The organism is Bacillus sp. V33-4 (assembly GCF_002860225.1).
Taxonomy (GTDB): domain Bacteria; phylum Bacillota; class Bacilli; order Bacillales; family Cytobacillaceae; genus Bacillus_BJ; species Bacillus_BJ canaveralius.
In genome coordinates this window covers 1-51,108 of sequence record NZ_PGVC01000059.1, presented here as the reverse complement: position 1 = coordinate 51,108, position 51,108 = coordinate 1, and the positions used below count along the sequence as shown (strand labels likewise).

The 51,108-nt window shown below is 38.5% G+C and carries 45 protein-coding genes, 2 pseudogenes and 1 riboswitch; of the genes and pseudogenes, 14 read left to right on the top strand and 33 right to left on the bottom strand.

Annotated elements, in window-relative coordinates; translation table 11 throughout:
• Nucleotides 1-98: 98 nt before the first annotated feature.
• Nucleotides 99-3,338, bottom strand: a complete 3,240-nt coding sequence (locus tag CVD23_RS19055; protein ID WP_101666859.1) for an efflux RND transporter permease subunit — start codon at nucleotides 3,336-3,338, stop codon at nucleotides 99-101.
• Nucleotides 3,339-3,689: 351 nt separating this feature from the next.
• On the opposite strand from CVD23_RS19055, the gene CVD23_RS19050 reads away from it, so the two are divergent.
• The 4 genes from CVD23_RS19050 to CVD23_RS19035 all read left to right on the top strand — a co-directional run bounded on the left by CVD23_RS19050 (nucleotide 3,690) and on the right by CVD23_RS19035 (nucleotide 7,964).
• Nucleotides 3,690-4,553: a TetR/AcrR family transcriptional regulator gene (locus CVD23_RS19050; protein WP_101666858.1), complete on the top strand. Its 864-nt coding sequence runs from the start codon at nucleotides 3,690-3,692 to the stop codon at nucleotides 4,551-4,553.
• 328 nt (nucleotides 4,554-4,881) lie between these two features.
• Nucleotides 4,882-6,339, top strand: coding sequence for a catalase KatA (gene katA, locus CVD23_RS19045; RefSeq protein WP_101666857.1), 1,458 nt, complete (start codon nucleotides 4,882-4,884; stop codon nucleotides 6,337-6,339).
• A gap of 109 nt (nucleotides 6,340-6,448) precedes the next feature.
• Entirely contained in the window at nucleotides 6,449-6,883 is a 435-nt protein-coding gene (locus CVD23_RS19040) for a Fur family transcriptional regulator (RefSeq protein ID WP_101576999.1), read from the top strand.
• A gap of 853 nt (nucleotides 6,884-7,736) precedes the next feature.
• Nucleotides 7,737-7,964, top strand: a complete 228-nt coding sequence (locus CVD23_RS19035; RefSeq protein WP_101666856.1) for a hypothetical protein — start codon at nucleotides 7,737-7,739, stop codon at nucleotides 7,962-7,964.
• Between the two features lie 71 nt (nucleotides 7,965-8,035).
• On the opposite strand, the gene CVD23_RS19030 is transcribed toward CVD23_RS19035, so the two are convergent.
• The 3 genes and pseudogenes from CVD23_RS19030 to CVD23_RS19020 form a co-directional block, all read right to left on the bottom strand.
• Nucleotides 8,036-8,242, bottom strand: coding sequence for a DUF5316 family protein (locus CVD23_RS19030; protein ID WP_101666855.1), 207 nt, complete (start codon nucleotides 8,240-8,242; stop codon nucleotides 8,036-8,038).
• Nucleotides 8,243-8,270: 28 nt separating this feature from the next.
• Nucleotides 8,271-8,396: pseudogene (locus tag CVD23_RS19025) on the bottom strand (DinB family protein); the annotation flags it as partial.
• 22 nt (nucleotides 8,397-8,418) lie between these two features.
• The gene (locus CVD23_RS19020) at nucleotides 8,419-8,916 is read right to left on the bottom strand and encodes a GNAT family N-acetyltransferase (protein ID WP_101666854.1); all 498 of its coding nucleotides are present in this window, start codon (nucleotides 8,914-8,916) and stop codon (nucleotides 8,419-8,421) included.
• 290 nt (nucleotides 8,917-9,206) lie between these two features.
• On the opposite strand from CVD23_RS19020, the gene treP reads away from it, so the two are divergent.
• Together treP and treR are read left to right on the top strand one after the other, a co-directional pair.
• A complete protein-coding gene (gene treP / locus CVD23_RS19015) occupies nucleotides 9,207-10,634 on the top strand; it encodes a PTS system trehalose-specific EIIBC component (RefSeq protein ID WP_101666853.1) in 1,428 nt (475 codons plus the stop codon).
• Between the two features lie 219 nt (nucleotides 10,635-10,853).
• Nucleotides 10,854-11,570, top strand: a complete 717-nt coding sequence (treR, locus tag CVD23_RS19010; protein ID WP_101666852.1) for a trehalose operon repressor — start codon at nucleotides 10,854-10,856, stop codon at nucleotides 11,568-11,570.
• A 45-nt stretch (nucleotides 11,571-11,615) separates the two neighbouring features.
• On the opposite strand, the gene CVD23_RS19005 is transcribed toward treR, so the two are convergent.
• The 3 genes from CVD23_RS19005 to CVD23_RS18995 all read right to left on the bottom strand — a co-directional run bounded on the left by CVD23_RS19005 (nucleotide 11,616) and on the right by CVD23_RS18995 (nucleotide 15,298).
• Nucleotides 11,616-12,956, bottom strand: a complete 1,341-nt coding sequence (locus CVD23_RS19005) for a UDP-glucose dehydrogenase family protein (RefSeq protein ID WP_101577007.1) — start codon at nucleotides 12,954-12,956, stop codon at nucleotides 11,616-11,618.
• Between the two features lie 23 nt (nucleotides 12,957-12,979).
• Nucleotides 12,980-13,870 carry a UTP--glucose-1-phosphate uridylyltransferase GalU gene (gene galU / locus CVD23_RS19000; protein ID WP_101577008.1) on the bottom strand — a complete coding sequence of 297 codons (891 nt, stop codon included), beginning with the start codon at nucleotides 13,868-13,870 and terminating at the stop codon, nucleotides 12,980-12,982.
• Nucleotides 13,871-13,954: 84 nt separating this feature from the next.
• Nucleotides 13,955-15,298 (bottom strand): glycosyltransferase family 2 protein, encoded by a 1,344-nt coding sequence (locus CVD23_RS18995; protein ID WP_101577009.1) that lies wholly within the window; start codon nucleotides 15,296-15,298, stop codon nucleotides 13,955-13,957.
• A gap of 652 nt (nucleotides 15,299-15,950) precedes the next feature.
• On the opposite strand from CVD23_RS18995, the gene CVD23_RS18990 reads away from it, so the two are divergent.
• The 3 genes from CVD23_RS18990 to CVD23_RS18980 are packed head-to-tail and all read left to right on the top strand — an operon-like array spanning nucleotide 15,951 to nucleotide 20,103.
• Nucleotides 15,951-16,649, top strand: a complete 699-nt coding sequence (locus CVD23_RS18990; protein ID WP_101577010.1) for an ABC transporter ATP-binding protein — start codon at nucleotides 15,951-15,953, stop codon at nucleotides 16,647-16,649.
• On the top strand, nucleotides 16,646-18,949 hold the full coding sequence (locus CVD23_RS18985) for an ABC transporter permease (RefSeq protein ID WP_101666851.1): 2,304 nt from the start codon (nucleotides 16,646-16,648) through the stop codon (nucleotides 18,947-18,949). Before CVD23_RS18990 ends, CVD23_RS18985 begins: the two co-directional genes overlap by 4 nt.
• On the top strand, nucleotides 18,946-20,103 hold the full coding sequence (locus CVD23_RS18980; RefSeq protein WP_180955730.1) for an MGDG synthase family glycosyltransferase: 1,158 nt from the start codon (nucleotides 18,946-18,948) through the stop codon (nucleotides 20,101-20,103). Before CVD23_RS18985 ends, CVD23_RS18980 begins: the two co-directional genes overlap by 4 nt.
• Nucleotides 20,104-20,708: 605 nt before the next feature.
• Here CVD23_RS18980 and CVD23_RS18975 read toward each other — a convergent pair.
• The 25 genes from CVD23_RS18975 to CVD23_RS18860 form a co-directional block, all read right to left on the bottom strand.
• Nucleotides 20,709-21,830 (bottom strand): phosphatidylglycerol lysyltransferase domain-containing protein, encoded by a 1,122-nt coding sequence (locus CVD23_RS18975; protein ID WP_101666849.1) that lies wholly within the window; start codon nucleotides 21,828-21,830, stop codon nucleotides 20,709-20,711.
• A 38-nt stretch (nucleotides 21,831-21,868) separates the two neighbouring features.
• Complete coding sequence (locus CVD23_RS18970) at nucleotides 21,869-22,225, bottom strand: response regulator (protein ID WP_101577014.1); 357 nt, start codon at nucleotides 22,223-22,225, stop codon at nucleotides 21,869-21,871.
• A gap of 106 nt (nucleotides 22,226-22,331) precedes the next feature.
• On the bottom strand, nucleotides 22,332-22,784 hold the full coding sequence (locus CVD23_RS18965; RefSeq protein ID WP_101577015.1) for a chemotaxis protein CheX: 453 nt from the start codon (nucleotides 22,782-22,784) through the stop codon (nucleotides 22,332-22,334).
• Nucleotides 22,785-23,045: 261 nt separating this feature from the next.
• Nucleotides 23,046-23,423, bottom strand: a complete 378-nt coding sequence (locus CVD23_RS18960) for a hypothetical protein (protein WP_101666848.1) — start codon at nucleotides 23,421-23,423, stop codon at nucleotides 23,046-23,048.
• Nucleotides 23,424-23,469: 46 nt separating this feature from the next.
• Nucleotides 23,470-23,676 carry a YkvS family protein gene (locus CVD23_RS18955; RefSeq protein WP_257988600.1) on the bottom strand — a complete coding sequence of 69 codons (207 nt, stop codon included), beginning with the start codon at nucleotides 23,674-23,676 and terminating at the stop codon, nucleotides 23,470-23,472.
• A gap of 46 nt (nucleotides 23,677-23,722) precedes the next feature.
• Nucleotides 23,723-23,941, bottom strand: a complete 219-nt coding sequence (locus CVD23_RS18950; RefSeq protein ID WP_101577018.1) for a hypothetical protein — start codon at nucleotides 23,939-23,941, stop codon at nucleotides 23,723-23,725.
• A gap of 181 nt (nucleotides 23,942-24,122) precedes the next feature.
• A riboswitch (cyclic di-GMP riboswitch) is annotated at nucleotides 24,123-24,207 on the bottom strand.
• Between the two features lie 264 nt (nucleotides 24,208-24,471).
• Complete coding sequence (locus tag CVD23_RS18945) at nucleotides 24,472-25,170, bottom strand: TerC family protein (RefSeq protein WP_257988599.1); 699 nt, start codon at nucleotides 25,168-25,170, stop codon at nucleotides 24,472-24,474.
• 209 nt (nucleotides 25,171-25,379) lie between these two features.
• Nucleotides 25,380-25,655: a hypothetical protein gene (locus tag CVD23_RS18940; protein WP_101577019.1), complete on the bottom strand. Its 276-nt coding sequence runs from the start codon at nucleotides 25,653-25,655 to the stop codon at nucleotides 25,380-25,382.
• A gap of 203 nt (nucleotides 25,656-25,858) precedes the next feature.
• On the bottom strand, nucleotides 25,859-26,782 hold the full coding sequence (locus CVD23_RS18935; protein ID WP_101666847.1) for a cation diffusion facilitator family transporter: 924 nt from the start codon (nucleotides 26,780-26,782) through the stop codon (nucleotides 25,859-25,861).
• A 230-nt stretch (nucleotides 26,783-27,012) separates the two neighbouring features.
• Complete coding sequence (locus CVD23_RS18930) at nucleotides 27,013-27,348, bottom strand: ArsR/SmtB family transcription factor (protein ID WP_101577021.1); 336 nt, start codon at nucleotides 27,346-27,348, stop codon at nucleotides 27,013-27,015.
• A 407-nt stretch (nucleotides 27,349-27,755) separates the two neighbouring features.
• Nucleotides 27,756-28,508: a LytR/AlgR family response regulator transcription factor gene (locus tag CVD23_RS18925; RefSeq protein ID WP_101666846.1), complete on the bottom strand. Its 753-nt coding sequence runs from the start codon at nucleotides 28,506-28,508 to the stop codon at nucleotides 27,756-27,758.
• Between the two features lie 61 nt (nucleotides 28,509-28,569).
• Nucleotides 28,570-28,884, bottom strand: coding sequence for an STAS domain-containing protein (locus CVD23_RS18920; protein WP_101666845.1), 315 nt, complete (start codon nucleotides 28,882-28,884; stop codon nucleotides 28,570-28,572).
• A gap of 5 nt (nucleotides 28,885-28,889) precedes the next feature.
• Nucleotides 28,890-30,965 carry a FapA family protein gene (locus CVD23_RS18915; protein WP_101666844.1) on the bottom strand — a complete coding sequence of 692 codons (2,076 nt, stop codon included), beginning with the start codon at nucleotides 30,963-30,965 and terminating at the stop codon, nucleotides 28,890-28,892.
• An 8-nt stretch (nucleotides 30,966-30,973) separates the two neighbouring features.
• Nucleotides 30,974-31,825: a PP2C family protein-serine/threonine phosphatase gene (locus CVD23_RS18910; protein WP_101666860.1), complete on the bottom strand. Its 852-nt coding sequence runs from the start codon at nucleotides 31,823-31,825 to the stop codon at nucleotides 30,974-30,976.
• 21 nt (nucleotides 31,826-31,846) lie between these two features.
• Nucleotides 31,847-32,164 carry an STAS domain-containing protein gene (locus CVD23_RS18905; RefSeq protein ID WP_101666843.1) on the bottom strand — a complete coding sequence of 106 codons (318 nt, stop codon included), beginning with the start codon at nucleotides 32,162-32,164 and terminating at the stop codon, nucleotides 31,847-31,849.
• A gap of 15 nt (nucleotides 32,165-32,179) precedes the next feature.
• Nucleotides 32,180-33,748 carry a HAMP domain-containing protein gene (locus CVD23_RS18900; RefSeq protein ID WP_101577026.1) on the bottom strand — a complete coding sequence of 523 codons (1,569 nt, stop codon included), beginning with the start codon at nucleotides 33,746-33,748 and terminating at the stop codon, nucleotides 32,180-32,182.
• A gap of 31 nt (nucleotides 33,749-33,779) precedes the next feature.
• Nucleotides 33,780-35,252: a class I adenylate-forming enzyme family protein gene (locus CVD23_RS18895; RefSeq protein ID WP_101577027.1), complete on the bottom strand. Its 1,473-nt coding sequence runs from the start codon at nucleotides 35,250-35,252 to the stop codon at nucleotides 33,780-33,782.
• 3 nt (nucleotides 35,253-35,255) lie between these two features.
• Nucleotides 35,256-35,486, bottom strand: coding sequence for an acyl carrier protein (locus CVD23_RS18890; protein WP_101577028.1), 231 nt, complete (start codon nucleotides 35,484-35,486; stop codon nucleotides 35,256-35,258).
• 3 nt (nucleotides 35,487-35,489) lie between these two features.
• Entirely contained in the window at nucleotides 35,490-36,527 is a 1,038-nt protein-coding gene (locus CVD23_RS18885) for an alpha/beta hydrolase (protein WP_257988598.1), read from the bottom strand.
• Nucleotides 36,520-37,485, bottom strand: a complete 966-nt coding sequence (locus tag CVD23_RS22105) for an ATP-binding protein (protein WP_180955729.1) — start codon at nucleotides 37,483-37,485, stop codon at nucleotides 36,520-36,522. Before CVD23_RS22105 ends, CVD23_RS18885 begins: the two co-directional genes overlap by 8 nt.
• 13 nt (nucleotides 37,486-37,498) lie before the next feature.
• Nucleotides 37,499-38,200: an SDR family oxidoreductase gene (locus tag CVD23_RS22100; RefSeq protein WP_180955728.1), complete on the bottom strand. Its 702-nt coding sequence runs from the start codon at nucleotides 38,198-38,200 to the stop codon at nucleotides 37,499-37,501.
• A gap of 3 nt (nucleotides 38,201-38,203) precedes the next feature.
• A complete protein-coding gene (locus CVD23_RS18875; RefSeq protein WP_101666841.1) occupies nucleotides 38,204-39,022 on the bottom strand; it encodes a 6-carboxytetrahydropterin synthase in 819 nt (272 codons plus the stop codon).
• A 15-nt stretch (nucleotides 39,023-39,037) separates the two neighbouring features.
• Entirely contained in the window at nucleotides 39,038-39,619 is a 582-nt protein-coding gene (folE, locus tag CVD23_RS18870) for a GTP cyclohydrolase I FolE (protein ID WP_101666840.1), read from the bottom strand.
• 206 nt (nucleotides 39,620-39,825) lie between these two features.
• Entirely contained in the window at nucleotides 39,826-40,569 is a 744-nt protein-coding gene (locus CVD23_RS18865; protein WP_101666839.1) for an EAL domain-containing protein, read from the bottom strand.
• 202 nt (nucleotides 40,570-40,771) lie between these two features.
• A complete protein-coding gene (locus CVD23_RS18860; protein ID WP_101666838.1) occupies nucleotides 40,772-43,591 on the bottom strand; it encodes an ATP-binding protein in 2,820 nt (939 codons plus the stop codon).
• A 649-nt stretch (nucleotides 43,592-44,240) separates the two neighbouring features.
• Between CVD23_RS18860 and CVD23_RS18855 the strand changes: the two genes are divergently transcribed.
• The 5 genes and pseudogenes from CVD23_RS18855 to CVD23_RS18835 all read left to right on the top strand — a co-directional run.
• Nucleotides 44,241-44,636, top strand: coding sequence for an SET domain-containing protein (locus CVD23_RS18855; RefSeq protein WP_101577049.1), 396 nt, complete (start codon nucleotides 44,241-44,243; stop codon nucleotides 44,634-44,636).
• Nucleotides 44,637-44,821: 185 nt separating this feature from the next.
• Nucleotides 44,822-45,838 carry a multicopper oxidase domain-containing protein gene (locus CVD23_RS18850; protein WP_101666837.1) on the top strand — a complete coding sequence of 339 codons (1,017 nt, stop codon included), beginning with the start codon at nucleotides 44,822-44,824 and terminating at the stop codon, nucleotides 45,836-45,838.
• Nucleotides 45,839-45,851: 13 nt separating this feature from the next.
• Complete coding sequence (locus CVD23_RS18845) at nucleotides 45,852-47,021, top strand: ZIP family metal transporter (protein ID WP_101666836.1); 1,170 nt, start codon at nucleotides 45,852-45,854, stop codon at nucleotides 47,019-47,021.
• 93 nt (nucleotides 47,022-47,114) lie between these two features.
• Nucleotides 47,115-47,312, top strand: a complete 198-nt coding sequence (locus tag CVD23_RS18840; protein WP_101666835.1) for a twin-arginine translocase TatA/TatE family subunit — start codon at nucleotides 47,115-47,117, stop codon at nucleotides 47,310-47,312.
• Between the two features lie 324 nt (nucleotides 47,313-47,636).
• Nucleotides 47,637-48,828 (top strand): annotated as a pseudogene (locus tag CVD23_RS18835) (IS1182 family transposase); the annotation flags it as partial.
• 418 nt (nucleotides 48,829-49,246) lie between these two features.
• Here CVD23_RS18835 and CVD23_RS18830 read toward each other — a convergent pair.
• On the bottom strand, nucleotides 49,247-51,037 hold the full coding sequence (locus CVD23_RS18830; RefSeq protein ID WP_101666834.1) for a CBM35 domain-containing protein: 1,791 nt from the start codon (nucleotides 51,035-51,037) through the stop codon (nucleotides 49,247-49,249).
• Between the last annotated feature and the right edge of the window lie 71 nt (nucleotides 51,038-51,108).

Below are 51,108 nucleotides of genomic sequence, written 5' to 3'. Positions count from 1 at the left end.
TGACACTTACTCGGGTTGGACTTTCACCAACTAGCAATTAACGGCTTGCTGGGCACGCACAAATGAAAGAGCACCTGAAAATCAGGTGCCCTCCTAAATTACACTTCCTTATTCTTTTTTCTGCCCATTTTCCGAATTGCCTCATATACAATCGGAACAATGAGCAGCGTAAGAAATGTTGAGCTTGTTAAACCGCCGATAACGGTTACCCCCAAGCCCTTTGAGATCAGTCCGCTTCCTTCCATTCCGACTGCAAGAGGAAGAAGAGCTCCAATCGTTGCGATCGCCGTCATTAAAATTGGGCGGAGACGGGTTGTACCGGCCTCAAGAATCGCATCCCTTGTTGTTAATCCTTCATTCTCTTTATGGATAACACGGTCGATTAACACGATCGCATTGGTCACAACAATTCCGATCAGCATTAATGCGCCAATCATCGCGGAAACACTTATTGTTTCGCCGCTGACCAACAAACCGAGAAGCGCGCCGATAATCGTGAATGGCAGCGAGAATAGAATCGCAAATGGTGCGAGACCTCCGCCAAAGGTAATAACCAGAACTAAATACACGATTGCAATTGCGGCGAGCATTGCCAGTCCGAGCTGCGAGAATGTTTCGTTGATATCTTCGGTAACGCCGCCCATATTTATTTCTGCGTTGGCAGGAAGCTCAAGCTTGTCGACCTTGCTCTGGACATCTGCAGACGCCTGCGCTACATCATCCGTTCCCAGTTCAGCACTAACCTGGACATAGATTCGGCCGTCCCTCCTTGTCACTGTATCCGACGTGTTTCCTTCTTGAATTTCGACTACTTCACTAACCGCAACATCTGTTCCAAGCGGGGACTGTACCGTCTTGCCTGTTAACTCTTCAACAGTGCTGAGGCTGTCCTCTTCCTCATGGACGTATACATTCAGCTCTTTGCCATCACTTTCAACCTTTGTCAAAACCGGCTGTTCCTGATTCTGGCTCAATGCCATTCCTACCTGGGCGGCCGTCAGACCGAGCTTGCTCAGCTTTTCTTGGTTAACGACCAATGTATACTCTTCATATGTTTCTGAAATACTTGAATCAATATTTTTCAAATCTTTATTTTCAGCCATAATATCCTGGATATCGGCGACAACAGGTTCGATGTCCTCGAGGCTTTCACCATATACAAATAAGACGATTTCATTGCTTCCGGCACTTGCTGAAAAGTTTTGTGAAGCCCATTCTCCTGCATTGTCCCTATCTTGCAGTTTCGCAATAACGGCTTCTTTTTCCGCTTCAAAATTTTCGGTATCATTGTTGTATTCCACAAAGAACATGGCGCTGCTCGTGTCGCCGGGGTTCATTGGGTTTTCGCCACCGAGGGAAAACTGAACTGTCTTAACCCCGTCTCTGTCCTGGAAAAATTCCTCTGCTTCCAATGTGAGATTTTCAACTTCTTCAAAAGTTTCACCCGGGGCAGGATTGTATGTGGCAATGATCATTTTTTGTTCTTCCTCTGGAAGGAAGCTGACGCCAATGACCGGCACGAGGAACAAGCTTCCGACCAGCATCAATACCGCGATGCCAGACGTGATCCATTTATGATTCAAGGCCCATTCAAGAATTCTCCGGTAAGTGCCGGCAAGCCTCCCCGGTTTTTCCGCATGCTGGTGGGCTTTTTCATTGATGCCTTTTTTAAATAACGAGTGGGCCATCATCGGCACAATTGTAACGGCGACAAGCAAGGATGCCAGCAAAGCGAAGACAATCGTCAACGCAAATGGCATAAACAATTCGCCAACCATTCCGTTTACTAACGCCAACGGAAAGAAGACAGCGATTGTGACGATCGTGGACGACATGATCGGCATGAACATTTCTTTTGTCGCGTCCCTGACCAATTCTTTCCCTTTCAGCTTTTCACCTTTTAAAGACATCCTGCGGTATATGTTTTCAATTACAACGATTGAATCATCGACAACGCGGCCGATCGCAACAGTCATCGCACCAAGCGTCATCATATTAAGGGTGATATCGAGCTGGTTTAATAATAGAATTGCAATCAATAATGACAACGGAATCGAGATAACAGAGATAAGCGTCGATTTGATATCCCTTAAAAACAACAGGATGATCAAGATTGCAAAGGCTGCACCTGTTATCGCCTTGCTAAGCATCGTTTGTACAGAATCCTCAATTGGAGTAGCCTGGTCAAACGTTGTGACAATCTCAAGACCGTCAATGTCTTCTTCAAATTCTTTGATCGCTTCTTTTACATTGTTAGCGACTGTTACGGTATTCGCGTCGCTTGCCTTGACAATCTGCAGGCCGATCGCTTCTTTGCCGTTTGTTCTGGAGATCGATTCTGCTTCCCCAACTACATTAATCTCAGCAATTTCCCCAAGCTTTATAGTTGGAAGTTCAAGTGCTTGCTGTGCACCTGGTTGCATCTGTTCTGTATTGCTTGGCTGGGCATCCATTCCAATGCCAGCTCCGCTGCCAGACTGTGCGGGTGACTGCTGTCCGGCTCCAGTGCCAGGCTGCATTCCCGTTCCATCGCCAGGTTGTCCCGGCGCCTGGCCGGATTCGCCGCCTTGCGGCATTCCTGCTCCGTTACCGGCTGGAATGAGCGGGATCTCGATTGCTTTTAAATCTTCAATTGTCGTAATATTCCCATCTACTACAACCGATTTCTGTGAATCTTCAAAGTTATAAAGTCCTAATGGAAAAGTAACATTTGAGCCTTGGATAACGCTTTGTACGGTTTGCTGATCGAGTCCGTACTCAGCCATTTTTTCCTCATTAAAATCGAGCTGGACCTCTTCTACTTGCTGACCTGATACTTGGACCATTGAAACACCGTCAAGACCTTGCAACGCAGGAACAATTTCGTCCTCAATCGTTGTTGTCAGTTCAGTTAATGTTTGCTTTTCATTTGCAGCACTAATCGCCACTATCGGAAATGCATTAAAGTTAATTCTCATAACCTCGGGATCATTTACCCCATCAGGCAATGAAAGGCTTTCAAGAACATCTTTGACTTCCTGTTCAGCCTCATCCATATCCTTTTCAAATTGATATTCCACCTGCACAGAGGAGGCATTTTGAAAGGAGGTCGAGCTAACCACGTTTACTCCATTTAAGTTTTGAATCGCCTTCTCAATCGGTTCTGATACATGATCCGCCACATCTTCAGGAGTTGCACCTGGATAAACAGTCGTGATACTGACCATCGGCATTGTGATATTCGGGATCGTTTCAAGCTTCATATTAAGCCCCGAATAAAGTCCGGCCACTGTGATGATAATGGTTAACAGCCAGACGGCAAACTTATTTTTCAACGAAAAATTAATAATCTTGTTCATTGTTTCCTCCCCATTTTACACTCTCTCTTGACCGACCGGTCATAATCATTAATAATATATATGACCAGTCAGTCACAAGTCAATAAAAAATTCCCTTCAAAAAAGCTGGTGCACAATAACCATACCTTTACAGCACTCCCGTTAACATGTTCTTCAGCTTTATTTTTAAGTACGACTTAAGACTGAAAAATTTAATTCAATCGATCCTTATTTGCAGCGGTTACTATAAAGGTTTGGGTTTGGTGAAGCCACATATAGCAAAAATGAGATTATTCATGGAAGTGTAACTTTATATTCCGGGAATAAACGGTCATAATTTAAATAGACGAAGATTTGAAGCGGGTGAGATGGATGAAAGAAAAAAAAGTACTCATTATTGAATCAGCCATAAAACTATTTGCCTCTAAAGGATTTGATGCTACCTCCATCCAGGAGATTGCCAATGAATGCGGAATTTCCAAAGGAGCCTTCTATCTCTATTTCAAATCAAAAGAAGCTTTGCTTTTGGCTATTTTTGAATATTATTACGAAAGAATTCAAACACGGATCCAGCAAATTGAGGCAGAAAACCTGCCGCCGCGCGAAAAGTTTCTTGCGCAGGTGATCACCAATTATGATGAAATCATCCAGCATAAAGAGTTCATCATCATGCAGGCAAGAGAGCAGGCTATTCCCTTCAATGATTCCATTGCCGAATTCATCCAAAAAATGAGGCTTGAAGCGAGCAAGTTCTTTAAAGAGTCTTTGCTTGCAATTTATGGGGAAAAAGCAGCCCCTCATGTATGGGATTTAACTGTCATGCTAAAAAGCATTTTTCATTCCTATTTTGAAATTATTGTGTTTGATAAAGCGGAGATCGATTTAAATGCGCTGGCGCAATATATAATGAACAGAGCTGACAATCTTGTTGAAGGGCTCGCTCAATCCGGTGAAATGCCAATCCTGCCTCCGACACTTGTCGAAGAAAAGCTTATGGGTGATACTTTTATTGGCAAAAAGCTAAATAAATCCGAACTTATTAGAAAAATCAGCGAAACGAAGCAGAAGCTGGATAAATCAGAAGATCTATATATCACGCTTGATGTGCTTGAATCAGAAATACGGTCTGATTCCCCAAGAATGCCTGTTATTAAAGGCATGCTTGCCAATCTTAAAAATGAAAACGGAACAAAAGAACTCGAGGATTTGATTAATAAGTTCTTTCAATTTAAATAATCACTGAAAAAACCATGCCAAATTAGCATGGTTTTTATGTATGATTCATTGGTTTTATAGATTTATCTTAAAAATTCGTCTGAGGAATTCATTTGATAGTCATTACAATGACTCAAATTAAAATTCCTATCATAATATATAATGTTGTTCCGGCTTACTAGATTGATATATTTCCCATTTTACCCTGATTTACTGGAAAACTCCATTTTCAAGCGGGGTCTTTCAATCCAAAATCGCTATTTATAATTATTATAAAAAAGTATTGATTTTTTATTGAAAAGTGTTATCATTCTAGTTAGCAATATAAAAATCTTTAAGAGGTGATTTGATGAATAATAATAAAAAGCTTACGACTAGCTGGGGTGCGCCAGTTGGCGACAATCAAAACTCCATGACAGCCGGTTCCCGTGGACCAACGTTGATTCAAGATGTTCATCTCTTGGAAAAACTGGCACACTTCAACAGAGAACGTGTTCCTGAGCGTGTTGTCCATGCTAAAGGTGCTGGAGCCCACGGTTACCTTGAAGTAACAAACGATGTTTCAAAATATACAAAAGCTGACTTCCTGTCAGAAGTAGGCAAACGCACACCTATGTTTATTCGTTTCTCTACTGTTGCCGGTGAACTCGGTTCTGCTGATACTGTTCGTGACCCGCGTGGATTTGCAGTGAAGTTTTATACAGAAGAAGGAAACTATGATCTAGTTGGAAACAACACACCTGTTTTCTTCATTCGTGATGCAATTAAATTCCCTGACTTTATCCATACACAAAAGCGCCACCCGCAAACACACTTAAAAAACCCGAATGCAGTATGGGATTTCTGGGGATTATCACCTGAGTCTACACATCAAGTAACAATCCTGATGTCTGACCGCGGTATCCCGGCAACTTTCCGCCATATGCACGGTTTCGGCAGCCACACATTCAAATGGGTGAATGCTGAAGGACAAGGCGTTTGGGTGAAATACCACTTTAAAACTGAACAAGGTGTTAAAAACCTGGATACAGACCTTGCTGCCAAGCTTGCTGGTGAAAATCCGGATTATCATACTGAAGATCTGTTTAACGCAATTGAAAAAGGCGACTTCCCTGCTTGGAAGCTTTATGTACAAATCATGCCTTTAGAAGATGCAAATACTTATCGTTTTGATCCATTCGATGTCACAAAAGTATGGTCTCAAAAAGATTACCCTCTAATCGAAGTTGGCCGCATGGTTCTAAACCGCAACCCTGAGAACTATTTTGCAGAGGTTGAACAAGCAACATTCTCACCTGGAACATTTGTCCCTGGTATCGAAGCTTCACCGGATAAAATGCTGCAAGGCCGTTTGTTTGCTTACCATGATGCCCACCGCTACCGTGTTGGAGCGAACCACCAGGCACTGCCGATCAACCGTGCAAAAAATGAAGTGAACAACTATCAGCGTGACGGTCAAATGCGCTTCGATAACAACGGTGGCGGCTCTGTTTATTACGAGCCAAACAGCTATGCCGGACCAACAGAATCAGCTGAAGATAAGCAAACTCCATATGCGGTTTCAGGAGAAGCTGACAGCGTAGCTTATGATCACAATGATCATTACACTCAAGCCGGTGACCTGTACCGTTTGATGAGTGAAGATGAGCGCACACGTTTAGTTGCCAACATCGTTGGTGCAATGAAGCCGGTAGAAAGCGATGATATTAAGCGACGCGCAACCATGAACTTCTATAAGGCGGATGCAGAGTACGGCACACGTATTGCAGAAGGACTCGGAATCTCTTTACTTGAAGAAGTAAAATAATTACTTAGTTTTTCCATTTCTATTCTCAACTTAATTCTCATTTTCTCAATTAATAGGTATCCATTTGTTTATGAATGGATACCTATTCTTAAAATAAAAAGCAAAGAGGATGTTAATCGTGGAAGAAGATCATGTGACAGAACTAATTCCCTATTTAAAAGAACGCGGTTTACGCATAACACCTCAAAGAATATTACTCTTAAAAACGATACTTTCATTAAATAATCACCCCACTGTTGAGGATATTCACCGGGAACTTCCTTTTATAAGCCTGGCGACTATTTACAACAATGTGAAACTGTTTGTACATTTAAACATTTTAAAAGAACTGCCGTATGGCAATGGATTGAGCAGATTTGAACTGGCGAATACTGACCATTACCATGTAATATGCGAAGCATGCGGAATGATTGTGGACTTTAATTATCCGAAGCTAAAAGAGATTGAGGACGCAGCATCAAAATTAACGCATTACGCGATTCACTTGCATGAATTGGAAATTTACGGTCTATGCACGGCTTGCCAGAAATCCAGGCAAGCATAATTGAAAATTATAAAGGGAAACAGTTACTAAAAGGAGGAAAAACAATGAGCCCGCAAAAAATATTGTGCCCAAAATGCCAATCAGAAATTAAATACTTGAAGCACAGTATCCTATGTCAATGTGGAATTAAGTTGAAAGGCATTAAAACAAAGTTTTGAGTATTATCAATAACTCCAGAAAAAAAACTCATCGCAGTAAATTAACCATGGGGATTAACCATTTTTATGTCCTAAAAGAGTTATAAAAGTTCCAGATGCTACTTCTATATGTCTAATTTCCTTGAATCCAAATAATTTGTACAAGTTCTTTGCCGGGAATCAGATAATTTATGATTTCTGCTTCATTTTTCATGCTGGAATTTGTATATTAAGTATTCTTCTAGCTATTTCTTCATTATCAACAATCATTCCCTCTGTCCGATTGTTTTAAATAATTCCTCATCTTTCCCTGTTCCGGAAAACAGCTAATGAAAGGCGAAAATCCTTGCATCATTAAATAGAACAGCAAAGCTGAATCAGGAATACAAAAACCCGGACTCCGCCTTTTCGGATTTCCTCGATAACTCTTCATATACATTATGCTCAACTACTCTGTATAGATGCCATAGCCTGTTTTAAGGTTCCAAGTATTCGAATCTCTTTAAAGTCGATGCGAAGACTTATCACAGCTTGGGCCAGTTCTGGCCGCAGCCCTGTAAAGGTGGGTCTGACCCCTACCAGCCAGCATTTAATTTTTCTAAAATTTTGAAAATTTATTACGATTTTTCTTTTTTCTTATAAGGATTTCTGTTAAAGTTATTCTAATAGGATCATTTTTTTGAGGTCCATAATTGCCGGAAAGGGGATGTATAAAAATGAATTCATCAACGATTAATAGACTGCTTCAGGAGCTCCAGAAAACTCCCTTCATTGAATCGAATGTTTCCCACAGGATTACAAATGACTCTGAACAAGTGGTTTCCTTAACATATTGTAGTGAAATGGAGCGTTTTAAGTTACATGACATTCAGGAAAACAAAATTCACCAATTTGCCGACCTTGAAGATACAGCTGCTTACTTAAACCGATTTATTAATCAATAAGCATGGAAGCTGCTGATTCAAGTGATTTCGGATTGGAATAACGGCCAGCTTCATTCTAATCCTGAAATGATCTAAAAAAAGTAAATGAGCCCGCTAATACCTAAGCAAATCATTCCAATGAGACCCGCGTATATGCCCACTTTAGTTCTTACCTTTCTTTGCTCCGTTGTTTCTGAATAATAATTCGCTCTTTGCTGTTGCCCGTCAATCCATGCCCCCATACAAATTCCTGAAATCATAATTCCAACTATCCCAACGATAAGAAAAAGTTTCATCATCCCTGCATTCGCCCTCTCTAAGGCTTAATTAATATTTCCAGTCTTCATTGTTGAATATATTTAACCCGATCAGGTTTGCTGTCACTGGCTCTTTGCCTATTTCTCGTGCCCATACTGACATCTGACCGATATGGTGACTCTCATGCGTAAAAATCATTCAGTTCACATTGAGACTTTTATGCTGTGACAACATATACGAGGATTTCTTTGCCCCATTTGTGCATTTTCTTTTCTTTTTTCATGCCGATTCGTTCAGCAACACGAATAGAAGGAATATTATTGATACCGATTAAAGAAATGAGTTTTCGAAGCCTCAATTGGTCAAATCCATATGTTTTACAAGCTGAGGCTGCTTCTGTAGCATATCCATTTCCCCAATGGCGCCGGGCAAACAAATAGCCAATTTCCATCTCAATTGTCCCGTCTATGTCCTGGGGAACAATACCACACTGTCCGAGGAACTCCCCTGTTTCTTTATGTTCTACTATCCAGAGACCTGTTCCATGAATCGAATAATTGCTTAATGTCCATTCGATCCACTCCATCGTTGCCTTTTCGTCTTTTGTAGAAGGATAAAATTTCATCGCTTCCGGGTCCGCAAAGATTTCCATTAGGTTTTGAACATCTTCTTTATTCATTTTCCGCAAGCTCAATCTTTCTGTACTCAAGATCATAAGGTTCCTCTTCCCCAACGTAGGAATTTTTTGGAATATTCATATTTTAATGATAACTAAAAATTTCTGTTTCTACAAGCGCACTCCTGATAAAAAGTATTAAGACTGATTGAAAAATATTTTTCCTTGTTGACATATTTGTATATACAGGATAAAATGAAAACGCAACCAAATACTTGTATATACAGGATTCATATTTTTGTAAACGCACACATTATCCTGTACGTATAAGGGTATGAAAATTTAAAAGAAAGAATTGGAGTGATTCCAATTCAACAGGGGGAAGAAAAATGAGTAAGTTCACAGATCCTGCAAAGGATTTATTGGAATACATTGGCGGTAAAGAAAACGTTGCAGCCGTTACCCATTGTGCGACGAGAATGCGCTTTGTATTAAATGATCCAGCTAAAGCTGATGTAAGTCAGATTGAGTCTATAAAGCTTGTAAAAGGAACTTTTACACAAGCAGGACAATTCCAGGTCATTATCGGCAATGAAGTTCCATCCTTCTACAATGAATTTACTAAACTAGCAGGTATTGATGGTACTTCAAAAGATGAGGCAAAGGTTGCTGCCAAGCAAAATATGAGCGTTATCCAAAGAATGATTGCCCATCTTGCTGATATTTTTACTCCGTTAATTCCCGCTCTTGTCGTCGGTGGTTTAATCCTCGGCTTCAGGAATGTTATCGGAGACATTAAATTGCTTGAAGATGGTACAAAATCAATTGTTGAAGTATCCCAGTTCTGGGCTGGCGTGCATGCTTTTTTATGGCTGATTGGTGAAGCGGTATTCCACTTCCTTCCTGTCGGAATCACATGGTCGATTACAAAGAAAATGGGTACATCGCAAATACTTGGTATTGTCCTTGGTATCACACTCGTATCTCCACAGTTGCTTAATGCTTATGGAGTTGCCGGTGCTGACACAATACCAACATGGAATTTTGGCTTTGCCGAAATTGAAATGATTGGTTATCAGGCTCAGGTCATTCCAGCGATTCTTGCCGGATTTTTGCTAGCCCTTTTAGAACGCAAGCTTCGTGAATTTGTTCCAAATTCAATATCAATGATCGTTGTACCATTCTTTGCACTTATTCCAACTGTCTTAATTGCTCATACTGTCCTCGGTCCAATCGGCTGGACAATGGGTAGTTTCATCTCAGATGTGGTGTATTCAAGCTTAACATCTGCATTTGGCTGGTTGTTTGCCGCAATCTTTGGCTTTGCTTATGCACCGCTTGTTATTACAGGATTGCATCATATGACAAATGCGATTGACCTTCAATTAATGAGCGAATTTGGCGGAACAAACCTGTGGCCAATGATAGCCTTATCAAATATTGCTCAAGGTTCAGCTGTTCTAGCGATGATTTATATTAACAGAAAAAATGAAGAAGAAAAACAAGTGTCGATTCCGGCTGCGATTTCATGTTACCTCGGCGTAACAGAACCAGCGATGTTCGGGATCAATCTAAAATACGGCTTCCCATTCCTTGCAGCGATGATTGGATCTCTGTTCGCAGGTGTCGTATCAGTAGGCAGCAACGTTATGGCTAACTCAATCGGTGTTGGCGGTCTTCCGGGAATCTTATCTATCCAAGCTGGACACTGGCTCATGTTTGCAGTAGCCACGTTAGTAGCAATTGTTGTTCCTATCATCTTGACAATTGTTTTTGCTAATACAAGAATGAATAAATTTTCTTTTAATAGAAAGTAAGTGGACCGAAAAGGGAGGGAGAAGAAGTTTCTCCCTCGCTTTACTTTTCAGGTGAAATGTCATATTAAAAAAAGAATATGGTATGATTACTGATGGGGATTTTGTGAAGCTGACGTTGTGTGGAACTTTTAAAAAACAGCAATCCTCCTAGCAAGTTCATCTTCAAATAATCCCGATTTACAAGAAATATTTATTTAATAAACTGATTGGGGATCCTTTATGACTAACAAGTATCTAACAATCTATAGCAGCATTGTCGAACAAATTAAAAACGGGGAGATTCCGGCTAATACCCTTCTCCCCTCTGAACATGAATTAAAAGATCAATATGATACATCAAGGGAAACGATTAGAAAAGCATTGAACCTGCTTTCACAGAACGGGTATATTCAAAAAGTCCGTGGAAAAGGGTCGATTGTCATTGACATCAACAAGTTTGATTTCCCCGTTTCCGGTCTGATCAGCTTTAAAGAACTGGCAGATAAAATGGAGAACAAACCAAGTACGATTGTCCATGAACTTGCCTTAATCAAGCCTGACAACTATATTAAGCAACAACTTCATTTATCAAGCAAAGAACAGGTCTGGAAGATTGTCAGAACTAGGGAAATGGGCGGCGAGAAAATTATTTTGGATAAAGATTATATATCTAAAAAACACGTTCCTTCTTTGACAGAGGATATTTGCGCCGACTCGATTTACGATTATCTAGAAAATGAATTGAACTTAACGATCAGTTTCGCCAAAAAAGAAATCGTCGTTGTCGAACCTACCATTGAAGACCGAAAACTGTTGGACCTCGACGGATATCATAATGTTGTTGTCATTAAAAACTTTGTGTATTTGGATGACGCGAGCCTTTTTCAATATACAGAATCAAGGCACCGGCCGGACAAATTCCGATTTGTTGACTTTGCAAGAAGAACACATTTATGAAAAAATGGTGACCTCAATAAAATATTGTGGTCACCATTGTAATAATTATAACGCTGCCGCAAGCTGTTTCTCTTCTGTCTTTGGTCGAACTGCGTCTCTTCCTACTGAATAATACTCAACATTGTATTTTTCCACTTCTTCAAGTGCATAACAATTGCGTCCGTCAAAAATGACTGGTTCTTCATGGAACAGACTTGTCAGAATTAATGCTTTTTGGACAACTTCTTTCCAGTCAGTCAAAATAAACACGATATCTGAATGTTTAATCGCATCCTCGATTGTTTCTGTGTAGACTACGCCTTCTGGCAGCACCTTTTTAGCATTTTCTATCGCAATCGGGTCGTACCCAATCACCTCTGCACTTTCATTCATTAATTTTTCCGCTAAAGCTATTGACGCTGCTTCCCGAATATCGTCAGTTTCTGGCTTAAAGCTCAGCCCAAGAAAAGCGACCCGCTTCCCTGCAAGAGAGCCAAATCTCTCTTTTGCTTTTTCGTATAAAAGGTATTTTTGAGAATCATTGATTTGAATCACTGATTTCAATAAATGAAAGTCATGGTCTGATTCCTCTGATATTTTTACAAGCGCGTGAGTATCCTTCGGAAAACACGATCCCCCATATCCGATGCCAGCCTGAAGAAATTTAGCTCCGATTCTGTCATCCTTGCCAATCCCTTCAGCGACCTCTTCAATATTTGCCCCTACTTTTTCTGATAGATTGGCAATTTCATTAATAAACGAGATTTTAGTCGCAAGAAAAGCATTTGCAGCATATTTAATCATTTCCGCGCTAGAAATGCTTGTTTTCAATACAGGGATCTGCAATGGCTGATACAAGGCTTCTAACGTATCAGCTGTTGCTTCATTATCCGAACCGATCACAATTCGATCACCATGAAATGTGTCCGATACAGCTGATCCCTCTCTTAAAAACTCAGGGTTTGAAGCAAAATTTACTGTGATATTAGCGCGCAGATGTTTTAAGACCAGTTCCTTTATTTTATAATTCGTCCCTATTGGCACAGTGCTTTTTGTGACAAGAATAGTATTTCGGTTGATATGGGACGCAATATCTTTTGCTGCCTGAAAAATATAAGTTAAATCAGCGGAACCGTCTACGTTTTGCGGTGTTCCTACAGCTATGTAAACGACTTCGGCATCAGCGAGTCCTTCACTATGGGACATTGTAAAATGAAGCCGTCCATTTTCAATGTTGGTCTTCATTAATTCTTCTAAGCCGGGTTCATAAATGGGAGATTCTGCTTTTTTCAGCATTTCTATTTTATGCGGATTGATGTCAATGCAAGTTACATCATGGCCAATCTCAGATAAGCAAACACCTGTAACCAAGCCTACATACCCTGTTCCCAAGATTGATACTTTCATATTAGTTTCCCTCCTATAGACGATTAATGGACGAGCTTTTCGTTGCCAACAAGTTCATTCAAATATGTTTTCACCTGTTGATTAAGGTCCTCTCTTTCAAGAGAAAAATCAATGGTCGCTTTAACAAAACCAAATTTATCCCCAACATCGTATCGCTTGCCATCGAAGTCATAAGCAAGTACATTTTCGTTTTCATTTAGCTTTTGAATTGCATCTGTCAGCTGAATCTCTCCACCGGAACCCGGTGGCAGTGTTTCGAGAATCGTAAAGATTTCTGGTGTTAAGATATACCGTCCCATGATCGCGTAATTAGAAGGTGCGATTTCAATGCGCGGCTTTTCGACAACGGATGCCAGTGGGATGATTCCATCATCAGGATTTTTATTTCCTAACGGAGCGATAATACCGTACTTGGAAACATCCTTTGGGTCGACTTCTTGCACGCCGATAACCGAATTCTGGTGTTTATCAAAAACATCGATCAGCTGCTGAAGGCATGGTGTTTCACAACGGACAATATCGTCCCCCAATAAAACCGCAAACGGTTCATTACCTATAAAGCTTGCCGCACAATGAATAGCATGCCCCAACCCTTTTGGCTCTTTTTGGCGAATATAATGGATATTGGCCAGGTTTGAAATACTTTGGATTTCAGAAAGCTTGTCGTACTTCTCTTTTTTATAGAGTGTCTCTTCCAACTCATAAGCTTTATCAAAATGATCTTCGATGGCCCGTTTACCGCGACCGCTAATAATCAGAATATCTTCGATACCTGAGTTGATTGCTTCCTCCACAATATACTGAATTGTTGGCTTATCAACGATCGGAAGCATTTCTTTTGGCTGGGCCTTTGTCGCCGGTAAAAATCTTGTACCCAACCCTGCAGCTGGAATAATCGCTTTACGAACCTTCATAGAAACAACTCCTCCTTCTAAAATAAGCTTTTAAGAATGATGTGAAAGGCCTATATTTTCAATCGAGCCGATCAATTGTTCATTTTATCCTCTTGTTCCCCATGAAGTGGAACGTAAAGTCAGCAATGCCCAGAAACGGAGCGGGCATAACAGGATTAAAAACAAGATGCCGTAAACTGGTGCAAGCAGGAAGGTTAATGGCCTTTTGTATGCATAAAACACGTTCCTTGCATAGGCGGATATCGTTACATACGCCAGATAGTAAATCAGCATAATCCAACCCATCGTTGCTGAAGTAATATAAACGGCCATCATTAATGACACTCCGAAAGCGAGCCATAAGAACATTTCAAGCATGACCCAGACAAAAACATTTGGCTTTTTGAAACCGATTTTCAATGCTACTAAGCTTTCTCTAAAGAAAGATTTGTTCCAGCGCGACTGTTGTTTCAGCAGCGTATATAGGGATGTCGGCGCATCCGTGATGCAGCGAGCTGTTGATTGATAGATGGTTTTCCCTTCGCGAATGGCATAGTTTGTTAAGCACCGGTCATCGCCAAGCTGCACCTGTTGGCCCAAAAATGTTTGTGTACCATAATGTTCCAAGTTTGACATGATAATATTACGTTTATATGCACTAAGAGGACCGCTGCAGACCAAAACATTTCCTGTCACAGAATGTGCTGCCCGCTCAACACGGAACGCATTGTCATATCTCATATCGATCAGTCTTGTTAATAGATTATCGGTCCTGTTCCGGATATTTACATGTCCGGTTGTGGCCGCAACCTCTGAATCATTGAAAGGCTTTAACAATTCGCGAACCGCGTTGGAAAAAACGGTACAATCCGAGTCAACCGTAACAAAAACGTCACCAGTCGCTCGTTCAAACGCCCAGATTTGCGCATGTCTCTTTCCTTTATTTTGCGGCAGACGATGGACAATCAATTCAGGCAGCCTCGCAGGATCGATGCCTTCGATTGCTGTCATATTTGCATGAAGGGTCTCTTTAAGTTTAAGAGAAGCCTCATAAGCTGATATATCTTTGCTTCCATCATCGATCACAAAGATTTCGTGAATCGGGTAATCCTGCTTTAAAATACTTTTGATCGTACCAAGAACCGCCTCAGGCTCTTCATTATAAGAAGGGATTACAACCGACACCTTTAAGTCGGGAGGGTCGAGGTCGAAAGTTTTGTATTTAAATGACAGAATCATTTTTCCTAACAAATAAGCAATCATCACTGAACCGTAAAGGCCAATCGTTAAATTTAATTGATCTGATGCAGTCCAGTTCACATAGAAAAGCGCAGCTACAGTGAAAATGAAAAGCGTGATGACAAACGTTTTCTCCTTCAATGAGAATTTTTTATCTGTTGTAATCTGCTGGATTTCGGCTGCTGATAAATCTTGTACAACCTTTGACATTGTAACTCTCCTCTCGCTATTAAATTTTCAATCTCCCCTGCTCTCGGCAGGCAACTTCAAAACTAGATTAATAACGACAGCGTTTTTTAGCAATCCGACGTTTTTCACCGTTAAGAAAACCCTTCTTTTTAACCACGGTGTATTAATACTGTTGATCTTACCTGATTGGAAGCGGAAACATTTTGTTATTTAACTTAGCTATTATTTTTGTAACATAACTTTAATGTTTAAAATTGTATTTCCTATATATTCCTATATCCCTGTTTGTAAGGTTTGCTTTATTAAGGTGAAGTGGTGCATAATAATTTTTACATTTCATTTACATTTTCTCATTTTGACATTTTTAAAAAAGTTATAAAAAATTTTTTCTTTTGAAATTCTCTACTCAGATCGGTAAAAACGATATAAATCGCCTCAAAAATAAACGATATTGATTAGATATTGTAATAAACTGGAACTGTTTATAGGAATAATTCCTTATAAAGCCCCTATTCTTTTTATAAAACATTATGCTTTTAATGATAGATAATAGGATTCTTATGAAATTATCCTCATATAAGAATACATATACGAGTACTGACGAATTTGCTTACTTAAAAGTAACGTGTTATTACAAATACTATAAGAATGTTTACTAAGGAGTTCTGGTATCATGATAGAATTGCAAAACGTTTCAAAAGTATATGGGAATGGAGATGACCAGTTCTGGGCCTTGAAGGATGTTTGCCTTTCGATTAATAAGGGGGAGTTTGTCGCGGTCATCGGTAAATCAGGCAGCGGGAAGTCAACTTTATTACATGTACTATCGGGTATCGATACTCCTACAGAAGGAACTATTAGCATTGCAGGAAAAACGATTTCGAGCTTTCCTGAAAAATGGCTGACGAAGTGGCGAAGCCGGGAAACGGGGATTGTCTTTCAATCTTTCTTCCTGCTTCAGACTCTTACACTCTTTGAAAATGTCATGCTTCCAATGGAGTTTTCCCGCTCCCTGAGCCGAAAAAAAAGAAAAGAACGGGCACTGAAGCTTCTCGAAAGTGTTGGACTTTTACAAAAAGCTTACCTTTTTCCTGATTCTGTATCAGGCGGAGAAAAGCAAAGATGTGCAATAGCCAGGGCTTTAGCCAATGACCCTCCTCTAATCGTCGCTGATGAGCCGACTGGAAACCTGGATTCTGAGAATGCTGAGCATATCTTCTCCCTTTTTAAAAATCTATCAGAACAAGGCAAAACAATTGTGATGGTCACCCACGATCATGATTTCTCCCATAGGGTATCCCGCTCCTTTATTGTAAAGGATGGATATGTTTCCGAAGATCATATCGTTGACAAAAAAGTTGGTCAGGCATGAATGCTGTTTACATGCGGAAAGCCTGGAGAGATATAAGAAACAGCAGAGCCCGTATTTTCTTCATTATTATTTCTATATCAATCTGCTTAAGTACAGTAGCGACTCTCCTTAATACGAAAGAGCTGTTTAGCAGGACAGTGGCCGATACAGACAGACAGCAGGATTCCGTCATATCTTTGTACACAAACGTATTTCAACAAGAACTTCCCGATTTAACAAAGATAGATGGAATTAACGATGCTGAAGCACGCTTTAAGTCGAGGGTCCGCCTTGAAATCAACGGATCTCTAAGGAATTTTGAGTTAATAGCTTTACCAGGAAACAATCATACACCCGGGATTTTTTTAGAGAAAACGACGATGGACTTTTATGATCTAGAAAAAGGGGATATCGTTCCGGTCAAATTGCCGGAAAACAAGGAAGCGAATCTGCCAGTGGCAGGAGAAATAACCGATTATACTTTTATTCCAACCAAGTTCAGCGGGTTTGGACGCGCTTTTTTATCCCCTGCGTCTCTGGAGACACTGGATTTGTCTTCTGACAAAAACGTCATTCAAATTACTGTTAAATCAGGGGATGATCAACAAAACGGCTCAGCCATTATTGAAAATACTAAGAAACTATTAAACTCGCAAGGCATTACCGTATATCGCAGTGAATTTACGAAACAGTCATTACTGCTTAGAGAACAGATGACGGACACGGTATTCAGTCTGTTGATCATCCTCGGGGTACTGGCACTGATCTTGGGAATCATCCTAGTGGTTCACTTTTTCTATCGCCTGACAACGGAGAAGATCCATGACATGAGCATTTTAAAGGTCCTGGGTGCAGAGAGAAAGCATTTGTGGAATGAATACATTGTTACCTTAGGATTTATGGGGTCAAGCATTTTTTTATTGACGATCCTACCCAGTGCTGGATTCTCCTATTATTTTTCGGAATATCTTATTAAATCCCTAAACATCGGAGAATTTGAATTTTATTATTCAACGGATATCCTGGTTCTTATCGTTGTTCTCGCGTTTTTAATTCCATTTGTATCTGCTTTTGTACCAATATACATCGTTCTTAGAATTCCAATTATCCAAGGATTACTATATGGCAGCAAAGAATTTCGCAAAAAAGGGGGAAGAAAAGCTACGGGTTTTCGCTTCTTCTGTCTATCGGTACGGAACGCTGTCAGTAGAAAGGTTCAGCTTTTGACTAATATTCTGATCCTTGCTTTCGGAGGGGCTATTATCATTTCCTGCATGGCCCTGAATAATTCGATGGTAAGCACACTCAAAGAAATCCAGAGCTTTTGGCAGCACGATGCGGAATGGAGTATAAGAACAAATTTAAGCAGCGAGCAGGTTACTGAGCTGGTCAATCAAACAGATGGAGTCCTTCAAGCTGAAAGTTGGACAGGCAGAAATGCAGAAGCGATTCTCCCTAATAAAACTACGGCAAGCAGCACTCTTTTGCTTGCGGTTCCAAGAGAGAGCAATATGCTAACCCCGGCAGTAACGAAAGGATTATGGCTAAGTAGCTTGCCCAAAAACCATATTGTTGTGAACAAGGACTTTCAAACAATGGCAGGAAACATTCAACCCGGTAGCCGGATTTCATTAAAGATAGGAAATCAAGTCAAAAATTGGACAGTTGGCGGTATCGTGAAGAGCCATTTAAATGGTCCTGCTATTTATATCGGCGCCGGCGATTATCATGATTGGATAAGTGAACAGCAGCCTAACAAGGTGATGGTAAAAATGAATTCCCATGGAAACTCCAAAACGATCAGCAATATTGAACAGCAGTTTAGTGATCATCACATTGCCATTGAATCGTTTGATACCGTTAATCACATGAACAAAAGACCACATGAGATTATTTCGCTTGTCGTCTATTCACTTTTATTTACGGGCATTCTTTTCACGGCGGTTGGAATAATGAATTTAATTACGGTTATGAGTGGAAATGTTCTTGAAAGAAAACAAGAGATCGGGATCATTCGTGCTATCGGGGGTTCCGACTTGAAAATCTTCCAACTGTTTATAGGTGAAGGACTTTTCATTGCTATCATCTCCTGGTTCATTTCCGTTGCATTATCGTATCCGATCCAAAAAATCTTAAATAAAAGTATTGGGGAATCGCTGATTCATTCCCAGCTGCAATCGCAATTTTCGCCGTGGGGGTTTGGCTTATGGCTTGCACTCTCTTTATGTCTGGGTGTGATAGCCAGTGTCGTTCCAGCACAAAAAGCGGCACGACTGCCAGTCAAAGAACTTATTACCGAGAAACTTGGAGGGGGACAATGAAAAAGATACTGTTTTTACCTCTATTTAAAATGGAATCTGGACATCATAAGGTTTCATCAGCACTGATCGATTCCTTTACGGAGGAATATCCGTCAATACAATGCAAAAAGGTCGATTTTCTAAGCTTTATGAGCCCAGCGCTTGAAAAAGGAATTTCTCACCTCTATCTGAACTGGATTAAAAAAGCGCCTGCTTTTTACAGCAGATTTTACAAAGGCTTCTTTAGCCAAAATTCAAAACTTATTCAGAGAGTTTATGAATCGTTCTGTTTAGAAAAGATGGAGGAGCTTTTGTTGAGGGAACAGCCGGATCTGATTGTGTGCACGCACAGCTTTTCGTCCTTTCTAGTAGGCAAGCTCAAGAAATACGGAGTCATCTCAACACCTGTAATCAATATTTATACTGATTTTTTTATAAATAGCTTGTGGGATTTAAATGAAACGGACTGGCACCTCGTCCCTTCACGCCATATAAAAACTAAATTTGAGGAATCGGGGATACCATCAGAAAAAATTAAAATTACGGGAATCCTCGTCAATAACGAGATTAAATCGAGGAGTAAGAGAAAAGCATTTAATGAGCAGCTTTGTATTTTGATCGCTGGGGGAAATCTTGGGTTATTAAACATGTCAAAGTTTGACTCGTATTCTGCTGAGTACAGGGTTTTATGCGGAACAAACTTACCCCTTTATAGAAGCCTAAAAAAGCAAAAAAACCCTGACGTTACACCCTATTCTTACATTACAAACAGTGCAAAAATGAATGAATTATATGATTGGGCAGACGTGATCGTCACTAAGCCAGGCGGTGTAACAATCAGCGAAGCGTTGCGAAAACGGCTTCCTATTTTTCTGCACAGTGTACTGCCCGGGCAGGAGGAAAAAAACGTCGAATATTTAAAAGCAAATGACCTGGTTTTTCTTTTTGATACTAATTTGCCAATGGAAGAGCAAATTTTTACCTTCCTGCAAAATCAGCCTGCCGTGTTTAAAAAACATAAAGCTACACAAGCGTATTTAAGCGAGCTGGAATTAAGCACAACTGCTGAAGTTTGCCATTTTATCGAAAAAACGATCTTGAATGAAGACAAACCGGGACACATTACGTATATAGATACCGTATTTTATCAGCTCTATGGTAATATTGAGAACTAATTTTTAAAGATATGGAAGAATATAAAAACCGTTCCAATCCCAAACACGACAATGTAAAGCCATGAGTAAACAAATTGGACGATTGAAATGAAATTGTGCATGTATTATCAACTCTCTGTTGGATTTTATTTGCCTTGTAGATGTTAACTACTGAACCGACGTCTTCTTTCTTTTATCGGTATGAAACCATCATAATTGTAATTGTTTTTTAGTTGGTCGTTACTTATACCCTAAATATTTTACATGTAACTGAAGATATGGCTTTGCGGCGAATTCGTTTTAATACTTTAACAAGAAACATTTATTTGAAATAATTTACGATTTCTTAACACACAAGTCAATTTCACAAAGTAACAAGCTAAACCGAAAAACGAATGAAGTTGTCTAGATATACAGGAGTATGCCGTAGGAAAAATTAGGTGAATGAGCTTGGGAAAAGTCCCTCATCCAGGTGATGAAGAACAAAATTAGGTACGTCAGATAAGGAAAAGTCCTTCATCCAGGCGATGAAGGACAAAATTAGGCAAGTGAGCTTGGGAGAAGTCCCTCATCTCTTGGATTGCCGCCAATGTCGTATTCTTCGATCATATGAAGATTGCCATCCCTCACCCCGCCCTTCTGATTCTCCGTTTCAAATAAGTGACCGCAGCCTCTTTGATGTCAGCCTTGTGCTTGCGGTGAATCAACAGGGTAATCTGAACAAATATAATTGGCAGGGTATGTTTTTTATATACAAGATACCGTGATTCCCACAGCGGTTCGAATTTATTTTTATATTCATAGAGCCCTTTAAAATTGTACAAGTAATTGCCTCTTTTATAGATGAACTGTCCGATCAACTCGGCCAAGTTAAACCTCTCTGATTCTCCTAAATTGGCTAGTGGCGACATTCCCAGGCTGCACCACTCATAGCCCTGTTCCTTACACCAGTTAAATATTGATACAAACAGAAAATCCATCGTTCCGGACGGGCTGTCCTGCAAGTAGCGCATTAAATCGATCGTAATTGTCCGATTCTTCAGTTGCTGGTTACATGCAAGCGTCGCAAAAGCAATGATTTTGCCATCTGGACCCGCAACAATAGCCAGCGGAAAACGGGCAAGATAATTTTCGCAAAAAAAACCGACCGAAAACCCCTTTTCTTTCCGATTGCCGAGCCAGGAATCCGATACGGCTTTTAACTCATTTTTTAACAGTGCTGAATGCGGCGGAAATAAAACAGAAAAACGGTAACCGTTCCGTTCGAATTTATTGATCGGCGTTCGAAGCCGCGTTTTCTTTTTCCCGACCGTCGAAAACTCCGGTATGCGAATTCTCGCTTCTTCGCCAACCTTAACCGAATGGTATCCCTTTTGTATATAATCATCTAAAAAACGTGGAGAAACATGATAAAAAACCGGCTCATTACCTGACCGGTAACAAAATTGTTTAAATTCCTTTATTGCGTCTTTTATGAATGATTCTTTCCCAACCGGGTCCCCTAAAACGACGCAAGTTTTGCCTACCTTTTGATAAGTAAGCAAAACTTGTTCATTTTTCGCCCAATAAAACAATTTGTCATTTAAAAAGCTTAAATGAGAGGTATGATTACCACCATATTTTTCTAGAAACGTCCAAATTTCATTCAAGTCCGTTTCATTTTGAACTGACCCGATAACTCGATTCTCTTTAACGAAGAGATAGACAGTAATTAAAAATAATAATGACAAAGAGTAAACAAGGAGCATATGTCCCTCCGTAAAGCTAAATTTCCAAAGTCATTCTTTTACAATAATTTGCTTAATGCCTCTTCAATTCGTTCACTTGAAAAGGGCTTGACAATGAACTCTCTCGCACCTGCCTGAATGGCTTCGACCACCATATCCTGCTGCCCCATTGCCGAGCACATAATGATTTTGGCATTAGGGTCGATTTTTTTAATTTCTTTCACTGCATGAACGCCGTCCATTTCCGGCATTGTAATATCCATTGTCACGAGGTCCGGTTGAAGCTCTTTATATTTTTCAACGGCCACCAGTCCGTTTTCAGCCTCACCAACAACTTCATGTCCTGCTTTAATAATCATATCTTTTAGTAACAATCTCATAAATGCTGCATCATCCGTTATTAAGACTTTTGCCATAAAAAAGTAAAAACCTCTTTCTATTATATATTATAGTTCTTTCATTTTCTGCATTTTGTGAAAAAATAAAAATCGTGTTATCGCGTTCATTTCTTGGACAATCACATCAATCGAGTAAAAAATAAATGATGAGATTCCCCTTTTCTTTAAAAGTAACAACAAACTGGATTCCCTTCTTAAAACCTGATATTTTGGAATCCCCTTCCATGATCGTCGGAGATGTGATATCCAGTGAAATTCCCTGTTGAAATACGTTTGCGCATAACCCTCCTGAGATCATATTACCAAGTTCACCGGCAAAAGATTTCAACATCTCTCCCTCCATCGGCATCCCATACATGGCTTCTCCAAGTGAACCGAATAACTCCTGATCACCTTTATAAATAATCTTTCCTTTCAGATCACCTGTAAGTCCGATTAACACACCAAATTGAAGGTTTAGATAGTTTTCCAGACTTTGCGGGCTTCCTTTTTCATAGGGGACGGGAACGACATGGTCTAATGACGAAAGCATACCATCCATAAGTATGGAAACCGGCTGGGATTGTGTAAGATTCATTCTGTGTATTTCCTCCAATTAATAAATATTTGACGCTCATATAGAGCTATCGACAATACACTACCTCTATTCAATTAGGCAACCCCAATCCTTCATTCATCGGATTGGGGTCAACTATCTATTATTCTATCATATTTAGTTCACTTTAAAACCGGATACCGACTGGTTCAGCTCCTCTGCCAGCTGGGCAAGAGATTGGGCAGCTACAGCTGTTTCCTCATGAAAATAATAGAAAGAAAAATCCCCATAAAAAAAACGACCTCATTGCTGGTCGTCTTTTGTTATAGCTCCTAGTCCCTCTAATAAAATTTTAGCATCAGAATTCAGGTAAAGAATGACATCTTTGCGCAACAGCAATTGCGCTTTATCCTTTATACTAATCTTCAGCCCTCTCACGTCAAATCTTGAGGCGTAAGCGTTTATTGAATTGATAGCCCCCAATTCCTGGCGTGTCAGTGGTTTATCTTCATTATCCAAACTATTAGTTAAGAATTCGAGTAATTCCCTGGCATTACTTTTCAGGAGATTTTTATTCTGATTAAGAATTGTTATGTTGGCTTCGATAAGCTTTCTTGTTGAAATAAGATCCAGATCCTCTACACTTTTATTTATTTTCGAAATTAACTCAGAAAGCTGCATGATCTCTTCTCCTCTATTTCTTGTTAACCTGGCTACTTTGGCTTGACTATACTTTCTTAATAATCATATAATTCCCATGTCCCACCACTGTATTTGGAGTCTCGTATCCAAAAATTCGGGCAGCTTCCCGTGAAATTTCAACCAGTACACTGTTTTCCCTGACAAGAAACACTTCGCCTTCACATGAAGTATCTTTTCGTTCAAAAAGAATCGTGTCGCCTTTCTTCGCTTTTCCCGATTTTATTCTTTCCACCACTAACTCTCTCCCTTTTTTATGTGTTAATGTTGCATTCATAAATTCAAATCCGATTTTCTTTTTTCCAGCGTATAACGATATTTGAAGGGATATTTAAATCCTCTTGTATTTCCAGGATCGTTGCTTTTGGTTTACGTCTTAAATAATGTTTTACTTCGCGAAGTAATACGCTCTCCTGTTGGGCGCATTTAGCGCAAAGCTGTTCGGCTGTTCCGGAATGTACAAATATTTCATGACATTGAATACAATTAATTAACTCCATTTATCATCGCTTCCTCACCTATGATTCTTTAAGCTTTAAAACTAAGAAGTTACGTAAATTGAATAATTGTACCCGTAAGCCTCGCTTAAATTTTTATACAAAAAAATCCACCGAAAAAGTTGGTGGACTTGTTGTATAAATGGTTTTCAAGCACCATTTACCGATGATTTTTCCCGAACTTTTTGGCAACCCGACTATCCTAGTACGATGACCTTAGACTCGTGGCTTTGCGTCCTTGTCTTTCAACAAGTTTGCCGTTTTACATTTGATTAATATGATAGTAAAACTTTAGAAGGGAAATTTCAACATTTTTCGCCATTTTATAACAAAAATAGGTAATTATACTCATGCCTTAGGATTCATTTATATGATAATTAAATTTCGCCGGAATATCCTTACAAAACTCAATCCGACCTTCTATTTTTTCGTTAATCCTGTTCGGGAATCAATTACTTCTACCAATTTCCCGACAGTCTGTCAATAAACAACTGTGTCAGTCCTTTTTTCGCACTGACGCTATGTAAACATATTTAAATAACATCAGTAGTTTTGAGAAGATTGTCCCTTCTTCTAAAATACCCAACACCTACCACTAAAATGACTAAGACAATTGGAAGCCACGTGTGGATCTCGTCGACTAAGCCGGGAACGACAGAATGAAGAAATGCTTCTATTGTTTCGTCTTCAATCATCATTTCTCCCGCAGTATATGCCAACAGCCCGGCACCAGCATAAATGATGAACGGGAATTTTTCCATTACGCGCAATAATAGCTGGCTGCCCCAAACAATGATTGGAATAGAAATTAAAATACCAACCAAAATCGGGACGAATCCATGTGCGACACCCGCTAATGCCAAGACATTGTCAAGGGACATTACGGCATCTGCGATAATGATCGTTCTCACAGCCGCTGCCACTGTTGCGCCACCGGCTTTGTGTTCTTTTTCTTTTCCGGCTAGCAACTTATAAGCAATCTGAAGCAATAAGAGTCCACCAATGAAAGATATAAAAGGTATTCCCAATAACCAGACAATAATTGCAGCGAAAATTAACCGTAAAATGATCGCGCCCAGTGTACCCCAAAATATCGCTTTTCTCCGATGTTCGGGTGGTACATTTCGAGCGGCCAGCGCAATAACGATTGCATTATCTCCGCTTAAGATCAGATCTACACCTATGACTTTTATAAGTGTTGATAGTTCCATTCCCAAGAATTCCACTGTCATCCCCCTGACAAATTGTGATAAGTTCTACTGCCCTAGTTTTTATCTATTTCAACATTTTAAACCGAAATTTCGAAAGAACATTCTCAGGTTGGTTTATCGGTAGATCGTACATATTTTATAAAAGGTGATGTAGTGAAAGCTAAAACCGGCTACAGTTCAACTGTATGCCGGTTTTGGTAATTATATCTATTGTTTTAGCCATTCGTATTTTAATGGAGATTTACGACCTTTTCCATATATTGTTCAATGTCCCTGTCATTAAACCAATAATAGGTTTCCCTTGGATTTGGATCATTCGTGTCATTCACTTTGTAGTGATTGAAATGACTAAACCAAATCCGGTACGGTACGGGCTGTCCACCATCATCATAATCATGATCCGATTGGATTTCATCGATTACGCCAGTGGACCCCTTTTTGACAACACCGTTATTTAATTCAAGGTCTTCCTTTGTAATAAAAGTATCACCCAATTGATATTGCATATTGTTCGCTCCTTTTCATTTTTCGCTACATTTTTTCACACAGTGATAGGGTTTACTTACTGAGAGGCTAATTATTCTTTTTACGAATGCTTGTTAATTAATCTTCAAAAATATCTCAAGTTAGAGCTGAATCCATTTTAACCCGTAAAAGGGGTCACCCCATAAAGTCATGTAAACTGACGTTGAGTGCCCCTTAGAATGATTTAATTACAACTTCCATGATGATTTGGACAGCCTGTTTCTTCGTTTTCAACCTGTAACGTGCTGTGTTCGATTCCAAAATCATCATGGAGGATCGACTGTGCCTGGAGCAAAACCGTATCATGGACACCGTCTGCATCAATGGCAATGTGGCAGCTGAGCATCGGCATCCCTGAAGTGATCGACCATATATGCAAATCATGAACTTGATTGACATTAGGAATAGTTAATAAAGTGGCTTTTACTTTTTCTGCTTCAATCTGTATTGGTGTCCCTTCCATCAATACATGTATAGAGTCTTTCATCACTCTCCAACCGCTAACAAGAACAAGAACCGCAACAATGACGCTGGCAATCGGGTCGGCAATCCCCCATCCAAGGAAATAGATGAGCAGTGCAGCGACGATAGCTCCAACCGAACCGACCATGTCACCTATTACATGAAGAAAGGCACTTCTCACGTTTAAGTTTTCATCTTTATCAGCTCTCATTAGTATCCATGCAGCTACTATGTTTACCAATAATCCAGTAAATGCGATGGTTAACATCCCTAAGCTTTGCACTTCAGGAGGATCAAGAAATCTTTGAATTGCTTCATTAAAAATATAGAGCGAAATAAGAATCAGAGTTAACCCATTTAAGGCAGCTGCAATGATCTCAAATCGTCTATACCCGAATGACTTGGTTCTGGTTGCCTGCCTTTCACCTAGTTTTATGGCAAAAAAGCTTAATCCCAGTGCCGCTGCATCGCTAAGCATGTGACCTGCATCCGAAAGTAAAGCGAGGCTATTCGTTAAAATTCCGCCAATTACCTCAACAAACATGAAGGTTGCGATTAATAAAAAAGATAAAAATAAAGCTTTTTTATTTTTTGTCTGCCCATGAGAATGTCCGTGTCCGTGAGAATGGCCATGGTGGTGACCCATAAGAACCCTTCTTTCTATATATGAGTATATGCTCATATATATTATATATGCAATCCCGATTTTATCGCAACTGTTTTTTGTACAATACCACAATTCTTTTCGCATTATCCCCCTTGATCCTTAGCGTTTTAACAGCGTATCGTTTGAACAAAAAAGCTTTAACCACTGAATAGAAAAGCATAAAAAAGAAAAGCTTAACTGAAAAGCTTCTCTAAGGGCTGTTAATATGATTAATGATGTCGTGCGTGATCAATCGTTTGCTTTAAGACATTCATAACGTGCTCGTCATTACATGAGTAAATCATCGTGGTACCTTCCCGGCGGGACTTCACCAGTCGCAAATTTTTAAGAAATCTTAATTGATGTGAAACGGCAGACTGGAGCATGTTCAGGTTTTCAGCTATTTCATTAACGGCATGCTGTTTTTGGTACAACAAATGAAGAATTTTTATTCTTGTAGGGTCTGATAAGGCTTTGAAAGTTTGAGAAACAATAAATAATGTTTCTTCATCTAAAGAATCTTCAAAACGCTCGTTGTTTATTTCACTTTTTTCGGATCTTTCCATGGTCCACCTCGGCGGAATTCTTTTGCCAATTATTATAACATAGAAAACCGCTGCTGTTGATGTTCAGCGGAACACGCTGCAGCAATGATTGTGGCATCAGCATGGGAATAACAAATTTTTCACGTTTTTGCCCTCATTTATTATTGAATGCTATTAGAGACAGATAGCTTGAACAACAAATAGAACAGTCATTAAGAATGATAACACTACTGGGCCTTTCGAAAAAGTGCGTTGCCTAAATCTTAGGCAACGCACTTTTTAGTTTCTTATATTTTAAATTTCTTCAACATATCCTGCAGTTCTTCTGCCATCAATGCAAGTGCTGTTGATGAACAAAAAAAACAACCCATCGTTATTCATAGCAATGAATGTTAAATGAGTTGCAATAAACGGCACTAAAAACACAATTAAGGAGTTTCATCGTCTTGTAAAATCTGTTTGAAATAATTTTGAACCTCCTGGATCTTTAGTTTTGAGATATGGGCGGTTTTATTGAAATTCGAAAAATGAGCAATGTAGGACTCACCCATTACTTCTATTTTGATGATTTTTTCCAAATTAACCAGGAAGGAACGATGTGTTTTAAAAAAGACAGGTTGTAATCGAACTTCAAGTTCCTGCAGCGATTCGTTTGTTTCAAACCGATCATAACCTGTATATATAACCGTTTTTCTTCCTTCCTTTTCAACAAATAATATATCATCGACCGGTAAATATAGGTGAGCGTTCATCGTTCTAACTGTTAACGTTTTCTTTGAGTCATTTGTCATTGTTGAAACGTCTTTTTGCATTTGCACTAATTTTTTGGCCTTCTCAAGAGCTTTAAAAAATCGTGTTGTATCTATTGGCTTTATCACGTAATCCGTTGCTGAGATGTCAAACGCATCTACCGCAAACTCTGTGTGACCGGTTGTAAAAATAACAGCTAAGCTTGGGAAAAGTTCTTTCAGTGATTTAACTGCATCCAAACCATTTAAACCAGGCATATCTATATCAACTATTATAATATCCGGTTTTTTTGTTAATACTAACGGAATTAATTCTGTTCCGTTGGGTGCTTCTCCAATGATCCTAAAATCAGGAACCAATTCAATATAGTGATTTAGAATCTCTCTGGCTGTTGCGTCATCATCTGCAATTACGATACTAAATTGGTTCATGTCAAAATCCCCCTACAGCATCTTAAAAACATCCATACCATTACTTAAGCAAAGCGATGAGTTACTTAAAAATATCGGGTCCCAGAATATCAGGCAATTGAATAATTTCAAAGATGTCTCTCACTTGTGGAGCTACATCAGAAATAGTTATAGCAACTTCGTCTTTTTTTAATGTATCAATTAAATTGATGAGCAATCCAATTCCTGTCGAATCGACGAATGGAACATCAGCAAGGTTTATATCAATTGTCTTAAAAGATTGTAAAGATGGAAAAATTTCTTGATCCATCATTTCAGTTACTTCAATATCTAGATCTCCAAGAAAGTAAATAACAGCATTCTCATCATTTTCCCGGTTAATGTTAAATGTAAACATCTGATTTATTCCCCTTTATTCAAAACAATTCTATTGTTTTCATCTAAAGCTGCTTCTATACGTTGCTGGTCTTCCATAAAAGTATGCTTTACTTTTCCAATTTGAATGGTCGTTCCTTCTCTGGCTATCCCAATTTTGATTTTCTGATCACTCGGAACAGCAATCAGGCTTGTCACTCCACCGTCTGAACCGACCTCTTTCACAGAAGCTCCGAGCCCGGCATGTACTTCCCCGCCGCGCAGGACGCCCTTTATTTGAAGCTCGCCTCCACAATGTATTTTTGAATTATAGCACCCCTGGCCTTTTATGGTCACGTCTCCACTGCAATAAATAAAGCTGTTTAATGTATATTTCAGTTCAATAAAGCAATGATCTTTTTCTGATACCTTGTACTCTTCAATAATATTTTGAATATTGTCATATTGTTTATTTAAGTAATCCTTGGAATGCCATGCATTAGGCACTGAAGCAAGCAAGCATAGCCGTAAAGATTCTGCTAAATTGTGAAACTCCGAATCAAGATTGTTGTTTCCACTGTTGCACAGCTCAATATATTCCTTGGTTGCTGCAGTTAAATTTTGATACTTTTTCTCTAATAATATTCTAATTAACGGATGCAAACCGCTTTTAGAATGATCTGATATTTTAAACGCCGGCACGGCTAATAATTGATCAATAGAAAGCATGAATTTTTTAAGATCCGGTTCAATAACAGTTAATAAATGCACAATTTGCGAGACCAGGATGTTCGTTTTTCCTGCCGATAACGTACTGCCGATCACATTTTGATTGATGATAATCGAATTTTTCGACGTAATTATTGCCCTATTAGCGTTATTATTTACGTTTATTACTCCATCTGCTTCTACTCTCATATTTTCCTCAACAGAGCCCAATACATCAATATCCCCTTTAAACCGCAGGTTTCCTGTTGACATATTGACATCTCCATGATGAACCATCTTTTGCACAATACTAACCTTTACTAATTGTCCTTTATGGTCTATTTTTGGTCTGCCTGTTTCTGTCGCGACAATCTTTGTTTCATTTTCGATCAGGGCTGTACCATAACCCGTTTGTACAAGGATGGGGGCAGTCTGTTTAGCAGGGATCGGCTCATTTGTTACTGTGTTGCCTGGAATACCTGGAACAGGAGGATGGATGATCGCAATAACCTGTCCCTGGTTTACCATCGGTATATGTTTAAGTTCTCGAAAATCAACGGTTCCGTCTTCTCTTTCTTTCGGACCCTTTAAAATCTCTTTATCTTCGATGACCAGTTGTACGGAACCATTTTTTCCTTCCTTCGGTTCAGTACCAGCTGCGATAATGTAATCTCCAATGTCTTTGGCTTCGACAGCTGACATAATGGCATTATGGATAAATCCATGAACCACCCTTAGCGAGTCAAGCTTGTCCACCACATCTTTGTAAGTTAATGTATTTTGGATTTCTATAGACTCCTCTGCGTGCAGTTCAATGTGATGGCTTGGTTCCACGTCCTTAAGGGTTCGGGTGATTTTAGCTCCCGGTTCAATATGTAGCTTAACGTTTAACTTCGTCTTATCGAATTCAATATGCCATTTTGTTTCCCTATATTCTTCGTCCAATTTCACTTCATATAAATCATTGCCGGTCACAACCCCAATTCCGTCAACCTTTTCTTTGTTCTTATATAGATCGATTCCTTTCGCGACCGAAATGGTTGGATAGGTCAAGTTGGAAGGTTGGCCAAAAATTCTCCCTCCCTTTACCCACACCTTGCCTGCATTGGCACTCATTGCTTCTTCTTGAAACGGAACAACGTCATTGTTTGTTTCATTATTAACTACATTATTTGCAGGCGGGTCGAGCTGGTCAATCATATCCTCAATATTTGGCTCAGCGGATGTTTCTGCGTCCATTTTTTCAGTCTTGGTATGTGTTAGTTTTACAACCGCAGGTTTTGACCGAAAAAAAGACTTTGTCTCCTGCTGGATGATTTCTATCGATACATCCTCACGGGTGGCATTTAAAATATCCAAACCAAGGTTAATGGCTTCAATGACATCTTTTCCTTTTGAAATGATTGTTTGTGGCATTGTGTGATCTACTCCTCTGTATTTATAACGGGAGAATTAAAGCTAGAAATATCACTTTTTTCCTCTTGAATTCTTAAAGAAACCATTGTTATATCGTCCCTTTGCGGGGTTCCCTGTGTAAACTCTTCAAGTGAATCCATGATGGACTGTTCAAGTGCCGCCACCCCTTCGTCCATATTCTTGAACAAAGTTTCAACCAGGCGTTCTTTTTTGTATTGTTCATTATTCGTATCGGTCGCTTCAACAATACCATCGGTGTAGAAGAAAACTGTATCATTGTCTTTTAACTGGATTGATTCTTCGACATAAATATGGTTTGGGAGTCCGCCGACCATAATTCCGGATACTTTAGGCAATTCCTCAATCACTTTTTCTTTTCCTTTTATATGAAGCGGCATGCTATGCCCAGCACTTGCATATGTAAGTGTTTTTGTGTTAGGGTCCCAATCTGCACAAAATAATGTTACAAACGACCTTAGTGAACGCAGATCATTACAAAGAGCTGTATTCATGGCAGTTAGTGTTTCCCCCGGCCCTTTTGTACTCTCCGATGCACTGCGAAAGGCGCCGCGCGTTAAGATCATTAGCATCGCAGCTGGAATCCCTTTCCCCATCACATCTCCGATAACAATTCGAATCTTCCCATTCACCAGTGGGTAAAAATCATAGTAATCTCCGCCAATTAATCTGGCAGGAAGGGAGGAGCCTTTTAGCTCTCCCCCACTTAATTGAGGAGTTGGACCATTCAGCAATTTAGCTTGTATATTCCGTGCCATATTGATCTCTCTTTGTAACGTTTTATCCATGGAAACACCATCATTCTCTGGTTTATCTTTCACTGATGATGCTTGATGAGACATCGAAAGGTGATTTAAAAACAACTAAACGACCTCCCCTTGATAGACTTCTAAAATTTTGTATAATCCAACTGTCTCAAAAACTTCATCTGTCAATTCATCCATGCCTTGAAGTATTAATTTGAACTTTTTTTCATCTGATAAATAGATCGCACTCATGATCGAGCCAATGCCTGTTGAATCGATAAATTCTAATTCACTAAGATCCAAAACCAATGCTTCTATATCTTCAAGGCCCTCTAAATAAGGATTAATAATCCTGGTTGTTGATATATCCAACACGCCGTTAATTTTCAAGATCACTTTTGAGCCCTGTATTTCCTTTTTAACACTTAAAGACATCACAATGCCTCCTCGTTACAATTTGAATTTTGCCATATAATCAAGCAGTTTATTAGATATATCGGATAGTTCACTTGATTGTCCATGCAGAGATTGCAGCAAGTCAGAAAGAGTAATCGTGACGTCTGTTGTCGCAGCTGTACGGTCATTTGCTACTTCTCTCATCGCATCTAAGCGATCAAGGATATATTTCACTTTCGGATTATCTTTAAATGAATCAAGTATCTCTACAATTTCATCCATAAATGATGTAATTTCATACAATTGATCCCTTGATTTCATTGTTGCTTCCGTTGACAATCCATACATTTTTTCAATGGATTGAGATGCTTCAGCTTCCAGCAGGATTGAAAGACGCTGTGTTTTGGTTGCTTGCTCTTGAGTATCTTTGATGAGTTTATTTAGTCTCTCTGCCATTCGATTCGTACTATGAGATAGCTGCTCCAATTCACTTCTGTCATTCACTTCACTTTTTGCTGTTAAATCTCCCGCTTCCAGCAGCTTAATTTGCTGAATGATTTTTTGAATATTTTCATAGATACGATTGAAAAATCCAAATGATAATAAGAAAAGACCGAGCAACGATACTAATCCTGTAACAAACAGAATGATCGAGTGACGGTAGAGAGGATCCGTCATTTCTGCATAATCGAGGGCGATATAGATCACTTGATTATTTTTTATCGGTATAAAAAGTTTTAAAACTTTTTCACCCTTAATGTTTTGAACATAACTGTGTTTTTCTGGATAATTCGCTAAATTCTTAAGCAATTGAATATCTTTCTTTGTTTCAAACTTAAAATGACCATGAACCACTTTTTTCATTGGAGGCCAATATTGTTCCGCCAATTCCGGGTTTTCAAACACTTTAGGATCTAAGACAGCAATTTCTTTGATAAAGGAATTCTCTTTGACCATTGTTTCAATCCAGGAATCGGGTCCTATGTCTTGCGTGAATTGATATACTTCATTCGCTTCAATATACGGATTTACAAAATAATCCGTTCCTTCCGGATGGTAGTAAGCATACTTAAAAAATAAAGGTTGGTCTTCATAAGTCCCGGACATCATGATAGGCAGAACCAGCAAACCTTTCTCCGTATAGGCACCAGGCACGGTCGGATCTTTGCCGTTCAACATATCATCCGATGCTTGATAGACGATTTCACCAAAATTCTTTGTACTAAACCCTATTTCTTTTTGGTCTGTAGCTTTTACAGCCACAATATCATTGTCTACTCTTGTAAAAATAGTTAATCCCGAGAGATTTAACTTTTCTTTTATTTGGATAAGTTCTTCAGTTGTAATATCTTCAGCCTTTTCCTTACCCAACATATCACCAATATGTTTAGCATAACCAAACATTTTCAAATCAATTTGGTGTTCAATACTTTTCGCTGCTAAATCTGTTTCTTCTATCCCCTGGTTTATACTATCAGCTATCAATGATGATTGGGTGTCTATTTCATAATCAATTTGTTTATCCATAAAGTATAACTGTATTCCACCAGATAGGACGGTAATCAAGATAAGGACGGATAAAATCCGGGTCAACAGTTGTTTGCGTAGTGACGTTTGTTTCATTACAAGGAAACTCCTCTTTATCATTAATGTTTTATTTTGTTAAAGCTAATTTACGAAGTGATACTTTATCGGTCTTCCCCTGAACGATCGGAATTTCGTCTATAAACTTAATTTGGTCAGGTACCTTATATCTTGCAATATTTGCATGGCAATAATTGATTAGTTCCTTGACATCGATATCATCTTGATCTTTGACAATGTAAGCTACAATTTGCTCCCCGTATACAGAATGGGGTACTCCAACAACAACAGATTTTTGTACACTTGGATGACTGTTTAGAAACCTTTCAATTTCACCCGGTATAACTTGTTGCCCGCCTTTTTTAATCATGTCTTTCTTTCGGCCGATAATTTCGATTTTCCCATCAACTGTTACCTTTGCTAAATCTCCTGAGTAAAACCAATTATCTGAGTAAACTTCTGCTGTCAGGTCGGGGCGTTTATAATAACCCAAGAACTCATTTCCATTTTTAAAAAGAAGTTCTCCGATCCCGTCATCTGATTGTGCCACCGCTTTATACTCAACATTAGGAACGAGAGACCAATTTAGACCCTCCCGTATATCTTTTTCCGTATACATGATGCAGCCTAATTCTGAAAACCCATAAAATCCTCTCATCAAGCTTCTTGTGTTTGAAACGGAAGCAATAAAATCATCTGAAATCGCTTCACCAGCCAGGGTGATCAACTCCAATGGCTCTAATGCTGAACTTCCGGAACTTTTACAGAATAAGTCCAATGCTCTAAATAACGAAGGAGTGGTAATTAATTTTCGACACGGTTTTTCTTCAACCAACTTTATAATGTCTGGAAAACTAAAAGACTCTGTCATGACGATGTGATATTGGGAATGCAGGCTTGACAACAACCAGCAAAGCCCAAATAATCCAGACGCAGGAGCCATGATAAACACATCATCTTCTTCGGAAATTTCATTCACGAAACGGTACGATAGATCTGCGGTTCTGACAAGATTCATGTCACATACAATCCCCTTTGGTGTACCTGTACTTCCAGAAGTGCATCCAATAATGTGAATACCCTCATTTTCCAAGGGGCGTGTTTCTCCAAAAATCGTGTTTATTTCCCAGGAAAGATTGTCATCAGATTCAAAAATGTGCGTTTCTTTACCACTTGAATCAGCCCACGAATTTACAGCTGCTGCTAAATGAAAGCCCTGGTGATTTTTTACTGTAAATACGATATGCGGATCTGAAAAATCTAAAACTGCGAGTAAGTCATCTTTTCTTAGCAGGGGACTTAACGGAATGATGATGCCTCCTAATTTACTAATCGCAAGGACTATCGATATGAAACTATCTACCTTTGGTACAATGACAGCTACTTTTTTATTCTTGATTTCACCTAATGGCTTCAACAAATCTACATATCGATTGACATCATTATGGATATTCAAATATGTATAATCAACGCTCTGGGTGGATAATATCGTTTTATTCAAATCTAGTTCTTGTTCAAATATCCATTCATAAAAATTGTTCATGAATTAAATCTCCCTCATTATCATTTGATATAGATTCCCGACTGTTCTAAAATCTTCATTACTCTGTATCCGTGGGTAATCAATTCCGTATTTAGAGGAAACTTCCACGATCAGATTGACCAATTGTAATGAGTCAACATTTAAATCATCACGGAGCGAAGAATTCTTTTCGATCTTTTCCAATGGAAGATTTAGAACATCCGATATAAAATGACGAAAATCTTCATAACTCATCTATTAAACCTCCTTCTCAGTTGCAAACCATTTCATTGATTTTTCACGAATTTCAGCTAGTTTATAATTGCAACAATGCCCTTCTTCTTCGTATTCAACCAAGCGTTTACCCTGAGGTAGTTGCTCGTACAAGTGATAAATATTACTGTCGGACACCATTACATCTTGTTTTCCATGAAATAGCATAACAGGATTTCGAAATGGCAACAGTTCAAAAGCTGGTAAAGCTTTTTCCTCTTTTAAAACAAAACGGGTTCGCTCAACAAAATAATCTGGTAATGTAATTGCTTCGCCGATAAACGCAGGGGACACAGCCACTGTTTTATTTACTTTCGGATTGCAACTTCCATATAACGCCCATGCTGCGCCTGAACTAGTGCCAAATAGGTTGATTGGCAGGTTCGGGAATGTGTTTGAAGAAAAGTCTATCACGTCATCAATAAATGCTTCCCAACGCTTAGTTGTGCCCCGCAACCCTTCAAAAGTGAATGTTTGTCCCTGTCCTGGTCCATCAAAACTGACTACTATATATCCTTTACTTATGAAGTCAAGCTCGTAAGTAAATAATTCCTCTTTCGTTGAATCCAACGGGTTAATGATAATGACAACACCTGCAGGCTCGTCCGGAATACGGAGTCTTCCAAAACAATGTTGTTCTCCAATCGGAAGCTGAACATATTTTGTTTTGATTTGAGATAGTTTGTCCGCTTTTTCAAAAGCACTCAAACTAACATTCAACCAGCCTATTTTTTCCGTCTTCCGCTCAGGAATGAGCCATTGCATCAGTTGATAATAAAGTCCTGCTGCCCGAAACTTCATTTCTGCTTCAGTAAAGGAATCGTTCTGCGCCAGTTTTTCCGCCTCTAAAAACTTCTTGTCCGCAAGTTTTCGCCAACCATCCACCCATATATCTTTGGTTAAATAAGAAGAGCGCAATGTCTCAATATCTTGTTTTTCTACTCCGTGCACAATCCATCTATCCCAAAACCCGTCAAATAAATTGGCAGTCAGCAGAGTTTTATCGATTGTTGTTTTAGCCAATAGCATGTATCTCTCCCACCTTGTCCTTACTGGAATCAAAAATTAATATAATTGTGGATCCCTTTGAAGAAGTAAACAAAAGGACCTGTCTAGCCATTTTCATCATCAGGGTAAACCCCTGGCCCATTGATTTTTTTGATGAGTACCCTGCTAGCAACGTATTTTTAGGTAATTCTTTCAGCGCAAAACCAGGTCCTTTATCTTCAATAACGAAGCGTATTTCATTGTTTTTTTCATCTTCGATTATCGTCAATTTACCTTCTTCAGCATGTTTAATCGTGTTTGTAATAGCTTCTGATAAAACCAAGATCCAGCTCATAATCTTCGATTTACTGAAGCCCTTTTGTTCAAGTGTATCTTTTGCTTGATTGCGAGAGACTGGTATATCAGAACGGTTTTTTATCTCCGTGTTGAGTAGTACGGTTCCTTCTGTGTATTTGTTGACTTCTTCATATGAAATCAGTAAAAACTGCCCTTGCGTGGCAGCATAAATCACGTCTCGATAAACCTCCCACTCATTGTTTTCTTGTTCGTCGAAAGAAACCACATGCTTATGTTCCGTATGTTGTGATGTAGACGTGAATACATCTTGTTTATGGATCTCATATGCTTTCAACATTGCGTTTTGTAAATCCATTTTTATATCAAGATTGATGATTTGTTGTGGAATATCTAAATGCTGTTTGTCCCAATTGAGCATCGTGTGACTAAGCTCCAGGATTAGTTCGGTTTGGTTGTTGTTGACATCAGAATATTGTGGATTTAATCCCGCCAAGGAGCGGTTGAATACTGCATCGCCTATTTCCGGAGTGAGTCCAATATAATGACAAATTTTTCGTGCAAGAAAACCCCTTTTTGTCATCAGTTCCAGTTCTGGGTAAGATAAATCGAGTGGCTGAGATTTGACAGGCAGATCCTCTTCAGAAGAATTTTTGATGATATTGAATAACCGCCTCAATCGCAACTCCCCCTCAAAGAATTCCATTTGGCGGCATTATCGTGATTTCATCAACAACCGCTCCTGATGGTTGATTTAATAAGTAAAGAAGGTGTTTCGCCACCGTCTCAACAGGAATCATCTGCGCCAAATCGGGGGTTGGCTCAATGTTTTCCCAAAATGAACTGCTGACTGAGCCTGGGAGCACAGCAGTAACTTGGACACCTTGTCGGCGAAGTTCTGCCTGCAGAACCCGAGTTAAGCCAAGCACTCCAAATTTTGAAGCAGAATATCCTCCGCATCCAGGCAAAGCTGTTGTCCCGGCAATAGAAATCAAATTTAAAATATGGCCTTTTCCCTGCTCCGTCATATGTTTTCCAAAATATTTGCATGTCAGATAGGTACCACGTAAATTAACCGATAGCATTTGTTCAAAATCATTTGTAGAAGAATCAATAATACTATCAAACATCCCCACGCCAGCGCTATTAATCAATATGTCAACTGTCCCAAAATGTTGTATCGCACTTTCATAAAAGGTTTGAACCGATTGTTCACTGCTTACATCTAACGGGATTTCGAATACATTTCCCCGTATTGATCGTTGATTGCTGCGACTGCCTAACACAAGATTTGCACCGGATTGTTCTAATAAAAATGCTGTTGCTTTCCCTATTCCTTTACTAGAGCCAGTAATAACAATGGTTTTGCCTGTGAGTTGATTATTTTCTACCATCGCTTATCCCTTTTCTGTTCCGAAATATTCAAAGTAATTTTTTTCAGTTTCATATAGGCCAATTTTGTAGAGATTATTGATTTTAGGGGCAAGCAAATTCCAAGTTACTACTGCGACATTTTCCGATGTTGGATTTAATTCTTTAAATTCTTCTGTATCGAGATTTAAATGTTTATGGTCAAATCTATTGATAATTTCTTCTTCTACCGTTTTATCTATATCTGCAATGTTGGCGATCATTCCAGTGATTGGATCTGGCACGCCGCTAACAGTCACTTCCAAATAGTAATTATGTCCATGACCATATGGATTATTACACTTTCCAAATAAGCTCAGGTTTTTTTCCTCACTTAGTTGATCGCTATGTAAACGATGTGCTGTGCAAAAGTGATATTTTCTAGTTAATCGGACCATCTCGTTATCCTCTTTCTCTGAGTATAGAAAATCATTTTCATATAAACGGATTTTGTGAAGATCACAGTTATCTATCTTGTCAATGAGAGAATCCCATATGTAAGAAACGATATTTTCTGTTGTTGGAATATGTTTTTTAAAGTAATTGTTTTCTTTATTCAAGAATTTGCCGTCCAACTCAATTTGAACAAAAGACTTAACGGCTGTATCGATATCTGTAATATTCACAACGATTCCGGATTTATCATTTAATTCGCCTCTAACCATTACTTCCATGGTATAGTCATGGCCATGTCCGTTAGAATTACTGCAGGGACCGAACATTTTTCTGTTTTGCTCTTCAGTCCAGTCATCGATGCGATAGGAATGAGCGGCTGAAAAATATAATTTCCTTGAAAGATAGAGCATGTCAGGAACCTCCTTTTAATCTCTCAGAAGAGCTCGTTCAAATTCCTCAGCTAAAGAGACATTCTCAGTAAATACACCTTTTTTAATCGTCGTCACTGTAGATGCTCCAGGCTTTTTCACTCCCCTGGCACACATGCAAAGGTGTTGCCCCTCTACACTTACAATGACTCCTTCAGGGCCAAGTACATTCATGATCGAATTTGCAATTTGTTGCGTCATTCGTTCTTGAACTTGAGGTCTTTGCGATACAAGCTCAACCAGTCTGGCAAATTTACTTAAACCAACTACCCGGCCGTTAGGTATGTAGCCAATATGTGCTTTACCAAAGAACGGAATAAGATGGTGTTCGCAAAAAGTATAATAGGTGATATCCTTTACAACGACCAACCCATCATAGGCTTCTTCGAAAGTTGTTGTTAATGCGGTTTCAGGATTAACTCCCACGCCTGCAAATACTTCCTTATACATTTTGGCTACGCGTTTCGGCGTATCTTTTAAGCCTTCTCTTGAAGTATCCTCGCCAATCAACTGCAGAATCGACTTCACGTTTTCTTCCATTGAATCTATTGTTGATTCTTTTTTTAATTCTACTGCCATCTTAAATCCTCCAATTTTCCTCTAAATGATATAAGTCTTTTGTTTGCATGAGTTTCATAAAGCGACTGTTTAACTGAAAAACGAACATATATTTAAAAAATAAGATGGTTTTATTCGTTCCCTATGGCATAGTCCTGTTTATTTAGAAAACTTCATTCGTTTTCGGTTTAGCCATTTACATTGTGAAATTTACTCATTTATAAATCCTAAAAATTAAAATCAGGCTGTTTCATAATGATTTTTTCAGGCTTACCCAACAAATAACCTTGAACAACTGGAACTTTTAAAAGTTTTGCCTGGGCCAAATCAATAGCTGTTTCAATGCCTTCTAAAATCAAGATCATTTTTTGACTGCTGTACTGTGTGAGTAACGAAACTAGCATCTGTTTATCTGAAGACGCAGCCAGGTCTTTTGCGAAATATTTGTCTAATTTGATGTAGTTGGGTCTATATTCGATGATATTTTGCAATGATGCAGCACCCTTCCCCACGTCATCAAGTGCAACATAAAATCCATAATTCTGTAGAAATGATATTTTATCTTTTAGCTCAATGTGTGACCAAGAACAATATTCTTCACAGGTTTCATTTATCTCGAAAACAATTCTTCCATGTATAAAAGAATGCTCATGTACCAACTCTTCTATAAACTTTTCAAATTTTGAATTTAGGACAGTAGATGGAAACACGTTAATAAAAAGTAACTGCGCCTTATTATAAAAGAGCGGAAAATTCCCAATGGAACTCTTAATTGCATGGCAATCCATTTCAAATAAGCAATCTTCCGCTCTGGCTTTTCGAAATAAATCTTCCGGATTAAAATCATCATTATCCACTTGACGAAGTAGGCCTTCATACCCATAAATATTCCAAAATGCAGTATTCCATAAAGGCTGGTATACGTATTCCAGCTGAGTGACATCAATAATTTCGCTAATATGATTCGCCATTTAGGTCTCCTTTCTTGTTTCTGATCAAAACAGTAATACGACTATACCTTTAGTCCTATAAAATAGTCTAATTAATCCAAGGCACGAGGTGCACCTTTCCAAGCATGACAAACAGCGAATTACGATATTCAGACCAAATGAAGGACATTTTACGTCAATTTCCGACAAAAAAAAGAGACCTATGAAAAAGGTCCCTCTAAAGTTAAATATATTTTTTTATTGTCAGTAAAAACTCGTTGATATTGATCGGTTTTGTTATATAATCATCAAACCCTTTATCTAACGTGTATTGTATGTCCTTGTTAATTGCATTGGCACTGAGTGCAATGACCGGGATCTTATTCGTGTTTTCATCCTGTTTCATCTCATTAAACACTTGATAACCATTAATATCGGGAAGGTTAATATCAAGTAAGACGAGATCAATCTTTTTATTTTTAATAATGTCCAAACCTTTCTTACCGCTATCTGCAATGATGACAGAGTAATTCGTTTGAGCTTCAATAATTTCTTTTAACAAATCTATATTCGATAAATTATCCTCAATATACAAGATCGTAGATTTGAATTTCTTACCTATTTCCCAAGAAGAAATGTTGTTATTTTTATCCTCAGGTTCTGTTAATTCAAGTTCATGATGGATTGGTAAACTAAACCAAAAGGTACTGCCTTTACCCTTTACACTTTCGGCACCAATTGACCCTCCCATCAGCTGCATCAGCTGCCTCGTTAATGATAGACCAATGCCTGTTCCTTCCGTATTGGTTTCTTTTATTCTGTAAAAAGGTTCAAAAATATCATCAACATATTGATTACTGAAGCCTATACCAGTGTCTTTAATATAAACGGTGATATCATGTTTAGTTATTTTACAGCTAATGTTTACTTGACCGTTTTCTTTATTATATTTAATTGCATTATCGATTAAGTTTAACATTACTTGTCTTAATCGGATTGGGTCGGCGTAAACGAATTGGTCAGCAATATGGTCCAAGTCAGCTACAATTGAAATATTACTTTTTTCTGATACCGGAGACATCATACCGATACACTCATCTATTAACTTAGCTGTATTAATCACTTGAGAACTAATTTGCATCTTTCCCGTTTCAATTCGGGATAGATCCAGTATTTCATTAATAAGATTCAATAAGTGTCCACCACTGGTGATTATTTTCTTCACAAACGTTTGCTGGCGATCGTCAAGTGTTCTTTCTAGTTCTAAAAGTTGCGCAAAGCCAAGAATGCCATTCAATGGCGTTCGAAGCTCATGACTCATTTTAGATAAGAAATCAGATTTAGCCATATTGGCACTCACTGCTTCTTCTTGTGCTTTTAATGCAGATTCTTGAAGTTTACTCATTTCAGTGATATTTTCAAAGGTCCATAAATGGGCTTGACCCCTGCTGTTTAAATTTAATGGCGAATAATGAAGTTTAAAAATATATCCATTAACAGATCTAACTGTCAGTGTCCTAGGCACCCTCTTTGTTATGATGTCTTCAATCTGTTCACTGAAACTTTCAGTTTGAGTAAAAGCAGAATGAAATTGTCCTACCAATACACCGTGTACCTTTTCATCACAATTAATTCCTAAAATTTCTCTTAAAGCTTTATTTATTAATAAAATAGTTCTATTTTCATCTATAACCAGAATACCCGTTTGTGTATTTTCCATCAGGATTTCATTAAAGGCATTCATTTCTTTTAACTCTAATTCCTGTTTCTTCTGCAGGGAAATATCGCTAAATGATACGAGGGAGGCAGACTCTTCACTTAATGCCAATGGTTTTGAATTAACCGAAATCCACTTTTTTATATTGCCATTTGCTTTCACACCCATAACCGCATCTTTGAAAATAGTGCCATGATCGGTGGTAACCATAGCCGGTAAATCTTTATACTCCCACAGACTCCCATCTTCCCTGACATACTCAATGCCTAATTCATTCATCGTCGTTTCGCTGAAAATTCCTGATTTGATTCCAAGAATCTCTTCTACGTTATCGTTTAGATTGGTAATCACTCTTGATTTACTAATAAGAAATATTCCTTCAGACATGGTAGTCAATACTGAACGATATAAATTGGTTTTTTTGCGAAGTTCTTCTTCCATGTTTTTGCGATCGCTAATATCAACACATGAACCAATAACTTCGATTACCTTACCGTTTCTAAGTATTGGTCGCAATGACGCAACATAGCTGATCCCGTTTATCTGACCTTCATACGTTGTGATTTCACCAGCCCAAGCTAGATCGTAGGATTTGGTTTTATTATGAATGACATTGTTCGAAGTAATAAAGTTACCTAGACTTTTGCCGATCACATCTTGAGGGGTCAAGCCAAATCGATATAACAGCTCACCATCACATAATGTATGAATATAGCGGTCTCCTTGTTTAATATATTTAAAAATCATTCCTTGTTGTTTCCGAATCGTATTTCTTAATTCTATTTGCGTTTTTACTATTCTATCCCTATACGTTTGTAATTCTGAAATATCATTACCAATAATAAAAAAGATCCCATCTTTATTATCTATTGTAATGGGTATTAGTGTGAAATTCATAGTAATACCATCACTTCGTTGTTTATTATGGATCTTTCCTATAAAACTGGCAGATTTACCCGACTTCGCTAACTCCAGCTGATTTTGTATATACTGTTGCTCACCGCAGTTTACAAACAGATTCCAAAACTGATTTGAAATTAACTGTTTGTACGTATAATTCAAGGTATTTATTACTTTCGAATTTACGGAAATAATATTCCCATTTCCGTCAACAAGAAAGGTAAGCGAAGGATGATTGTCAAATAGAGAAACAAACAAACGACTCTTTTTCATGTAAGATCGATAAGTGAAAAGGATTACAAAAGTGATGATTATTAACATGACTAAGTTGAAAAAAGTTGCCCATAATCCGACATCATTTAGATCAATCATTCTATAAATTAAATAAGAAAAACAAATTCCAAGCGAAAACATTATTATCGGTAAATTCATTTTTTCACAGTGCAATTTTAATCATCCATTCTGCTCATTTTTTCATGTTCCTTGATATTGATACATAAAGACAGTTGGTATACCCATCGGTTCGAGATGAAGAAGAACAGTCAATACTATTTAAATACACATTTTTCTGAATACAAGTGACTATTGACCCGACCTTTCCAGCACCACTACACACTATATCTTTTTCTAAAAATCCTTTAATAGATTTTTATGGATTATTTTACAGGAAAAGGAAAACATTCTAAAGTAGAATATTTGTGCACATCACTGAAATGAACGGAGGAAATCAATCAGATCAGATAAGTTGTAATATCATGTTTGAAAAGAACATCGCTATGAGATTTAGTTTAATAAAGCTTCCTAAGGCGCTGTTTCACAAATTAACAACCGCTGTCCTGGTCCAAGCAGCCGATTCTCTGCACTTGATATAGAATTAGATAAGGATCCAACATAACCAGATTGACTACTTTAACAAACAGTAATGATTAAGAATCATTGTATGCTGTAATTTTTAAATCCATATTCTACTCTTAATGGCCGTCTTTTTGGTTAGAGAGACACATTCTCAATAGTTAATAATAGTTGCTTTCTTCATATTAAAGCGTCAAGATTAAGAAGATATGTACTTTAAAGAAAGAATTTGTAGGTGATTAACATTATAGAAATAAAAACATCCACACTCAGCGATGGGGAATTCAATAGAGGGGTATTTGCGACGATTGATATTGCAAAAGGTCAGCTTATACATGAAGCACCAGTCATTCCTTACCCTAACAGGGAGCATGTTTTCATACAGAAAACGGTGCTTGATGATTATGTGTTCGAGTACGGAAAAAACCATACTGCAGTCGTGTTAGGATATGGAATGTTATTTAACCATTCATATAAGCCTAATGCCACTTATGATATTAACTTTAACAACCATACGTTTGAATTTTACGCATACAAAGATATAAAAGCAGGAGAAGAGATATTAATCAACTATAATGGTGATGTTGATGACAAAGACCCACTTTGGTTTGATAAAGATAAAAATAGCAAGGATGGATGATTAACAAAAAAAGCAGTGTGATTTCACTTTGAAATCCACTGCTTTTATTTTTGCATAATACCGAGAGTACCGACTTAATATTTTGTAAATTCAAGAAAATGTTGACACCATGTTTACCTTAGGAATAAAATATAGCTAAAGATCATATTTTTGCACAGAGGAAACTTTTTTAAGGAGGGTAAAAAATGTCTGTTGATGACAAAGTATCAAGACGGGATATTTTAAAAATAGGTTCTGCTGGTGCCTTAGGTTTAGCAGGCAGTTATTTGTTAAATAAAATGACGCCTCTTACTCAAACTGTTAAAGCAGAAACTCACAGTAAAAATGTGCATGCTAAGATGAATCACCATAATAATATGAATGACCTATCAAAAACCTCAGGGTACAAAATGGCTGAAAGGTTACTAACCAAATTCGATTACGGGAAAGTAAGTACGTTAGCAAATGGGCAAACCCTAAGAGAGTATGAAGTCATTGCGATTGATAAAGAAATTGAAATTGCAAAAGGTATTACATTTCCAGGATGGACATTTAACGGAACCATTCCGGGCCCTACGTTTCGTTGTACGGAGGGGGACTTACTTCGTTTTCATTTTGTAAATCAGGGAAGCCATCCTCACTCTATTCACTTTCATGGCATTCATCCACCAGAAATGGATGGCCTTACTTCGATTTATCCAGGGGAAAAATTTACTTATGAGTTTGAAGCCAAACCATATGGAATGCAGGTATACCACTGTCATGTAATGCCACTTGCCCGCCATATTCATAAGGGATTGTATGGAAATTTCATCATTGATCCGAAAACACCCAGAGAAAAGGCACACGAGCTGAACATGGTCATGAATGGATTTGATTTAGATTTAGATGGTGAGAATGAGTTTTATACTGTAAACGGATATGCTTTTGCCTTTATGAATCATCCAATTAAAGTAAAAAAAGACCAGCTAGTCCGTATTTATCTTAGTAACTTAACGGAATTTGATTTAATTAACTCTTTCCATCTTCATGCCAACTATTTTACGTATTATCCGACAGGAAGAAATGACAACCCTTCTCAGTTTACGGATACTATTATGCAAAGCCAAGGAGAACGCGGCATCCTGGAAACGCGCTTTACTTACCCGGGAAAATATATGTTCCATGCACATGTTAGCGAATTTGCTGAATTGGGCTGGATGGGATTCTTTGAAGTAGAATAATGGGGGTGTGGAAATGAAGACAAAGTTAATTTTGACTGTGTTAATTCCTCTAGGTCTACTCCTCGGGGTCTTAGGATGGGTATTTACAAATGGCGCAGGCGTTGAGCAAGAACCGGCTGCTCCTATCGAAGTTTTAAATATTGATAGAATCATCGTAACCAAATTAGGGTTTGAATTAAAGGTAAGCAATACGGGTCCAGAACCGTTAACGATAGCCCAGGTAATGGTGGATGACTCTGTTTGGAGTTTTGGTGTTACCCCCAGCCCTGCTCTTGACCGTTTTGATGAAGCAACGGTAAAAATCAACTATCCATGGGTCAAAGGAGATCCTCATGTCATTAAACTGATCACTGAAAATGCAATCATTACAGAAGGTGAAATAGCAGCAGCAACTCTAACACCACAAGGCAATTTGAACAACTTTCTTAATTTCGGCTTAATTGGATTTTATGTTGGAATTGTACCAATCGGGCTTGGTCTATTGTGGTATCCATTTATGAAGAGGTTTAAAAGAAAAACGATTAATGCAATTCTTGCACTCACCGTGGGGTTGTTGCTTTTCCTATTCGTCGGCACGCTGGCTGACGGGTTTGAGATCGGGGCAGAAGCTCCTACGGTATTGCAAGGGAACATGGTAGTTATCATTGGAGCATCGCTGACCTTTTTACTGTTGATCGGTTTTGATCAATATCAGTTTAGAAAACAAGCATCAAAAGGTTACACGCCTTTCGCTCTGGCACTTTTGATGGCAACAGGAATAGGCTTGCACAATTTTGGGGAAGGTTTGGCAATCGGCTCCTCTTTTGCACTTGGTGAAGCTGCACTGGGAACATTCTTAATAATCGGATTTACCCTTCATAACATCACTGAAGGAATTGGTATCGCTGCACCATTGCTCAAAGCGAAGCCGAGGGTAAGAAACTTTTTGCTCCTTGGTGCAATTGCCGGTGGACCAGCCATTCTTGGAACGTGGTTTGGCGGATTTATCTTCTCGCCCATTATGGGAGCTTTATTCTTAGGAATTGGAGCAGGCGCCATTTTGCAGGTAATCTATATCATTACGAAAATGCTTATTGAAGATCATCGAACACATAAGGAACCATCTGTTTCATGGTTAAATCTTTCTGGATTCGCCATCGGACTGTTAATTATGTACTTTACTGCATTCTTTGTTAAATTTTAAGGATGAATCTGAACGGTTTTGCTCCTGAAGTTACTTTAAAGATGATCATAAACGTCTGAAGGAATTACAAAATCTAAATATTCGGAGGAAATTATGCTTCAAAACATTGGAATACCTGGATTAATACTAATGTTAGTAATCGCCCTTATTATCTTCGGACCATCTAAGTTACCGGAAATTGGAAGGACGTTTGGCTCAACATTAAGAGAATTTAAGAAGTCTACTAGAGATCTTGTAACAGATGACATAGTTGCAGAAACATCTAATAAGAAAGAAAACTTTGCCGATTAAAGGAAGGGAAGATGTAGGTTCTGACTTACATCTTCTTTTTCACGGACTAGGCAATTATGAAATTTCAGCCTGTATATAGCTTTGAACATAGTTGGCAGAATCCAGCTTCAAAAGAGTACGGCTCCGGAATCGATACACCGCACGAAGGAAAAGCGATAGCTTTTTCGAAGAGCGTCCAACCAGTTTTCCTAAGAACATGCTCCTTCGAATATCTCCCGGAGAGCATGACCTTTTGGTTATACTAGCAGCAGTTTTCGTCCTCGACAAAGCTTCATCGAATATCCAACGAAATGCATGCATAAAGGTTAGGTTAGTTACTACCTCCCTGTAGTATTGATTAAGATGGCTTTTATCCAATATACCTTCGGTATTCGCTCTATGCGAAAAACCATTGTAGAGATCGAAACGAATATGGCTTATCGTTGGTTTTCGGGCTTTGGATTTTATGATAAAGTACCGCATTTCTCAACCTTCGGTAAGAATTACGAAAGACGTTTTAAAGACACAGATTTATTTGAACAAATTTTCTATCGTATTTTAAAGGAAGCTTCAGACAAGAAGTTGATTAGTAGCGAGCACGTATTTATCGATTCTACACATGTTAAAGCAAGTGCAAACAATCATAAATTCGAGAAGAAGGTAGTTCGAAAAGAAACCAAAGCTTATGAAGCACGTCTTCCAGAGGAGATTAATAAAGATCGCGAAAATCACGGAAAAAAGCCATTTCCTCCAGATAAATTTGATAAAGAAGAAACCAAGGAAATTAAAGAAAGCACCACTGACCCAGAGAGTGGTTATTATGTAAAGGACGAGCGTACCAAACAGTTCGCATATTCATTCCATGCAGCTGCTGATCGCAATGGTTTTGTTTTAGGTGCGATTGTAACGCCAGGAAATGTCCATGATAGTGTCATTTTGGATCCACTTCTCGAGAAGGTCATTGAAAAACACGGGAAACCAGAGGCTGTCGCTGCTGATGCTGGATACAAAACACCTGCTATTGCACAATACATATTTGAAAATGGAATGACTCCTGCTTTACCTTATACTCGCCCTCGTACGAAAGACGGTTATATGAAAAAACATGAATATGTTTATGATGAATACTACGATTGTTATATCTGTCCGCAAGGACAAATATTAAGATATTCAACGACGACGAAGGATGGAAGCGCCAATACTTCTCTAATCCGTTTGAATGTCAAAATTGCCCATTACTTTCACAATGCACCCAGAGTAAAGAACATAAAAAACTGATTGAGCGTCATGTTTGGGAACACTATTTAGAAGAAGCCGACCATCTTCGTCACACACAAGAAAATAAAAGCATTTACGCAAGACGTAAAGAAACGATCGAACGAGTGTTTGCGGATGCGAAAGAAAAGCATGTATGCGTTGGACAACCCTAAGAGGTCTAAAAAAATTGTCCATGCAGGCGATGCTAACTTTTGCTGCCATGAATTTAAAAAAGATGGCCAACTGGACCTGGAAAATTCCAAAAGTGGCCTATAATTGACCCCTAGCGGGGTCGGTCTAATTTCTAAAATGCAAAAAAATAACAAAAGGCATCCGAATGGGGCCATTCGAATGCCTTTTGTCTACAATCTGGGAGGTTCCCTTATCCGGAACCTCTTCCTCTTTGTATTTCATTCAAACAAAAAGAAATGACCCACCCCGCATCGGCATCGAAACTTTTCTGGTTCATTTCATTAATACTCTTACCACTAACAAGATTTTGTATACTACTTTTGTTGGATTAATGATGCCTTGAAGTTTTTGTTCTCTTAATATATCTAGGTCTAATTATCCCATGGAGCTTATCCTTTTCATTAAGAAAATAATTTTAATGTATGAGTTTATCAATTTATACTTAATGAAAAACACCCCATTCAGACTTTTAGAGTGGGGTGTATTTTTTGATTTAAAATATGTGTTTATTTTTTAGTTACTGATACATCATCTATATGGAGCGTGGTTCCTCCCGGACTATCCACATAAACACCAATATCTATTTGCCCATTCGTAACTTGGACATTGTCAATAACAATCCTTTGCCATTCACCAGTATTTTGAATATTAAAGAACATATCCGAACCACCATATTGAGTTACTTCAAGTCTTGCTGTATAAGGAGAAGTGTTTTTTAATTTTACCCAAGCTTCTACTTTATAAGTAGCATTATTAGTAACATCAATCTTTTGGTGTATACTTTGCTTGTAAGCAGAAGATGCATAGAAGTATGCTCTCCTATCTCCTTCAAATGGGGATTCGGGAGGATTAATTCCTGATCCGCTGTCCACTCCGAAAGCTACTGTTTGACCGGTAGGATGCCATTCAGTCCAATTACTTATATGTTCTGAACGCTCAAAACCTGAATTGTCCAACAAGTTTTCTTCAGAAACTGGAGTTGTAATTGCTTGTTGTGACAGTAAAAGCATATCTAAGTTTATATTCCCACTGTCTCCCTGATCATATTTGAAGGCAATTCTATTCACACCTGCGTTGAGAGATAAAACTTGGGTGCTTTCCCTCCAGATATTCCAATTTCCTCCTGGACTATCTAATAATATCTGTCTGACTTTACTACCGTTCACATAAGTACTTAAAGTTTTTGTAGACATGGTGCCATTTGCGTACTTAAGAGATACATTGTAATTACCTCCTACAGGTACATTTACACTAAATTCCACTTCAGAACCTACTTTTGTAATATTGTCTACAAAAGCACTGCCAGAATAGAAAAAGTGGTCAGTGTTAGTGCCTACTGTTGTTAGCTTTGCATTTTCAGCTTCTAATTTTAGGATTTCAGGAGTAAACGGAAGGCTTAAGTTATCTAAATTAACATTCCCAGTATCTCCTGCTTTATCGTCATACTTATAAGTTACAGCATTAAAACCAGCTTCTAATGGTAATATGTTAATTGAATCTGACCAGCTGCCCCAAGAGGATAAAGAAGGTAATGCTGTTTGTTTAACGTATTTCCCGTTGGCATAAACACTAATTTTTTGTTCTTGCCCTGTAGCATTAGAGTATTTAAGCTTTGTTTTATAATCTCCACCCGATTTTACATTTGCATAGAATGTAACAGCTGCTCCTGCCTTATCAAAATTATCTACGTAGCCAGTTCCTGTGTAGCCAGCATGATAATTGTTTTTCTTAGCTTTGGTAGATGTAGTAGCTCCTGATAACGATGCTTCTTCAGCTTCATAAACTACATCTGTACTCGTTGAAGCGTTACTTCCACTAACTATAACCTCTTTTGCTAAGCCTGCTTTTACCTTTATATAGGTTACATCTCCATAAATGTCTTTACCTGCTGCGTATCCTTCTCCCTGTAATCCTTTTAAAGCATTTAAGTCATTTAATTTATTTAGTGAAGTTCCATTTGAAGTTACAAAGTTCCCTGCTTTTCCATGGATTTTAATTAAATAATAGGAGAGTGGACTTACATAACTACCTTCTTTGTTCAGAATATTAAACCTAATACCATTGACACCCTGATCAATGAGAGTCATTTTTTGAGAGAAGTATTGTCCATTTTCATAGTTGTAGGAGTTTCCATCATCATCATAATAAACAAAGGATGATGATTGAGTATCAGGAAATGCATCTATTTCAATATCTGTTATATTTTTTTGTTCAGTATAATCTAAAACTTCCTGAGTTGGAATAATTGCACCCTTTTTAATGAATAAAGGAAGATCTGTCCACGAGTCATCGTTCAAATCATAATTTCACTAGCGTTGCATTAAATAAAAGCGAATTTGTCAAGCTCAAATCAAATAAATTTATTTTG

What these genes read in the sequence shown, in the direction of transcription:
- CVD23_RS18890 (WP_101577028.1), bottom strand. Translation starts at nt 35,486, where the DNA reads ATGAGTTATGAAGATTTTCGTCATTTTATATCGGATGTTCTAAATCTT.
- CVD23_RS18925 (WP_101666846.1), bottom strand. Translation starts at nt 28,508, where the DNA reads ATGAACCAATTTAGTATCGTAATTGCAGATGATGACGCAACAGCCAGA.
- CVD23_RS18910 (WP_101666860.1), bottom strand. Translation starts at nt 31,825, where the DNA reads ATGTCTCATCAAGCATCATCAGTGAAAGATAAACCAGAGAATGATGGT.
- CVD23_RS18930 (WP_101577021.1), bottom strand. Translation starts at nt 27,348, where the DNA reads ATGGAAAGATCCGAAAAAAGTGAAATAAACAACGAGCGTTTTGAAGAT.
- CVD23_RS18995 (WP_101577009.1), bottom strand. Translation starts at nt 15,298, where the DNA reads ATGTCAAAGGTTGTACAAGATTTATCAGCAGCCGAAATCCAGCAGATT.
- treR (WP_101666852.1), top strand. Translation starts at nt 10,854, where the DNA reads ATGACTAACAAGTATCTAACAATCTATAGCAGCATTGTCGAACAAATT.
- CVD23_RS18960 (WP_101666848.1), bottom strand. Translation starts at nt 23,423, where the DNA reads ATGCAGCTTTCTGAGTTAATTTCGAAAATAAATAAAAGTGTAGAGGAT.
- CVD23_RS19020 (WP_101666854.1), bottom strand. Translation starts at nt 8,916, where the DNA reads ATGATCTTGAGTACAGAAAGATTGAGCTTGCGGAAAATGAATAAAGAA.
- katA (WP_101666857.1), top strand. Translation starts at nt 4,882, where the DNA reads ATGAATAATAATAAAAAGCTTACGACTAGCTGGGGTGCGCCAGTTGGC.
- CVD23_RS18915 (WP_101666844.1), bottom strand. Translation starts at nt 30,965, where the DNA reads ATGCCACAAACAATCATTTCAAAAGGAAAAGATGTCATTGAAGCCATT.
- CVD23_RS18985 (WP_101666851.1), top strand. Translation starts at nt 16,646, where the DNA reads ATGAATGCTGTTTACATGCGGAAAGCCTGGAGAGATATAAGAAACAGC.
- CVD23_RS18895 (WP_101577027.1), bottom strand. Translation starts at nt 35,252, where the DNA reads ATGAACAATTTTTATGAATGGATATTTGAACAAGAACTAGATTTGAAT.
- CVD23_RS18935 (WP_101666847.1), bottom strand. Translation starts at nt 26,782, where the DNA reads ATGGGTCACCACCATGGCCATTCTCACGGACACGGACATTCTCATGGG.
- CVD23_RS22100 (WP_180955728.1), bottom strand. Translation starts at nt 38,200, where the DNA reads ATGGTAGAAAATAATCAACTCACAGGCAAAACCATTGTTATTACTGGC.
- CVD23_RS18900 (WP_101577026.1), bottom strand. Translation starts at nt 33,748, where the DNA reads ATGAAACAAACGTCACTACGCAAACAACTGTTGACCCGGATTTTATCC.
- CVD23_RS18940 (WP_101577019.1), bottom strand. Translation starts at nt 25,655, where the DNA reads ATGCAATATCAATTGGGTGATACTTTTATTACAAAGGAAGACCTTGAA.
- CVD23_RS18990 (WP_101577010.1), top strand. Translation starts at nt 15,951, where the DNA reads ATGATAGAATTGCAAAACGTTTCAAAAGTATATGGGAATGGAGATGAC.
- CVD23_RS18850 (WP_101666837.1), top strand. Translation starts at nt 44,822, where the DNA reads ATGTCTGTTGATGACAAAGTATCAAGACGGGATATTTTAAAAATAGGT.
- treP (WP_101666853.1), top strand. Translation starts at nt 9,207, where the DNA reads ATGAGTAAGTTCACAGATCCTGCAAAGGATTTATTGGAATACATTGGC.
- CVD23_RS18840 (WP_101666835.1), top strand. Translation starts at nt 47,115, where the DNA reads ATGCTTCAAAACATTGGAATACCTGGATTAATACTAATGTTAGTAATC.
- CVD23_RS18945 (WP_257988599.1), bottom strand. Translation starts at nt 25,170, where the DNA reads ATGACAGTGGAATTCTTGGGAATGGAACTATCAACACTTATAAAAGTC.
- CVD23_RS18865 (WP_101666839.1), bottom strand. Translation starts at nt 40,569, where the DNA reads ATGGCGAATCATATTAGCGAAATTATTGATGTCACTCAGCTGGAATAC.
- CVD23_RS18975 (WP_101666849.1), bottom strand. Translation starts at nt 21,830, where the DNA reads ATGCTCCTTGTTTACTCTTTGTCATTATTATTTTTAATTACTGTCTAT.
- galU (WP_101577008.1), bottom strand. Translation starts at nt 13,870, where the DNA reads ATGAAGGTTCGTAAAGCGATTATTCCAGCTGCAGGGTTGGGTACAAGA.
- CVD23_RS18970 (WP_101577014.1), bottom strand. Translation starts at nt 22,225, where the DNA reads ATGGCAAAAGTCTTAATAACGGATGATGCAGCATTTATGAGATTGTTA.
- CVD23_RS19030 (WP_101666855.1), bottom strand. Translation starts at nt 8,242, where the DNA reads ATGATGAAACTTTTTCTTATCGTTGGGATAGTTGGAATTATGATTTCA.
- CVD23_RS18965 (WP_101577015.1), bottom strand. Translation starts at nt 22,784, where the DNA reads ATGAATCTTACACAATCCCAGCCGGTTTCCATACTTATGGATGGTATG.
- CVD23_RS19040 (WP_101576999.1), top strand. Translation starts at nt 6,449, where the DNA reads ATGTTAATCGTGGAAGAAGATCATGTGACAGAACTAATTCCCTATTTA.
- CVD23_RS18920 (WP_101666845.1), bottom strand. Translation starts at nt 28,884, where the DNA reads ATGTTTACATTTAACATTAACCGGGAAAATGATGAGAATGCTGTTATT.
- folE (WP_101666840.1), bottom strand. Translation starts at nt 39,619, where the DNA reads ATGGCAGTAGAATTAAAAAAAGAATCAACAATAGATTCAATGGAAGAA.
- CVD23_RS18875 (WP_101666841.1), bottom strand. Translation starts at nt 39,022, where the DNA reads ATGCTCTATCTTTCAAGGAAATTATATTTTTCAGCCGCTCATTCCTAT.
- CVD23_RS18980 (WP_180955730.1), top strand. Translation starts at nt 18,946, where the DNA reads ATGAAAAAGATACTGTTTTTACCTCTATTTAAAATGGAATCTGGACAT.
- CVD23_RS18950 (WP_101577018.1), bottom strand. Translation starts at nt 23,941, where the DNA reads ATGGAGTTAATTAATTGTATTCAATGTCATGAAATATTTGTACATTCC.
- CVD23_RS19050 (WP_101666858.1), top strand. Translation starts at nt 3,690, where the DNA reads ATGAAAGAAAAAAAAGTACTCATTATTGAATCAGCCATAAAACTATTT.
- CVD23_RS18845 (WP_101666836.1), top strand. Translation starts at nt 45,852, where the DNA reads ATGAAGACAAAGTTAATTTTGACTGTGTTAATTCCTCTAGGTCTACTC.
- CVD23_RS19035 (WP_101666856.1), top strand. Translation starts at nt 7,737, where the DNA reads ATGAATTCATCAACGATTAATAGACTGCTTCAGGAGCTCCAGAAAACT.
- CVD23_RS18905 (WP_101666843.1), bottom strand. Translation starts at nt 32,164, where the DNA reads ATGTCTTTAAGTGTTAAAAAGGAAATACAGGGCTCAAAAGTGATCTTG.
- CVD23_RS19005 (WP_101577007.1), bottom strand. Translation starts at nt 12,956, where the DNA reads ATGAAAGTATCAATCTTGGGAACAGGGTATGTAGGCTTGGTTACAGGT.
- CVD23_RS19055 (WP_101666859.1), bottom strand. Translation starts at nt 3,338, where the DNA reads ATGAACAAGATTATTAATTTTTCGTTGAAAAATAAGTTTGCCGTCTGG.